Below are 57,671 nucleotides of genomic sequence, written 5' to 3' on the forward strand. Positions count from 1 at the left end.
CCGATTATTCAGATGCTATTGGGCAAAGAACTCACTTTACCGGCGCAAGTTTGGAATAATCTCAATTTAGGCTGGGCAGTGTTTTTCATTATTTGTATGCTGCTGAATATCGTGATCAGTCATTATTTTTCTGATGATGCATGGGCAACATTTAAAACGTTCGGATTTACGGGGTTGAGTTTAGCTGCTGCAATTGCAACCGGCGCTTATCTTTATCCTCACCTTAAAAACTTGGAGAGTACCAATGAGCAAAAATAAACCTTATGACAGAGAGCCGGAAGGAAAACTGATTTTAAGAACCTTAGCGATGCCTTCCGATACGAATGCAAACGGTGATATTTTCGGTGGCTGGATTATGTCACAAATGGACTTAGGCGGGGCGATTCTTGCTAAAGAGTTGGCTAAAGGCAGAGTAGTTACGGTAACGGTAGATAAAATGATTTTTCACCTTCCGATTTCGGTTGGTGATGTTGTGTGTTGCTACGGTACTCTCGTTAAAGTAGGCCGTTCTTCAATGCAAGTGAAAGTGGAAGTGTTTATTAAGCAGGTTTATGAAGGTGCCCGAGAACGTTTCCGAGTAACAGAAGCTTTATTTACTTATGTTGCAGTAGATAAAGAAGGTAAATCTCGTGCGATTCCACGAGAAAATAACCCGGAATTAGATGAAGCCTTGGCAATTCTTGAACAGCGCTTGATTAATGAAACAAACTAAAAAATAATAACCGGAGGAAGTTATATGTATTACGTAATCTTTGCACAAGATAACCCAAACACATTAGAAAAGCGTATGGAAGTTCGTCCTGCTCACTTAGCTCGTTTAGAAAAATTACAAGTTGAAGGACGTTTATTAACGGCAGGCCCAAATCCAACCGAAGACGGCACTGGCGTAACAGGTTCGACAGTGATTGCTGAATTTGCGTCATTAGCGGATGCGCAAGTATGGGCTTCTGAAGATCCTTATGTAGAAGCCGGCGTTTACGGTGATGTAATCATCAAACCATTTAAAAAAGTGTTTTAATCTCATTTTCTCAATAGGCACAAGCGATTTCGTTTGTGCCTTTTTCTCGTCCAATTTTTGAAAGAGGCATATATGTTTGCTCAAACCGATCTTTCCGAACTCGTGGCGGAATCTTATTTGCAAAATTCTGACAAAATCCGACCGCTTGCTATTGCCATTGGAATGTCGAATTTTGTGAAGCAGACGCTACAAAAGCAACCGCAATTCTTGCAAACGTGGTTAGTGGAATATCCTTCTGTTGCAAATGCTGGCAATTATGCAGAGCGCTTAGCTACCATTTTAGGGCAGGTAAAAGATGAATCCCAGTTATCGCAGGAACTACGTTTATTTCGTCACCGTGAAATGGCGACGCTCAGTTTTCTGCAATCGAATAAACTTGCCAGCGTAGAGTTTGTGTTCGAGCATTTATCCGATTTGGCGGAGACGCTAATTATCGGCGCAAGAGATTGGTTGTTTCAGCGTTGCTGTGAAGAATATGGTACGCCGATGAACTCGCTGGGCGAACAGCAAGAATTGCTGATTTTAGGGATGGGAAAATTAGGTGGACGAGAACTGAATTTTTCCTCAGATATTGATTTGATTTTTACTTATCCGGATGCAGGCGAAACTGTCGGCGGGCGTAAACCGATTGAGAATAGTAAATTCTTTATTCGTTTGGGACAGCGTTTAATTAAAGCGTTAGATGAAATCACGTTAGACGGCTTTGTGTATCGTACCGATATGCGTTTGCGTCCGTTCGGCGACAGCGGAGCGTTAGTGCTAAGTTTTGCCGCAATGGAAGATTACTATCAGGAACAAGGGCGAGATTGGGAACGCTATGCGATGATCAAAGCCAAAATTTTGGGCGAAGATCCACAGAATATTAACCATCGTTATTTGCGCCAAATGTTACGTCCGTTTATGTATCGCCGTTATTTGGATTTCAGTGCGATTCAATCGTTGCGAGAGATGAAGCCAAAAATCAGCCGAGAAGTAGTTCGCCGTAATTTAACCGATAATATTAAATTAGGAGCGGGTGGGATTCGAGAAATTGAATTTATTGTGCAAACTTTCCAAATGGTACGTGGCGGCAGAGATAAAATTCTTCAAGAACGGAGTTTATTGCGTGTGTTGCCTCGCCTCGCCGAATTACAATTACTCACCGAACAGCAAACTCAGCAATTATATGATGCTTATATCTTCCATCGCCAGGTCGAAAACGTGCTGCAAGCGATTGATGATAAGCAAACGCAAACGCTGCCGACCGATGAGCAAGATCGAGCAAGAGTTATGTTTGCTTGCCAATCTTTTTTGCAAAAAAATGCGGAAAATCAACCGCTTGTTGTGGAGCATAACATTCATACTTGGCAAGACTTTTTACAGGTACTGGAACAACATCAGCAAAATGTGCGAGCGGTATTTAATCAAATTATTGGTGAAGAAGAGGATGATGAAGAGTCACCGCTTAATGAAAAATTAGCGGTTTGGCAGGATATTTTACATTATCAAATCAGCGAAGAAGATTTAGCGGCAGTTTTGGTAGATTATCCGGTTAGTGAAAGTGATTACAACGATATTTTTAGACAGCTTTCCAGCACCTTTCAAGATTGGGTGAAACGCCCGATTGGTGTACGAGGTCGGAATGTACTGCGCAAGTTAATGCCTAAAATTTTAGATATGGTGTGCAACAGAGAAGATTATTTAGTGGTATTGCCTCGTCTGCTTAATATCGTAGATAAAATTACCTTGCGAACCACTTATTTGGAACTTTTGCAAGAAAGAGAACAAATCCTACCGCTTCTGATTACCTTGTGCAGTCAATCGATTATGATTGCCGAGCAAATCGCTCGTTATCCGATGTTATTGGACGAGCTCATTATTCAAAACAGTCTTACGCAAGTGTTGGCATTAGAGCAGTATAAAACGGCGTTAAATGATTATTTAATTCGGATTCCGGAAGAAGATGAAGAGGCATTGATTGATGCCCTACGTCAATTTAAACAGAGCCAAATTTTGCATATTGCGGCAGCGGATATTTTAGGCGTATTACCGGTGATGAAAATCAGCGATCACCTTACTTATTTAGCGGAGGCGATTATCGGTGCGGTAGTGAATATGGCGTGGAAATCCTTATCGCAGCGTTTTGGTGTGCCGGATCATTTAACCGATACGGAACAAGGCTTTGCCGTGATTGCTTATGGTAAATTAGGCGGCATTGAGCTTGGCTATAATTCGGATTTAGATTTAGTCTTTTTGCATAACGCACCGCAAGATAGCGAAACGACCGGCGCAAGAAAGTCGATTTCCAGTCACCAGTTTTACTTAAAATTAGCGCAAAAAATTAATTCGATTTTTAACTTAAATACCAGTGCCGGCGTGCTTTATGAAGTGGATATGCGTTTGCGGCCATCAGGCGAAGCAGGTTTATTAGTCAGCACGGTGAGCGCCTATGAGACTTATCAACAAAACGAGGCGTGGACATGGGAATCACAAGCGTTAGTACGTACTCGTTGTGTTTATGGTTCGCAAGAACTGTCGCAAGCCTTTGAACAGATTCGCCGAACAACCTTGGCAATGCCTCGAACAAGCGGTCAATTACGCCAAGAAATTTGCGAAATGCGTTATAAAATGTATCAACATTTAAGCCATAGCGATAACGCCCATTTTGATCTGAAAAAAGATAAAGGCGGTATTACCGACATTGAATTTATCGCACAGTGTTTAGTGTTGGAATATGCTCATCAATATCCGCAAATGGCGGTTTGGTCGGATAATGTTCGTATTTTTGATTCAGCGGTGGAATGCGGTATTTTGTCTTTCGCTGACGGTGAAAGGCTGAAACATTGCTATACGGCGATTCGCAACCGTATTCACCATTTGAATTTATTGCGTAGCCCGAGTGTGGTGAGCCCAGACGAGTTTGTCGAAGAGCGTGCTTTTATAGCGCAAATTTGGCAGCGAATTTTTGGGTAAGGTCAGATAGCGGTTAAATTTGCAAAAAATTTGTAAATTTAACCGCTTGTTTTCCGCTATAATAAGGCAAATTTACCCATTCAAGGAGTTTGCAATGGAATATCAATTCACACATTCAATTCACGGCGTAGTCGCAAAATGTTCAATGGATCACGAAGCATTTGCTCGTTGGTTAAATACAGAGATTGCGGAGAATCCCCAAGAGATAAACAAAGTTTTAGCGGAAATCGACAAGTGTCGTGCAACTTATCCGAATCCTTATGAATATGTTTTGGAAGGTCGAGAATATAGTTTATTTATTGATGCGGATGAAGTGATGGTGAAAGCAAATAATCTGGATGATGCATTCGATGAATCGCAAATGGAAGACGGATTCCAGTTTTATGATCAAGAAAGTATCGCATTTTGTGGTTTAGAGGATTTTGAAAATTTCTTAAAAGCCTATCAAAAGTTTAGCAAAACTTATCACTAATCTTGTTACAGTAAAAAAGAAAGGGCACTAATTAAAGTGCCCTTTACTTTATAGACTATTAACGTAAGAACTCAACAAACCAAGTAATTACACCTAAGTTTAACAGGTCTACGAAGAATGCGCCGACCAATGGTACGATTAAGAAAGCTTTATGTGACGGACCAAAGGTCTCTGTTACAGATTGCATATTAGCTACCGCGGTTGGGGTTGCACCTAAACCGAAACCACAGTGACCAGCAGTTAAAATTGCCGAATCGTAATCTTTGCCCATTACACGGAAGGTCACGAAGTAGCCATATAGAATCATCACTAATGTTTGTACGGTGAGGATAATTAACATTGGGCCGGCAAGACCTGCTAACTCCCAAAGCTTAATGCTCATAAGTGCCATCGCTAAGAATAAGCTTAATGATGCATTACCGAATACGTCAATCGCGCGGTCAAACATATCAAATTTAAATACGGCAGTTAGAACATTACGTAAAATTACACCGAAACCTAATGCCCATACGAACTGCGGTAAACCTAAATCAGGGAAAGAATTTGCCATCACTGATGAGAACGCTAAACAAGCAGCAAATAATGCCATGGTTTCAATGGTTGAGCTTGCAGTGATAAAACGCACACTGTCTGCATCTTCAAAAGTACTGTCATCGTACTGTTCCGCTGAAGCATCCACTTTTTTACTGTGTTGTTTGCGGTCTTTCTTCATTTTATTGACTAAACGGCGCGCAACCGGACCACCGATTAAACCACCCGCAACTAAACCGAATGTTGCTGATGCCATCGCCATTTCCATAATACCGCTGATGCCATATTGCTCAGAGAAGATTTTTGCCCATGCCGCACCAGTTCCGTGACCGCCGGTTAATGTGATTGAGCCAGTAATTAAACCCACAAGCGGATCTAAACCTAATGCCGTTGCAAGACCAACGCCTACCGCATTTTGGATAACAATGAAAACACCTACAATAATGAGGAAGATCACAAGGGGCATACCACCTTGTTTTAAACGAGAGAAGTCAGCTGATAAACCTACAGAGGCGAAGAACGCTAACATAAATGCGTTTTGTAAGCTTTTTTCAAATTGGAAAGAAATGCCTGCCCAGTTATACAGGCAGAAAATAACGGTTGCTGCGACTAAACCACCGGCTACTGCTTCAGGAATATTAAAGTCTTGTAGAAATTTAATTTTACCAACTAAAAAGCGCCCTACGAGAAGAACGAGTGTAGCAGCAATAAGTGTGTGGTAACCGTTAAGAATTATTGGTTCCATAGGTGCTCCTCTAAAATGTTAAATGAATGTTTAAAAATAGATATTACCCGATACTAGAACAAACATTTTGATTTGTCAAAGGGGCTGGATAAGAAAAATTATTTATAAAATTAGAAAAACTTATCCAATTATCCACATAAATTTTGAGGAAGATCAGTTTTTTGAGTAAACAAGCGCTTATTTCTTGAATTAGTTCGCATTTTTTGTTTTTCGGCTTTGATAAAATTTCCTTAGTTATTATTTTATCGTGGAGACTCAACATGAGTGATATAGCAATTATAGTAAGCTTATTGTCATTAGTCGCCGTATTGGGCTTATGGCTTGGGCACTTAAAGATCAAAGGTGTGGGACTGGGTATTGGAGGCGTTTTATTCGGTGGGATAATCGTTTCTCATTTTTCCACATTGTACGGTATTAAAATTGATGCGCATACTTTGCATTTTATTCAAGAGTTCGGTTTGATTTTATTTGTATACTCAATCGGTATTCAGGTGGGACCGGGCTTTTTCGGTTCTTTAAGACAATCCGGCTTAAAGCTCAACGGTTTTGCGATCTTAATTGTGCTGTTAAGTGGTATTTTAGTTGCCTTAATTCACCTTATTTTTGATGTACCTTTGCCAGCTATTTTGGGGATTTTCTCCGGTGCGGTGACTAATACACCGTCTTTAGGGGCGGGTCAACAGGTGCTTGCCGAATTAGGCGGAGAAAATACCACCGCTGTAATGGGAATGAGTTATGCCATTGCTTATCCGTTTGGGATTATCGGTATTTTGCTTTCGATGTGGCTAGTACGAATTCTATTCAAAATCAATATAGACAAAGAAGCCGCTGATTTTGATAATAGCCAAAATCAACAAAAAGAGGGACTTGATACCTTAAATGTTCGCCTAATTAACCCGAATTTAGGCGGACTAAAATTAAAAGAAATTCCTGATTTTGAAAGCCATAAAGTGATTTATTCCCGCTTAAAACGCGGTGAAGAGCTACTTGTTCCTAAAGTAGATACGGTTTTACAACTGGGAGATGTTCTACATTTAGTTGGCGAGAAAGCTATGTTACATAAAATGCAGCTGATCTTAGGGGAAGAAGCGCATATTTCATTATCGACAAGAGGGACGTGCTATCGTTCTGAACGAGCAGTGGTGACTAATGAGAATGTCTTCGGTAAGAAAATACGCCATTTAATGCTAAAAGGTAAGTATGAAGTGGTGATTTCTCGTTTGAATCGAGCAGGGGTAGAACTGATTCCTAATGGTGAAATGACATTGCAGTTTGGTGACGTACTGAATTTAGTCGGTCATCAAGAAGATATCGAAACAGTGCGAGCGATTATTGGTGACGCTCACCAAAAATTACAGCAGGTGCAAATGTTACCGATCTTTGTTGGGATTGGCTTAGGCGTATTATTAGGTTCCTTACCGCTTTATGTGCCGGGGTTTCCAGTCGCATTAAAATTAGGTCTAGCTGGAGGCCCGTTGGTCGTGGCGCTAATTTTAGCGAGAATTGGTAGTATCGGTAAGCTTTATTGGTTTATGCCACCAAGTGCGAACTTGGCATTACGCGAAATCGGGATTGTATTATTTTTATCTGTGGTGGGGTTAAAAGCCGGTGCTAATTTCCTTGATACCTTGCTCAGTCCGGAAGGGCTTTCATGGATGGGATACGGTGCTATTATTACTTTTGTTCCATTAATGGTAACGGCATTGATTGCGCGTATTTATGGCAAGATGAATTATCTTTCATTATGTGGTTTACTTGCCGGTTCAATGACAGATCCGCCGGCATTGGCATTCGCTAATGAAATTAAAGACGGAAACGGTGCGGCAGCGCTTTCTTATGCGACTGTTTACCCGCTAGTGATGTTTTTACGTATTATTTTACCTCAATTACTCGCTATTTTGTTGTGGGCTGCCAGTTAGTTAAAAGCTTTTAACGATAGATAGCGGTCGGATTTAAAGAAATTTTTGCAAAATTCTCCGAGAATCTGACCGCTATTTTCATTTCATCTCTGTTCAGCAAATCAGATTCCTTGTAGAATAATCGTTTAATTTTTTATAGAAAAGAATAGATATTATGAGCCGTACTAAAAAAACACGTCGTATTACCGACATTATGCCTGCTAGAAAAGCAGATAAAAAACCGGAACAACCTAAATTAGGTGGCGGTAAAAACCGTAAACCTACACGTTATGAACTTGATGCAAAAGCCCGTGAAGAAAAGAAAAAGCGTAAACATAAAGGCTTGCCGACAGGTTCACGTAATGTAGATCCGGCAGAACAGAAAAAAGCAGTAGTGAAAGAGGTGAAAGATCCTCGTATCGGTAGCCGTAAGAAAATTCCACTTATGGTTGAATTTGTGAATAAACCGGAGAAAGGTCAAACGATTAAGCCGGTGCCGTTAGAAGAATATAAACCGCATTTATCTCCAGAACTAGAACTTGAACAATTAGAGAATAATGAGATCTTAAATCAATTATTAGATGAAATTGAAGCGGGTAAAACGTTATCGGCTAAAGATCAAAAATTCGTAGATGAATGTTTAGATCGCATTGACGAATTAATGACTGAATTAGGTATCCAAGACGAGGATGAAGATAACGGTGATGCGTTACTTCGCCAATTCGAAACCATGGATATTAACCAATTTAGATAAAATTAAAAAAGCGTATGATTCGATTTTTTCTCCTTATTCTTGCGATATTAGTTGTGCTTTCAATGGCAGGATATGCGATCTACTTAATGTTGAGATTGCGCAAGCAAAATGCTGAACAGAAAGTATTACTTGCACAAGCAAAACAGGCTCAGAAAGCACGTTTCGAGCGAATTATTGACAGTATTGATGTGATTGCGAGAGCTATGCTTTCCGAACAATGTGATTTTTCGGAAGGCGTTTTGCGTTTAAAACCATTACTTGATGTATTAGGCAAACAACTAAGTCAATATCCAGCGATGTGGGCGCTGTATCAAGTTGTCGAAAATATGCCGATTTTAGACGAGCGTAAGGCGTTAAAACGTAATGAACGCATGAAGCAAGATTTACTTCGTCAATCGAAAGAAGTCGAGTTAGAAGAGCAAATTAAAACGGAATGTCATCAATTACTCATTGATATCGCACAGTTGAAGATTACATTATAGTGAGTGACTCCTATCTTTGAAGGAAATCCAATGTCAGAAATTATTTGGGATTTAGCCCTTATCCAAAAATATAACCAATCCGGTCCTCGTTATACGTCGTATCCAACGGCGTTAGAGTTTAGTGAAAGCTACACTGATGATGATTTTAAAGCGGCAGCAGAACGCTACCCGAATCGTCCGTTATCACTTTATGTGCATATCCCATTCTGCCATAAATTATGCTATTTCTGTGCGTGTAATAAAATTATTACTCGTCATCAGCATAAAGTAGATATTTATTTGGACTATCTTGAAAAAGAAATTAAAACGCGTGCTCCACTTTTCACAAATCGTACGGTAACGCAAATTCACTGGGGCGGTGGTACGCCAACGTATTTGGATGAAGCACAATCCGAGCGTTTAATGGCGATGCTACGCAAGCATTTTAACGTGAGCGATGATGCTGAAATCAGTATTGAAATGGATCCGCGTGAAATTGAATTGGATATGTTAGATCATTTGCGTCGCATTGGATTTAACCGTATCAGTATGGGGATTCAAGATTTCAACAAAGAAGTACAAAAATTGGTAAATCGTGAGCAAGACGAAGAATTCATTTTTGCTTTAATGAAACGTGCGAAAGAGCTTGGTTTCACTTCCACCAATATTGATTTGATTTACGGTTTACCAAAACAAAATGTCGAAAGCTTTATGTACACGCTTGAGCGTGTTATTGAGCTGAACCCAGATCGTATGAGTGTGTTTAACTATGCGCATTTGCCAAGTCGCTTTGCCGCGCAAATCAAAATTAAAGACGATATGTTACCGCCTCCGGAAACCAAATTAACGATTCTACAAAAAACGATCGAGTTTTTAGGTGATAACGGCTATAAATTCATTGGTATGGATCACTTTGCTAAACCGGATGATGAGCTTGCCATTGCGCAGCAGCAGGGTGTGTTACACCGTAATTTCCAAGGTTATACTACTCAAGAAGAATGCGATTTGTTAGGCATGGGTGTCTCTGCGATTAGCTTACTTGGCGATACTTACGCACAAAATCATAAAGAATTACAACAATATTACGCAAACGTAGAAGAAGGTGGTATTGCGTTACATAAAGGCTTGGCATTAAGTAAAGATGACGGCATTCGCCGTGACGTGATCAAAGCACTGATTTGCAACTTTAAGTTGGAATTCGACCGCTTGCAGGCTGAATATCAGATTGATTTTAAAAAGTATTTTGCCGAAGACTTAGCGCTACTTGAGCCATTAGCAAAAGACGGTTTATTAGAAATTACCGAAAACAGCATTGTGGTTTCGCCTAGAGGCCGCTTGCTAATTCGTAATATTTGTTTATGTTTTGACGTATATTCAAGACAGCTTGCGAAAAGACAGCAATTCTCAAGAATTATTTAAGTAAAAGGTGTGTTTACATACTTTTAGAATTTACGATGGGCGAGCCCATCCACATAAGGAACTATTATGAAAACTCGTTATAGTGTTCTTTCTGTTGCAATGATGACAGCGTTTTATGCTCAGTATGCGCAAGCGGATTTGAGAGAACAGTGTCTATTAGGTGTACCGCATTTTCAAGGTGAAGAAATTCAGGGTGATCAAACCTTGTTACCGGTTGAAATCGAAGCGGATAGCGCAGTGATTAATCAGCCTAAAGATGCGACTTATACCGGTGATGTTGCGATTAAACAAGGTAACCGATCTATTCTTGCAGATGAAGTACGAGTAGAACAAAACGGTGAGCAGTCTCGCCGAGCATTTTTGAAAGGGAAATATCAATATCAAGATAACCTTATTCAAGCGCAAGGTCGTGATGCGGCAATGGATCTCAGTGCTGAAACAGCGGACTTACAGAATACCGAATTCCAATTAGTGGGTCGCCAAGGGCGAGGCACGGCAGAAAGCGGTTCATTTAGTAAAAATAAACGCATTTTAAAAAATGCCAGTTTCACTGCGTGTTTGCCGGATGACAATGCATGGTCGATTGAAGGCAACGAAATGATTCAGCATGTTGATGAAGAATATGCTGAAATTTGGCACGCACGTTTTAGAGTATTGGGAATGCCGGTATTTTATTCTCCATATTTGCAATTTCCAATTGGTGATCGTCGCCGTTCAGGGTTATTGATTCCAAGTTTTAGCCGTTCGAGTAAAGATGGTTTTACTTATTCTCAGCCATTTTATTGGAATATTGCGCCGAATATGGATGCAACGATTACACCAACCTATTACTCACGCCGAGGCTGGCAAATTAGCCCAGAATACCGTTATTTAACCCAATTGGGCGAAGGTATTATTGCGGGTGAATATATGGGTAAAGATCGTTTAGACGAATATAAGCCGGATGATAATGACCGCAAGCGTTATTTAATGCATTGGCGCCATAATATGAGTTTCTTAACTGATTGGCGTTTATATGTGGACTATACCAAAGTAAGCGACAAACGTTACTTCTCTGATTTCGATTCGGAATACGGTAGTAGTACGGACGGCTACGCTACTCAGCAATTTAAATTAGGTTATTATCAACCAAATTATAATTTATCGATTTCGGGTAAGAAATTCCAAACATTCGATGAGCTGGATGTAGGGCCATATCGCGTATTACCGCAAATTGATTTTAATTACTATAAAGATAACTTAGTAAAAGGAAGTAATTTTAAACTCTTTGCACAAGCGGCTCGTTTTGAGAACGATAGTCCATTAATGCCGAAAGCGTGGCGTTTTCATGTAGAACCGACACTGAATTTCCCGTTTGCAAACCGCTATGGTAGCTTAAATTTCGAAACAAAGCTTTATGCGACCCATTATATTCAAGAGAAGGGTAACAGTAATCGAGCGGGTGAAATTGATAAAAATGTTACTCGTGTTATTCCTCAAGTAAAAATTGATCTTCAAACGGTACTAGAAGCAGATAAGCAATTATTTAAAGGATTCAATCAAACATTTGAACCTCGAGTCCAATATGTTTATCGCCCATATAAAGATCAAAGTAATATTGGTTCAAGCTTAAATCGAAGTGTAAGTTTTGGTTATGACTCTACGTTATTGCAGCAGGACTTTTATAGCTTCTTTAATGATCGTTCATTTAGTGGTTTAGATCGTATTGGATCAGCAAATCGCCTGACAGCAGGTGGAACAACACGCTTTTATAGCGATAAAACAGGTGCTGAAGTGTTTAATTTTAGCGCAGGACAAATGTACTATTTAAGTCCGTCTAAAATTTCTGATGATTTCCGTACTACAGGCCGATCATCTTCATGGGCATTGGAATCTAACTGGAAGTTCCACCGTAAGTGGAATTGGCACGGAGCTTATCAGTATGATACGCGTTTAAACCAAACCTCGTTAGCTAATACGTCATTACAATATAAACCAAGCCAAGATAAGCTTGTTCAGCTCAATTATCGTTTTGCAAGTAAAGATTATATTAATCAGAACTTGCGTAGCAATGCGTATGGACAAGATATTAAACAGGTTGGTGCGGTGGTTGGTTGGGAACTAACAGATCGCATTGCATTTATGGCAAGTCATTATCATGATATTGCACTCAAGAAACCAGTAGAGAGCCAATTCTCTATGAATTATAACACTTGTTGCTGGAGTGCTAATGTATATGTGGCTCGTAAGCTGACTGCAACGCCAATCGGCGCGCCAGATACCATTAAGGATTTATATTACGATAATAAATTTGGGGTGAATTTTGAATTGCGCTTCGGTACGAATTATAGTAGCGGCGTTCGCAAAATGCTGAAGAAAGGTTTAATTCCTTATACAGAGCAATACGGCATTAACTAATGATATAAAACAAAAGCGAGAGAAATCTCGCTTTTTTTATGGCTGTAGCTTAAAGAAAGCGGTCTATTTCCCTTTATGTTTTGCAATTCAATTAGAACGGAGGAGGAGAGTTTGCAAAGGTTTAGAGAAAATAGACCGCTTGTTCGGACATAATTAGTGACGGAAGTGGCGCATACCGGTTAACACCATTGCCATACCGTGTTCGTTAGCAGCATCAATCACTTCTTGATCTCGCATTGAGCCACCCGGATGGATTACGCAAGTAATGCCGACTTTAGCTGCCGCATCAATACCGTCACGGAATGGGAAGAACGCATCTGAAGCCATTACGCAGCCAGCAACTTGTAAGCCTTCGTCTTCCGCTTTAATACCGGCAATTTTCGCTGAATAGACACGGCTCATTTGGCCTGCGCCGATACCGATAGTTTGACCGTTTTTCGCATAGACAATCGCATTTGATTTCACATATTTTGCTACTTTCCAGCAGAATAATAAGTCTTCAAGCTCTTCTTTGCTTGGTTTACGTTCGGATACCACTTGTAAATCGTCAATTGAAACCGAACCTTGATCCGCATCTTGCACTAATAAACCGCCGTTTACACGTTTGAAATCTAAACGTTTTTGCGCTTGAGTAAATTCACCACATTCTAAGACACGCACATTTTTCTTCTTCGCAAGCGCTGCTTTTGCCGCTTCTGAAACGCTTGGAGCAATAATCACTTCCACAAATTGGCGTTCTGCGATCGTTTGTGCCGTTTCACCGTCTAATTCACGGTTGAAAGCAATAATACCGCCGAATGCTGATGTCGGGTCGGTTTGGTAAGCACGGTTATAAGCTTCTAAAATGTCTTTACCTAATGCCACACCGCAAGGGTTAGCGTGTTTCACAATCACGCAAGCCGGTTCTGCAAATTCTTTTACGCACTCAAGTGCCGCATCGGTATCCGCAATATTGTTATAAGAAAGTGCTTTACCTTGTAATTGTTTTGCGGTTGAAACAGAAGCTTCTTTCACTTCGTTTTCTACATAGAATGCTGCATTTTGATGTGAGTTTTCACCGTAACGCATGGTTTGTTTGCGTACGAAATTTAAGTTTAATGTACGAGGGAATTGACCGCAGACTTGAGTTAAATCTTCTTCCTCAGCACCTTGGTATGGCGGGACAAGTTTACCGAAGTAGTTTGCAATCATTGAATCGTATTGTGCCGTATGTTCAAATGCTTTAATTGCCAGGTTGAAACGCGTTTCAAGGGTTAATTCGTTTTGGTTTTGATCCATTTCGGCAAGAATTGCATCAAAATCGTTATTATTCACCACGATCGCCACATCTTTATGGTTTTTCGCTGCAGAACGCACCATTGTTGGGCCGCCGATATCAATATTTTCAACCGCATCCTCTAAGGTGCAATTTGGATTCGCAACCGTTGCCGCAAACGGATATAAGTTTACTACCACTATATCAATACGTTCGATACCGTGTCGGTTCATCACTTCATCATCCGTACCGCGGCGACCAAGAATACCGCCGTGTACTTTTGGATGTAGAGTTTTTACACGACCGTCCATCATTTCAGGGAAGCCTGTGTAGTCCGATACTTCCGTGACCGGTAAGCCTGCTTCAGCTAACAGCTTTGCCGTACCGCCTGTCGAAAGTAATTTTACACCACGAGCGGCAAGCCCTTGTGCAAATTCTACAATACCTTTTTTGTCAGACACACTTAATAACGCCTGTTGAATCGCCATTTTTCTAAGTTCCTTAAAATGAATGTTAAATAAATACTTTTCTAGTATAACGCAAACGTTTGCTTTTTTCATTAGCAAGCGGTCGAATTTGCAAAGTTTTTCAGTATTATGTAGCATTTGCACAAACATTAAATATTTCGTAGGGGCGGGGATAAACCCCGCCCCTACATAAATTTTCCTAAAATCAACTTTTGTGCGACTGCTACATAATACCGCTTATGTCTGCTTAAATTTTATTAAACAGCACCCTGTTATTGAATATATTTTATGAAATTTCTAGTCTTACTCCCCTATATTTACTTAGATTTAACGATTTAATTTAATAGGTAAATAAATAGAATTTCAAATTAAAAAAGTCATAGTTTTCCCCTTCCCTCTTCGGGTAAAATAACCAGCAATTTAGATTTAAGGAAAAAGTATTTATGACAACACCAATGATTGATTTACAGATTGCCTGTGAAAATAGTGAAAATTTACCCAGCTTAGAACAATTAACTCTTTGGGTGCAAACAGCGCTGGCTTATGAAGCTCAAACGGAGGATTTTCCTGAAACGGAAATGACTATTCGCATTGTTGATGAAGCCGAGAGCCACGAATTAAACCTGACCTATCGTGGTAAAGATAAACCAACCAATGTACTCTCTTTTCCTTTTGAAGTGCCGGAAGGTATTGAATTGCCGCTATTAGGCGATTTAGTCATCTGCCGCCAAGTGGTAGAAAAAGAGGTGGAAGAACAGCAAATATCCCTTGAATCTCATTGTGATGAAATTCATCACACTCATCAAAAAAATATAACAAAAACCGACTTTTATCGTCTTCTTGCCGCAGCGCACTATAAAACAACGCCTACGGATTTACGCCGTTTATTTGATGGCGAAAATCAGATTTTATTTCCTTATTCAGAAAACGGGCAACTTATTGGTGGGATTTGGGCGATCAATGAAGGAGGGCTAGATAATGAACTTTCTCAAGCCATTTGGCGAGGAGAACGGCGCCCTCAAGGGAATTTAGTGGCGCAATATCTTTGCTATCAAGGTAATCTACCCGAAGCTCCGCAGTTATACTCTATCCGAATTTCTCGTATTGCCGTTGAACCTCATTTCCAAAATCAAGGTATTGGCAAGCGGTTAATTTCTGATTTCATTTTGCAAATCTCAAAACAAAAACAACCGCTTGTTGATTTTATTTCGGTGAGTTTTGGACAAACCGAAGCATTAACCTATTTTTGGCAACAATGCGGTTTTGAATTAGTCCAAATTACGCCGAATAAAGAAGCCAGTAGTGGTTATTACAGCGCAATGATGCTCTATCCTTTAACGGAGAAAGGCAAACAATTTGTCAAAAAAGCGCAAATGCAATTTAGCCGAAATCAAGCACTTTTGCCCCATATCCAAAATGGCAATCAAAAAATGACTAAATATCTCAAGCTAGATAAAACTGATTGGCATGACTTATACGGTTTTGCTTATGCACAACGTTCTTTCCAAGTAAGTTATGCCAGTTTAAAAAGACTTTATTGGCAATATCCTGAACAATTTTCTGCGATGAAAGGTATTTTTGAACGTGAAGAGCCATTACCCAACAACAAAAAGCAATGGCTTAACCATTACAGAACGTTGGTACAAAAAATTTTACAGGAAAATGATGGATAGTCCTTAACAAAAATTAATGTTTTATTTCCTATAAAACATCCGACCAGTATTATTTTTGATTAAAAAAAGAACAAACAGATCATGACAAACGTTTGCCTTGTTTTCCTTCACAAAAATATTATGGTTTTTTATTTAGAATAAATTATCTATATTCATTTTTTAGGGAATGGGAGGGATGATGCTAAAAAATGATTTTAACGTATTGGGACAAATTGCTTGGTTATGGGCAAATTCTCCAATGCACCGAAATTGGTCAGTTTCACTGTTAATGAAGAATGTTATTCCTGCAATTGAAAATGACCAATATTTGTTACTAGTTGATGATGGTTTTCCTATTGCATATTGCAGTTGGGCCAAATTAACTCTAGAGAGTGAGGCTCGCTATGTAAAGGACACCAATTCATTAAAAATAGATGATTGGAATGCAGGAGATCGTATATGGATCATTGATTGGATTGCCCCATTCGGGGATTCATCTCTATTGTATAAACATATGAGACAACGTTTTCCATACGATATTGGAAGGGCAATTAGAATCTATCCTAGCAAAAAAGATACTGGAAAAATCATATATTTAAAAGGAGGAAAAATAACAAAAAAAGTAGCTGAAAAGACATTTCTTCAGTATGAGCAAGAGTTAATAACAGCTCTACAATAATATCTTTAAATGATCAATTATATAAAGGAGACTCTTTTATGTCAAAAATCACTTTGTCATCATTAAAATCGTCCTTACAACAAGGATTGAAAAATGGGAAAAACAAGTTAAATCAAGCAGGTACAACACTGAAGAATGGTTTAACTCAAACTGGTCATTCTCTACAGAATGGGGCTAAAAAATTAATCTTATATATTCCTCAAGGCTATGATTCGGGTCAAGGAAATGGAATTCAAGATTTAGTTAAAGCTGCTAATGATTTAGGTATTGAAGTATGGCGAGAAGAACGCAGCAATTTGGACATTGCAAAAACTAGCTTTGATACAACTCAGAAAATTCTAGGTTTTACTGATAGAGGAATTGTATTATTTGCACCTCAGCTAGATAATTTATTAAAGAAGAATCCTAAAATTGGCAATACATTAGGAAGTGCTTCTAGCATCTCACAAAATATAGGTAAAGCCAATACTGTATTAGGTGGTATTCAATCTATTTTAGGATCTGTTTTATCTGGAGTAAATCTGAATGAATTACTTCAAAATAAAGATCCTAATCAATTAGAACTTGCAAAAGCAGGGCTAGAACTGACTAATGAATTAGTTGGTAATATTGCTAGCTCGGTGCAAACTGTAGATGCATTTGCAGAACAAATATCTAAACTAGGTTCACATTTACAGAATGTGAAAGGATTAGGAGGATTGAGTAATAAATTACAAAATCTACCAGATCTAGGAAAAGCAAGTTTAGGTTTGGACATTATCTCTGGTTTACTTTCTGGAGCATCTGCAGGTCTCATTTTAGCAGATAAAAAGGCTTCAACAGAAAAGAAAGCTGCCGCAGGTGTAGAATTTGCTAACCAAATTATAGGTAATGTAACAAAAGCGGTCTCATCTTACATTCTTGCCCAACGAGTCGCTTCAGGTTTGTCTTCAACTGGTCCTGTCGCTGCATTAATCGCATCTACAGTTGCACTAGCTGTTAGCCCTCTTTCATTCTTAAATGTAGCTGATAAGTTTAAACAAGCTGATTTAATCAAATCATATTCTGAACGCTTCCAAAAATTAGGATATGATGGAGATCGTTTATTAGCTGATTTTCACCGTGAGACAGGAACTATTGATGCTTCTGTAACAACAATTAACACTGCTTTAGCAGCTATCTCCGGTGGAGTTGGAGCTGCAAGCGCGGGTTCTCTAGTCGGAGCTCCAGTTGCGTTACTCGTTGCTGGTGTTACGGGACTTATTACAACTATTCTAGAATATTCTAAACAAGCCATGTTTGAACATGTTGCAAATAAGGTTCATGACAGAATAGTTGAATGGGAGAAAAAACATAATAAAAACTATTTTGAGCAAGGTTATGATTCTCGTCATTTAGCTGATTTACAAGACAATATGAAGTTTCTTATCAATTTAAATAAAGAACTTCAGGCTGAACGCGTAGTAGCTATTACCCAACAAAGATGGGATAACCAAATTGGAGACCTAGCGGCAATTAGCCGTAGAACGGATAAAATTTCCAGTGGAAAAGCTTATGTGGATGCTTTTGAGGAGGGGCAACACCAGTCCTACGATTCATCCGTACAGCTAGATAACAAAAACGGTATTATTAATATTAGTAATACAAATAGAAAGACACAAAGTGTTTTATTCAGAACTCCATTACTAACTCCAGGTGAAGAGAATCGGGAACGTATTCAGGAAGGTAAAAATTCTTATATTACAAAATTACATATACAAAGAGTTGACAGTTGGACTGTAACAGATGGTGATGCTAGCTCAAGCGTAGATTTCACTAATGTAGTACAACGAATCGCTGTGAAATTTGATGATGCAGGTAACATTATCGAATCTAAAGATACTAAAATTATCGCAAATTTAGGTGCTGGTAACGATAATGTATTTGTTGGGTCAAGTACTACCGTTATTGATGGCGGGGACGGACATGATCGAGTTCACTACAGTAGAGGAGAATATGGCGCATTAGTTATTGATGCTACAGCCGAGACAGAAAAAGGCTCATATTCAGTAAAACGCTATGTCGGAGACAGTAAAGCATTACATGAAACAATTGCCACCCACCAAACAAATGTTGGTAATCGTGAAGAAAAAATTGAATATCGTCGTGAAGATGATCGTTTTCATACTGGTTATACTGTGACGGACTCACTCAAATCAGTTGAAGAGATCATTGGTTCACAATTTAATGATATTTTCAAAGGAAGCCAATTTGATGATGTGTTCCATGGTGGTAATGGTGTAGACACTATTGATGGTAACGATGGTGACGATCATTTATTTGGTGGCGCAGGCGATGATGTTATCGATGGAGGAAACGGTAACAATTTCCTTGTTGGAGGAACCGGTAATGATATTATCTCGGGAGGTAAAGATAATGATATTTATGTCCATAAAACAGGCGATGGAAATGATTCTATTACAGACTCTGGCGGACAAGATAAACTGGCATTTTCGGATGTAAATCTTAAAGACCTCACCTTTAAGAAAGTAGATTCTTCTCTCGAAATCATTAATCAAAAAGGAGAAAAAGTTCGTATTGGGAATTGGTTCTTAGAAGATGATTTGGCTAGCACAGTTGCTAACTATAAAGCTACGAATGACCGAAAAATTGAGGAAATTATTGGTAAAGGAGGAGAACGTATTACATCAGAACAAGTTGATAAACTGATTAAGGAGGGTAACAATCAAATCTCTGCAGAAGCATTATCCAAAGTTGTGAATGATTACAATACGAGTAAAGATAGACAGAACGTATCTAATAGCTTAGCAAAATTGATTTCTTCAGTCGGGAGCTTTACGTCTTCCTCAGACTTTAGGAATAATTTAGGAACATATGTTCCTTCATCAATAGATGTCTCGAATAATATTCAATTAGCTAGAGCCGCTTAATATTCAAATCATAGCAATCCTATGGTGTAAATTATAGGATTGTTATTTTTTTAAAGGAGAAGTTATGGAACCCAATAAAAATAAGGATCTTGGTTTATCTGTAGAAAATCAAACCTAATCTGACAGTTCCCGTTTAAAATTACCGTGTCTGTCAGATTAATTTGAGCTTAAATTCTTTTCTGCCCAAATCCGTTTTCCATCAAGTAATGTTGCCATCGGTGTTCTGCCACAGCACACTTTTCCTTGATGTGTTCGATGGTGATTATAATACATTAACCACTCATCTAAATCAGCTTGTAATGTCGCTAAATCCGTATATATTTTCTTCCTAAATGCGACTTGGTAAAATTCTTGTAAGATAGTCTTATGAAAACGTTCACAGATACCATTCGTCTGTGGATGCTTCACTTTCGTTTTAGTATGCTCTATGTCATTTATCGCTAAATAAAGCTCATAATCGTGATTTTCCACTTTGCCACAATATTCACTGCCACGGTCGGTGAGAATACGCAACATCGGTAATCCTTGGGCTTCAAAGAACGGCAGTACTTTATCATTGAGCATATCTGCAGCGGCAATTGCGGTTTTCATTGTGTAGAGCTTTGCAAAAGCAACCTTACTATAAGTATCAACAAATGTTTGCTGATAAATGCGTCCAACACCTTTTAAATTACCTACATAAAAGGTATCTTGTGAACCTAAATAGCCCGGATGAGCGGTTTCAATTTCTCCACTCGATATATCATCCTCTTTCTTACGTTCTAGGGCTTGGACTTGACTTTCATTTAGAATAATGCCTTTCTCAGCCACTTCTTTCTCTAGTGCATTTAAACGCTGTTTAAAGTTAGTAAGATTATGACGTAGCCAAATGGAACGAACACCACCGGCTGAAACAAACACACCTTGCTTGCGAAGTTCGTTACTCACTCGAACTTGTCCGTAAGCTGGAAAATCTAGAGCAAATTTTACAACAGCTTGCTCAATGTGCTCGTCTACTCGATTTTTGATATTCGGTACCCGACGAGTTTGCTTAAGTAATGCTTCAACACCGCCTTGCGCTACGGCTTGTTGATAGCGATAGAATGTATCTCGGCTCATTCCCATCGCTTTACAAGCTTGAGAAATGTTTCCGAGTTCTTCTGCTAAATTGAGTAAACCGGTCTTGTGTTTAATGAGCGGATTGTTAGAATAAAACATGAGAGTTTCCTTTTTTGTTTAGATTGAATTTTAGACACTCATATTCTAAACGGGAAACTCTCATTTTTATAATGATTTGTCAGATCAAGTCTGATCTTCTACAGCCAAGTCGAAAACAAGTGGATTTAATTGCTAAAGCGCAAGATCACATGGCTAGGGATAGTGATAAATATATCCTTCGTATGAATATTGACTTAGATAGTATGAAGACATTTATAAGAGCAGGATGTAATTATTTTACTTATTGGGATAATCTTGCAAGAATAGAAAGTGATTCATCTTGTATTGCAACAAAATTAGCCGATGCCGAAATCAATATTTTCAAATCTAATGATATTAAAGATAAGGATGGCTTTACTATCCCTTATGAAAAACGACGCTGGATTTTAGTCGATACCATTCCAGTGAAATGGGAATAATTATCCCCATTTATGGAGTTCGTCTTTTAGATGAACTCCTATTGTTTATAATTCGATAAAATTAGCTTTCTCACAGCAACTCAGCAATGAGTTGCTTTTTTATTTGACAGAAAAACAACGTAGATCTATATTAAATACCGTTCATCGTTGATGAACATCTACAATTTGCCAATGAACCATTTATTTATATTTAGCCTAGTTTCTTTCAAAGAAGCAAAGCGAACCATATAGGCGTAGAGACCTTTATTAAGGCTCTATTTCGGTTTGCAACTCATTTATTAAAGTCCACGTATTTCTTGTGGCAGTACGGTATTCAAGGCAAAACGCTTTGAGCCGACCTGAAAATTCAGGTGGGTGATTTTTTATGTCTGGCGTTTAGCTTTGAGTGCCTTGTACACACAAGGAATACTTATGGCTCATTACTTACTTTCCAGCAAATCTAAAACATTATCCCTTAAACACATCTTCCGCCTAAGTGAAGATGAAGCCTTCCGACTTTTAAAAGCAAACCGTTGGGGCAATCCTGATAATCTTCACGATGTTTGTTGTCCGCATTGCGGCATACGCCATCACGCTTATTTTCTTCAATCTCGCAAACGTTGGTGCTGCAAACATTGCCAACGCCACTTCTATATTACGACTAATACAGCATTTGCTTTTCATAAATTACCGTTTGTTGATATTTTGGCAGCAACTCTTCTCTTTGCGAATGAAGTCAAAGGAATTTCGGCAATAACAATGAGCCGTCATCTTAATATCAGTTATAAAACGGCATTCGTCCTTTGCCATAAATTGCGTGAAGCCCTATTCAAAACTCGTGATTTAACTCCGTTACAAAGGGAAATTCACGAAGATGGGACGTTGATTAACTATAAGCTACGCAAAGCAAATTTTAAAAAGAATCAACATAAACAACGAGATAAAAAGACAAACTATCCTAAATTGAGACCAACTAAACGTTTCATTATCAGCCTAAATCAACGTGCTTCTAATGATGAAACATTGTGGGGCTCAAATAGAACTATTGTCGCAATGGATTACACCGAAAACGCTAACATCGTTCTCGCCTTAAACCATCGTTTTGTAAAAGCAGGTAGCGATATTATGTGTGATGAAAACCTAGCCTACAAAGGTCTGGATTTTCACTACACTCGTTGGAGTGTTAATCATAAAGAATGTTATAGTGCCAAAGGTGTGAGTAATAATCTCGCCGAATCCTTTAACGCTCGTTTCCGTGATTTACATCGTGGTGTACATCACAAATGCGATAACAAATACGCCCTACATTATGCCAACCAAGCGGCATTTATGTCAGATAATCGCCAAAAGTCTAATGGTGAGCTATTTAGTGATATTCTCAAACGTTGTTTATGGATATTGCCATTAAGGGAATGGGTGGGTTACTGGCAAGGAAATCATCGCACGCAAGAGCTTATCGGTATGACTGCATTTAGCCCCGAAGAAATTTCCCAGTCCTACTTCAAAAATCTCAATGAAAGAATGAAGTACGAACAAGAGTTACTGGCAGCCTAATTTGTTTAACTAAAAAACGAATTGAAATGTAAGTACAGGGAAATCAGCTAAAATTTGCCAAAATAAATGCCCTTAACGATTAAGGGCATCAAAAATTTTACTGCGGCTAAGATTGCATTTTAGGCTTTGTGCAACTGCTACATAATACCGAAGTTTTTTGTAAAAATGACCGCTTGCAGGAAACAGAAAGAAGCGTAGAATGCAGAAAATATAGGAGGCGTTATGATTAAACATGATTTAGATAATTTTGAGTTTAGCTATCTAAGCGAAGAGGGAATCAAAGCCGGAAGATTACGTTATCGCTATATTAAAGATAATGTGATTGACGCTTATACCACCAAAGTGGACGAAGCTTTTCAAGGAAAGGGGATTGCCGGTGAGCTTTATGCCGCATTAATTGCATTCGCTCAAGAAAAAGGGCTAAAAATCAAGCCAAGTTGTAGTTATATTGAAGTAAAAATGCGGAGAAGTCATCAGGATTTAATTGCATAAGTAAAAGGCACTCGTCAGGAGTGCCTTTTAGGGAAATTATTCGTTAAAGAGCGCCATATAAAATTTATTTTCAAAATTCACTAACGGCGCACGTTTGGTTTTACTTTCCAGCTCGCCGGTTGAATAGCCGTTTACAAATTGTACAAAGGCGATACGTTCACCTCGCGCATTTTTCATAAAGCCCGCCAGATTATATACCCCTTTCAGTGAACCGGTTTTGGCAATCAGATTTTTCGCCAGCGGTTCGACGGAGATAGAGCCCCTACCGGAAATCGTACCGTCCACACCCGCAATCGGGAAGGTTTCAAACAGCTGTAATTGCGCTTCATTTTTTGCAATATATTCAAGGGCTTGCAACATCGTTTCCGCATTGATTTGGTTATGACGAGAAAGACCTGAACCGTCTGCGACAATACTATTTCCAAAGGTAACGCCCGCTTTAGATTTTAATAAAGTGCGTAATACGTGACTAGCTAACGGAAAAGACGCCGGACGATTATGCTGCTGATTGGCAATGGTTCTGAATAGACTATCCGCAATTTGGTTATCGGATTTTTTCATCATTTTTTTCAGAAGTTCCGGTAACGGAGCAGACCAATGTTCCGCCAACAAAGTACCTTTTTGCGCATTAAGCGGTTCTTGAATTTTCCCTTCAAAAGCAATGCCTAGGCGCTTCAAATTCGCTTTAATCAAATTTGCACCATAAGTAGCGGGATCTTGTACGGAAAAACTCAATCCGAACGGTTCCGCTTGGCGAGCCATACAGCCTTTGATTTGATAGCGGTTGTTGTCATTAACTACGACATCCAACTGGCAATAAGGAGCTTCCGCTTTATCGACGATATAAGCGGAGCTAAATACTTGTACCGGATAAGCGGAAGGCACATTAACTTTGGCAAAATCACCGACTTTTTGATTGGCGTCTAAATTGACATAAAAACAGTTGTTATCCACATTGACGGCTGCCGGCGGAGCGTTAAAGCACATAGTTAAATCATTCCAAATCCAGCCCGCTGCTTTATCGTGGCTGGCAAAAACAGAGGTATCTAAAATTAAATTACCTTCTATTTTTTCAATACCTTGTTTTTTTAATTGTCCGATAAGCTGATAAAGCTGACCGCTAGTGAAATCCGGATCACCTGTGAATTTGGCGATTAAATCACCTTTTATTATTCCGTTTTCCACTTTTCCATTCGTTAATAAAGCCGTTTGAAAGCGAAAATCATTCGGTAAAACCAATTTGGCGGCAAGTGCGGTAAATACTTTTTGTGTACTTGCCGGCAACATAAAAACATCACTTTGATATTGTGTAATAATTTGATTGGTTTCGAGGTTTTTCGCAATAAAACTGGCGGAGGCACCTGCCGGTAAATTGGTGAGAAGCTCCGAGGTATTTATTTCGGCAAAAGAAATACTCGGAATAAAGATACTCGTCAGTAAAAGATTTTGAATGTATGAGCGAACGGATTTTAACAACATATAAATTCGGGAGTTGATATTTTTAACAAGACGTTGAATAATAGTCCTTTAAACTATTTTAGTAAACTTGAAAAGGATAAATAATGAAACAAATTCCTATGACGGTGCGTGGAGCAGAATTGCTTCGTGAAGAATTAGAATTTCTAAAAAATGTTCGCCGCCCACAAATTATTGATGCTATCGCAGAAGCACGCGAACACGGCGATTTAAAAGAGAATGCCGAATACCACGCGGCACGTGAACAGCAAGGTTTCTGTGAAGGTCGTATCCAAGAAATCGAAGGTAAACTAGGTAATGCACAAATTATTGACGTTACTAAAATGACAAATAACGGCAAAGTGATTTTCGGTGCAACCGTCAGCTTAGTAAATGCGGACACCGAGGAAGAAGTGACTTATCGCATTGTCGGTGACGATGAAGCGAATATTAAAGAAGGCTTAATCTCGGTCAATTCTCCGATTGCCCGCGGCTTAGTCGGTAAAGAAGTGGACGATTCGGTCAGCATCGTAACGCCGGGCGGTAAAGTGGAATTTGATATTATTAATGTGGAATATATTTAATCCGAATTCCGTATAAAGTTAAGCGGTCATATTTCTTCAAAATTTTGTAAAAAAGGAAGAAATATGGCCGCTTTTTTAGGTCTATTGGAACAACTGATGGTGTTTTACTAATTCCTCACGAGTGAGGGCAAATACACCGAGTCCGCCGTTTTTGAGTCCAACCCAGTGGAACGGTACGCTTGGGAATTGTTCCATTAAATGCACCATACTGTTGCCGACTTCGCAAACTAATACACCGTTATCCGCCAGATAATTCGGTGCTTCGGCAAGAATACGCTTGGTAATATCTAAACCGTCAACGCCGGAACCTAATGCTAATTCCGGTTCGTGGTGGAATTCTTGCGGCATATCGTCTAAATCTTCTTGATCCACATACGGCGGATTGGTCACGATTAAATCATATTTATCTTGCGGAATATCGGTAAATAAGTCTGAGCTGATTGGGAATACGCGATGTGCAACTTGATGACGCTCGATATTAATTTGTGCCACGTCTAACGCATCAAGCGATAAATCGACCGCATCAACTTCTGCGTGCGGGAATCGTTCGGCACAGGCAATCGCAATACAGCCGCTACCGGTACACATATCTAAAATACGTTTCGGTTCGGCACGTAAAATGCCGGTAAATCCTTGTTGAATTAATTCGCCGATTGGTGAACGAGGCACAATCACACGTTCGTCCACATAGTATTCCGCACCGCAGAACCAAGCGGAATTAGTTAAATATGCCACCGGTTTACGCATACCTAGGCGTTGAATCACCATCTCGATAATACGTTCTTTTTCAATGCGGGTCAGGTTAGAGGAATACATCGCTTCCGGCACGTCAATCGGTAAATTTAACGCACTTAATACCAATTGATGAGATTCGTCCCAAGGATTATCCAATCCGTGACCATAGTAAAGATCCGAAGCGTTGAAATAGCTATATGCCCAACGCATCATATCTTGAATCGTTTTTAAATCATCCGCTGCGGATGACTCGGTAATTTCTTCTAATAATTCTAAGTTATGTTCAAACATAGTTGCCCCTTTTATATAAGTTAAAGCAGGCTTATTCTATACCGATATAGTTTTTTGCGCTAGAATTCCGCAAAATTAAAGGAAATAAAAATGAGAACGACCGAGCTTATCGAACTAGACCAAAAGCATATTTGGCATCCTTATTCTTCCATTACTCATCCTATTCCCACTTATCCGGTAGAACGTGCTGACGGTGTAATAATTACACTTAAAGACGGTAAAAAATTGATTGATGGAATGTCTTCATGGTGGGCTGCATTACACGGCTATAACCATCCTCGATTAAATCAGGCGGCAACCGAACAATTAAGCAAAATGAGCCATATCATGTTTGGTGGCTTGACTCACGAGCCGGCGGCTAAACTTTCGCAAAAATTATTGGAAATCTTACCGCCTGAGCTGAATAAAATTTTCTTTGCTGATAGCGGCTCGGTAGCAGTTGAAGTCGCTATGAAGATGGCATTGCAATATGCGCAAGCAAGCGGTCAAAAAAATGCTAAAAAACGCACTAAATTTGCCACTATTCGTTCCGGTTATCATGGCGATACTTGGCATGCGATGTCAGTTTGTGATCCCGTTACTGGGATGCACGGTTTATTCAATTCCAGTTTACCGGTGCAATATTTTCTGCCGCAACCGAGTGTGAAATTTGGTGAAGCATGGCGAGATGAAGCGATTTTGCCACTACAAGATTTATTTGAACAACATGGCGATGAGATTGCCGCATTAATTCTCGAACCTGTTGTACAGGGCGCAGGTGGGATGTATTTCTATTCGCCGGTTTATTTACAAAAAGCAAGAGAATTATGTGATCGTTTCGGGATTCTGTTAATTTTCGATGAAATTGCAACCGGCTTCGGGCGGACTGGCAAATTATTTGCGTTGCAACACGCTGAGGTGGTGCCGGATATTATTTGTTTGGGCAAAGCACTCACCGGCGGTTATTTGACTTTATCTGCAACCGTTACTACAGAAAAAGTTGCAACGGTCATTTGCGAAGGAGAAGCAAAATGTTTTATGCATGGCCCGACATTTATGGCGAATCCGCTTGCCTGTGCGATTGCTTATGAATCGATTAATTTATTATTAGAAAGTGATTGGCAAGCCAATATTCAACGTATTGAACGGCAATTAATTGAGGAACTCGCACCGGCAAAACACTTTAAATCGGTAGCGGAAGTACGAGTATTAGGCGCAATCGGTGTATTAGAAATGCAACAGCCGGTTGATTTGGTACCACTACAAAAATTATTTGTCGAACACGGCATTTGGGTTCGCCCTTTCGGCAAACTGGTTTATATTATGCCGCCGTTTATTATTAGTCAGGCGGAATTAACCCAACTCACTAGCGCATTATTGCAAGTATTAAAAATAGCTTATAACGAATAAAACGTAATACATTTTACGGAGGTTTTATGAATGTATTCGAACAAAAGTTAGCGGAATTAACGCAAGCCGGTTTAAAGCGAGCGTTACCGCCGATTCAACACGATGGGAAGTGGATTATTGCCGATAATCGTCGAATGCTAAATTTTTCTTCAAACGATTATTTGGGGCTAGCTTCAGATCAGCTCTTACAAAAACAATTTTTGCAAAAAATCAATGAAAATGAACCGCTTGTTACCCCGCTTACCTCATCTTCTTCGCGTCTGCTAACCGGTAATTTCCCGATTTACCGAGATTTTGAACAGCTGATTGCCAACCGTTTTCAGCGAGAAGCGGCTTTGTTATTTAACAGCGGTTATCATGCCAATATCGGTATTTTGCCGGCGTTATCGGATAAAAATACCCTCATTCTTGCCGATAAGTTAGTACACGCCAGTTTGATTGACGGTATCCGTTTAGCCGGCGTGTCTTTTTATCGTTATCAACATAATAACCTCGAACATTTAACTCAATTACTCAGCAAATATGCTGCACAGTTTGAGCGAATTATCATTGTGACCGAAAGTATTTTTAGTATGGACGGCGATATTGCGCCTTTGGCTGAACTCGTGGCATTAAAAAAGGCCTTTGCCAGCCAGTGTCACATTATGCTGTATGTGGATGAAGCGCACGCAATCGGGGCATACGGAGAACAGGGATTAGGCATGGCGGAAGTATTAGGCTGTATCGATGAGATCGATTTTTTAGTCGGTACGTTCGGTAAAGCATTGGCTTCGATGGGGGCTTATTTAGTGTGCGATCAAGTGATTAAGGAATACTTAATCAACACGATGCGTCCGCTGATTTTTTCAACGGCATTACCGCCACTAAATGTCGCGTGGACGGCATTTTTATTTGAGCGGTTACCCGAATTTCAACCTAAACGACAGCATTTAGCGCATCTCAGTGAGAAGCTAAAACAAGCGGTACAGCAGAAAAATAGTTATCCGCTACAAACGCAAAGTTGCATTATTCCGTTTATCGTGGGAGAAAACGAACAAGCGGTACAAAAAGCCAAAACATTGCAACAACAAGGTTTTTATTGCTTGCCGATTCGCCCGCCGACAGTACCGAAAGGTACGGCTCGTATCCGACTATCCTTAACCGCAGATGTAACCACAGAAGAATTAGATCGCTTAATTGCTTGTTTATAAGGAGACAAAGTGAAAACAAAATTAATTTCAACTCAACAAGCCAATTTGATTATTTATTTTGCCGGTTGGGGCACACCGGCATCAGTCGTCTCACATTTAGCGTTGCCGAACGGTTATGACTTATTGATTTGTTATGATTACCAAGATTTAAACTTTCCTGCTTTTGATTTTAGCCGTTACCAAACCGTCCGCTTAGTGGCGTGGTCGATGGGTGTTTGGGTGGCGGAAAAGGTATTGCCGGAGATTAATTTGGCTTCTGCGACAGCAATTAACGGTACGCTTTTTCCTAAACACGACTTGTGGGGCATTCCGCTACAGATATTTGACGGCACATTACAAACATTAAATGCAGAAAATCGCTTGAAGTTTGAACGCCGAATGTGTGGTGATAAACAGTTGTTAAATGTTTACCTCGCATTACCCGAACAGCGTTCGCTTGCTGAAATTCATCATGAACTTGAGGTATTGAATACGGCAATCGAGGCAAATCTTGTTACGCCGAAGCTACATTGGACGAATGTCATTATTGGCGAGAAAGATCGTATTTTTTCAGCACAAAATCAGCTAGCTTTTTGGCAAGATAAAAAGGTGCGTATGACACACCTATCTAAAGGTGAGCATTATCTCTGGCAACATTTTTCTGAGTGGGAACAATTATGGCAGAGTTAGATAAGCCATTGATTGCACAACGTTTTGCAGCCCATATCACGGAATATGATGAGCATGCGATCGCTCAACAACAGATTAATCGACAATTGGTAAATTTGCTTGCCCAAACGAATAAACAATGTTTTCGGCGAGTGTTGGAAATCGGTTGTGGTACGGGCGATTTAACTCAGCATTTAATGCGTGAATATCAAGTGGAACATTTGGCCGTCAATGATCTGAGTAATGTCTATCAAGATTGCGTCGTGCAAAAAATTGGCGAAAATCGACCGCTTATTTCCTTTAAATTTATAGCCGGCGATGCGGAACATTTAGCCTTTGATGGACAATTTGATTTGATCAGTTCTGCGTCCGCAGTACAGTGGTTTGAACAGCCGCAAACTTTTGTTTCGCAAGCCGCGAAGCTGTTACAGCCAAATGGTGTTTTGCTATTTAATAGTTTTACAACGGAAAATTTGGCGGAAATTCGTGAACTAACGGGTGTCGGTCTGACTTACCCAAGCCCAGCAGATTGGCATTTTTGGTTAAGTAAAGACTTTACCCAGTTACAGATTATGCAACGGCAGATTCGTTTAACCTTTGCTTCACCGCTTGCCGTGTTGCAACACCTGCGGAAAACCGGGGTAACGGCAATTAGTACGCAAACCTGGACACGCAAAAAGTTGATGGAATTTAGTGAACAATATCAAGCGCAATTTAGCTGTGAACAAGGCGTTTATTTGACTTATGCGCCTATTTTTATTTTGGGAGTGAAAAAATAATGGGCAAAATCATTTTTGTATCAGGTATTGATACCGATATTGGTAAAACGATCGCCACCGGCTTTTATGCTAAACGCTTGATGGAACAAGGCTATTCGGTAATCACTCAAAAGATGATTCAAACCGGCTGTGAGGGGATTTCCAGCGATATTTTGCAACACCGTCAAATGCAGAATCTGCCACTCACGGAAGAAGATAAAGAGGGTATTACTTGTCCTTATCTTTTTCGCTATCCTTGTTCGCCGCATTTGGCAGCGGAAATGGAAAATATCACGATTGATACGCATAAAATTGCCGAAGCCAGCCGATTATTAGCCGAAAAATATGATTATGTTTTGTTAGAGGGAGCAGGCGGTTTAGCTGTGCCTTATGATAACCGACATACCACGCTTGATTATATTGCGGAGCAGCAATTACCGTTGATTTTAGTGACTTCCGGCAGATTAGGTTCGATTAATCATACCTTGCTCAGTTTAATGGCGTGCCAACAAAAACAGATTCCGTTAGTCAGTTTGATCTATAATAGTTATCCACCAACAGACGAAATTATTCAGCAAAGTACGCTAAACTATTTAAGAGAGTGTATTGAACGCAATTTCCCGGAAGCGGAATTTTTAGTAATGGACAAACAGCATGTTAGATAACGAAGATTTTGCACTTTTCCAAGAAGCGGTAAAAGGCACGAAAAAAATTAAACAAGACACTTTTGTGCCGAAAACTGCGCCTCGTAAAAAAGTTAATGAATTACGAGAGTTACAAGAACAAAAAGACACCGAATTTTTCTTCTCCGATGAATATGAACCGTTATTACGAGAAGAAAATGAGAAAATCAAATATTTGCGTGCGGATATTGACCCGTATATTTTAAAACAACTACGTCGTGGCGATTTTCAGCCGGAGCTTTTTTTGGATTTGCACGGTTTAACCCGTGAACAAGCAAAAAAAGAATTAGCGGCACTGATTTTGGCGTGCGAGAGAGAACAAGTTTATTGTGCCAGCATTATGACTGGTTTTGGCACCCGTACTTTAAAAGATCAAATTCCCCGTTGGTTGGTGCAACACCCTAAAATCATCGCTTTACACCAAGCGCCAAGAGAGTGGGGCGGTGATGCGGCAATTTTGATTTTGGTAGAACAAATCGAAAGTCCGGAAAGACGTTTATTTGAACGTAAATAGAGCATAACAAGCGGTCGTATTTTTGCAAAATTTTGCACAGATCCGACCGCTTGATCTATCTATCTCATAAGGAAGTTTGTAGAATGCGAAGCTTTGTTTATAAAGGAGAATTTTTATGTTAGAACTTGTGATCGCTATTTTATGTAGCGTCTCGGTCGGTGTGCTGATTAAGGTTGCACGCCAAAAGCAAATTGCCATTGATCAAAGTATCGCAGTGAACTATATCGTCACGACTTCGATGACTTATTTTTTACTGAATCCGGATTTTAAAGGGCAAACTGTAGTCGATATTGTGGCGAATAACCCTTCGTCTTATCTGTTTTTTGCATTAGGTTTCTTATTACCAACCATTTTCCTGATTCAAGCCAAATCACTTGAATTTGCTGGCATTATTCGTACCGATGCGGCACAACGTCTTTCGCTGTTTTTACCGATTTTGGCGGCATTTACCATTTTCGGTGAGCAAATTACCCAAAATAAATTGATTGCATTGGTATTAGCCTTTATTGCATTAGGATGTTTGCTCTGGAAGACTCATCATGGTATGGGTAAAGGCGGTAAAATTGCAATTGTGAGTTTAGCTTGCGTATGGTTAGGCTATGGAATGACCGATACCTTGTTTAAACAAATTGCCAAATCCGGCTCGGCTTTTCCGGTAACGCTGTTTATCGCCTTTGTCTTTGCCGGCTGTTTAATGTTTGTTTATTTATTGCTTAAACGTACGCAATGGCACGTGCCGAGCGTAGCTGTCGGTTTAGTGTTGGGCGTATTGAATTTCTGCAATATTTTATTCTACATTAAAGCACACCAAGTGATGAAAGATGATCCGACATTAGTGTTTACCGGTATGAACCTCGGCGTGATTTGTTTAGGCACATTTATCGGCGCGTTAGTTTTTAAAGAAAAAATTAATAAAATTAACTACTTAGGTGTCTTTATTGCAATTATTGCGATTATCTGTTTATTTTATTGGAAATAATCCGATTTGAATCAATAATCAAAACTATTCAGATACACAGTTTAAGCTATAATAAATCCTTTCTATTTTTAAACGATAGAAAGGATTTTCTTTTAAGGGGGAACAATGAAGGCGATCAAACAATGCAGCCAGAGTTATGTAAATTGGGTATTGCGCTTGGGGAGAGGAAAGGCTGCCCTGTTGGGATTCTTTGTATTGGCCAGCTGTGCCATTGTCGCACAAAGTCTTTTAACCTATCTGTTTACGGGCGGTATTTTAGCGCAAGATATTTTACGTTCGATTTCTTTCGGATTGATTTCCGCACCTTTTGTCATTTATTTCTTCAATCTGATTGTCGAGAAATTGGAAAAGTCTAGAATCCAGCTTGAGCAGAGCGTTTATGATCTCGGTATTTTGCGGGAACAAGACGCTTTTTTAAATGCAACTTTAGAAAAGAATAACCGTGATAAAAGCGTGTTAATGGCAACGATTAGCCATGAATTACGCACCCCGTTAAACGGTATTATCGGGTTAAGTCGAATCTTACTGGAAGGCGAATTGACCGATCAACAACGTGAATATCTAAAAACGATTAATATCAGTGCGGTTTCGCTGGGGCATATCTTTAGCGATATTATCGATTTGGAAAAAATTGACAGCCGTCGAGTCGAGTTGTTTAGAAAAGAAATCGAATTCTCGCAACTGATTAGCGATATTAGTAATTTCGGCAATTTAATGGCGGAACAAAATAAAATTAAATTTCATATCGATTACTCGGATGATTTACCGAATTTTATCTATGTGGATAACGCCCGTTTAAGCCAAATACTGTGGAATTTGGTCAGCAATGCGGTCAAATTTACTCCGGCTGGCGGCGATATTTATTTAAGCGTGAAACGGATTGATAACGATCATTTCAGCTTCAGCTTGAAAGATACCGGCATCGGTATTCCGAAACACGAACAACGCAAAGTGTTTGCAATGTTCTATCAAGCGGAAAATTCTCAGGAAAGAAAAGCGCAAGGCAGCGGTATCGGTTTGGCGATTTCAAAACGTATCGCAAAATTAATGGGCGGTGATTTAACCCTACGCAGTGAAATGGGCAAAGGTTCAACTTTTACCTTGACTATTCAGGCGGATCCGGTCGAAGCGAAAAAATCGGTGAAAATCAACGCGCACGCGTTAAAAGTCTTATTGGTGGAAGATATTGAAGTGAATGTGGTTGTCGCGCGTGCCATGTTAGAGAAATTCGGCTGTGATGTGGATGTCGCAATGACCGGCGCACAAGCGTTTGAGTTATTTGAACGGAACAGCTACGACTTGATTTTACTGGATATTCAATTACCGGATATGACCGGCTTTGATATTGCACAACGATTACGCGAACGTTATGAAAACGAAGAGGTGGATTATTTACCATTGTTAGTGGCATTAACCGCAAATATTATGCAAACCAAAGAGGAATATCAGCAACAGGGTATGGACGACGTGTTGCGTAAACCGCTTTCGTTGGAAGCATTATCCGAATGCCTAAATCATTATTTTAACAGTGATTTTTCGGAAAAAACCGCTGAAATTCCACCGCTTGTCGAAACGGAAGAAACGCTCAACCTACCGTATGATCGTAAAATTTTATCGGAATTTATTGAGGTAATGGGGGCGAAAGCGGTATTGGCGAACTTTGCATTATTCGCCAAATTAATGCCGGAGTATTTGGCTAATCTACAACATTATCTGACCGAATGGCAGGCAACCGATTCGCCGGAAATGCGCAAATGTACGGCGGATGAAGCGCATAAAATCAAAGGCGCATTGGCTTCGGTCAGCTTGAAACGCTTACAAGAAGTCGCACAACTTGCGCAGAGCGATAACGGAGAAGTGTGGGAACAGCATATCGCACAATGGGTGTTCCAAATCGCTCAACAGTGGCAAGCGGATTTAGCATTAGCGGAAAATTGGGTAAAAGAAAATTACTAATCGAAAGGGGATAACGTATTTAGGCTTTATCCCATTTTTTATGTTTCGGATTGACGAATTCAATCCCTTTATCTTTAAAATGAATTCCTTCGAGTGCCAATAGATAGCGTTTAGCCGGTAAGCCGCCGCCAAAGCCGGTCAAAGTTTGGCTCTTGCCTAATACGCGGTGGCAAGGCACGATAATTGAAATCGGATTGCGCCCGACCGCACCGCCTACCGCTCGCATTGCATTCGGTTTACCGAGTTGTCGTGCGATTTCACCGTAACTGGTGGTTTTGCCGTAAGGAATGGTTAATAAAATCTGCCAGACGGATTTCTGAAATTCGGTACCTTGCGGTGCCAGAAAATCCAAATGTCTAAACTCCAATTTCTCACCGGCAAAATAGCGGTCTAAAATATCGCGCGTTTTGCAAAAAATTTCGAAAATTTGACCGCTTGTTTCGTTAGCTTCTTGCCATTTTTGCGCATCGCTTGTGAGCTGTTCTTGCTCAAACTCAATGCCGATTAAACCTTTATCATTGGCAATCAATAACAGCTTGCCGACCGGTGAATCGTAATATTGATAGTAAATCGTTGATTTCATTATTTCTCCTTAAAGTAAATAAAAAGGCGTGTAATCAGTTTACACGCCTTTGGCATCTTCGTAATTTCCTATTTTGAGTTAGGCGTTAGAATTTGTAGTTAAGATTTAAGCCGTAGAGATTCCCGCGAGCTTTAATTTTAAATGCCGTACCTTTTTCGTCAAAGCTGTTTGCCGTACCGCGTAGGAACGCATAACCGGCATCCACCGAAAGCGCAGGGGTTACACGATAGGTTGCACCCACCGAATACCACATACGGTTTGTATCCGGAATCGAAATTGACGGATGATTGGTACTTGCGTTTTCATCATAAGCGATACCCGCACGTAATGTTAATGGCTCGGATACATCATAAGATACGCCTAGTGCATAACGACTCGCATCCGAGAAATCTTCTTGTTTGTGTAAGTAATGTTCGCCTTTAGTGCTGTAAGCATCTAACGTTTTTAAACGGCTCCATTCGGTACGTTTCCAGCTATATTGAACCGCTAAGCGGTCGGTTAATTTATGGAAACCCGATAATTCCCAGAATGCCGGTAAATTAAGTGTTAATTTACCCGGAAACTCTTGACCGGCTGTTGGGAATGCAACGATAGAACTTCCTGTTGCAGCAGAAATACCGTTACTGTAATGACCTTTAAATTTCACATCTACAGGAGAGTGGTATGCTAAACCCCAGCGGTGATTTTCATTCAACTCGTAAACTAAACCGGCATTCCAACCTAATGACCATTCATCGCCACTGACACGAGCTACTTCTGTTGAACGTTTATAAGAGGATAATAAATTACCTAAAGCTTGATATTGGTTTGCTGTGGCGGTTAATGCTTGCGCTTGAGCGGTTAAACCCGCTGCGTTTGCTTTTGCAGCCGCCGCTCTTGCTTGTGCTGCCCCTGCCTTAGCTCGAGCTGCACCTGCTTCGACATTATCACCTAAATGACGAATAAATTCCGCTTTAGAGTAAACAACATTTAAACCTGCACCAATGCTAAAACCGTAACCTAATTTATAAGCGCCGCTTAGGTTGAAGTTATGCGCTTGTAATTCGGTATTACCGCCTAATGAACCTGCGGCGAAATCGGTCGGATATTTTGTTTTTAAACCGTAATTTACGTTATAACCTAAACCGAATGAGAAATCATCATTCACCGGTAATACGAAATATATATTAGGAATCGGTGCGGTTGGTACGACATTACCTGCATAAGCTTGATTACCGTTTGAAGTGATTCCGCGAACGGTCAAATCTGTATCAACGAGCACGCCACCGGCTGAAATTTCAGGGCGTTTGAATTTAGTCATTAACGCCGGGTTATTTGCTACTACGGACGCATTGTCCGCAACCGCCGCATTACCTGCGTACGCCATACCGAGTCCTGACGTTGAAACTTCCGCAAGTTGGAATAAAGAAGCCGATACACCGCCGGCAGATAAAGTTAAGAGTGAAGCAATAAGAGTTTTATTAAATGTGTGATTCATTAGGTATCCTTTTAAATAAAAAAATAGCCGTATAAAAGGCCATTTTTGTGAACTGTCGTTCATATTTTTATGATTGCTAAAAAGCAAAACGCGGGCGATTCTACGTAGGGATAACAAGGTGAGCAAGTGTATTTACTTAAAAAAGTAGGAGTTCCGACCAGTAGGCGGAATACCTCTTTCCGTTTATAAGGCTATCGGGTCGATATGAGAACTAAAACGGCAATAGATTGTACGTTATATCAATTTCTTCGGCTTTAGTCGGGATTATTATTTTATGAGCTTTAAAAATCATTTATAATTGTAAAGTTATTGATTTAAAAAAATGCAAACTATTCTTTTATGTTATCAATAAGGATTATTAATAATCTTTATCATTTATAAAACCTTTCAGTGTGATAAGTGTAAAATTCTTGACTGTAACAGTCAGGTATATCAAAATTCACACCGTAAATCGATTACTATTTCCTTATTAAAAGAGGGACAAAAATTATGAAATTAACGTCAAGAGGGCGTTATGCGGTAACTGCGATTCTAGATATTGCGTTACACGGAAAGTCTTTGCCGGTAAGCCTTGCCGATATTTCGGAACGTCAAGCGATTTCATTGTCGTATTTGGAACAATTATTTGCTCAATTACGTCGCGAAGGAATCGTGCATAGCGTGAGAGGTCCGGGCGGCGGTTATCAACTCGGTAAGCAACCTGAAGAGATTAGTGTGGGGATGATTATTGCGGCGGTGAATGAAAATCTCGACGTAACCAAATGTAAAGGTAGCGGCAACTGTAGCAAAAACTCTCAGTGCTTAACCCATCATTTATGGGAACGTTTAGAAGAACAAATCGGTGTGTTTTTAAATACGATTACTTTAGCGGAACTTGTTGAAGAACATTCGGATCACGATTGTGAAAAAGAACATTGCCACGATCATTCACACAAACATTAATTGCAACAATTTCAATAAAAACGGCCGCTTATTTAAAGCGAGTTAGGAGTAACAATGTCAGTTAAATTACCTATCTATTTAGATTATGCAGCAACTACGCCGATGGACGAGCGTGTTGCGCAAAAAATGATGCAATATATGACCAAAGACGGTATCTTTGGTAACCCGGCTTCACGTTCGCATAAATTCGGTTGGGAAGCGGAAGAAGCGGTAGATGTTGCACGTAACCATATTGCGGATTTAATCGGCGCGGACAGCCGTGAAATCGTATTTACTTCAGGTGCGACGGAGTCGGATAATCTTGCGATCAAAGGTGCGGCGCATTTTTACCAAACTAAAGGTAAACATATCATCACGGTTAAAACCGAACACAAAGCGGTATTGGATACTTGCCGTCAGTTAGAGCGTGAAGGTTTTGAAGTAACTTACTTAGATCCGGAAGAAGACGGTATTTTAGATTTAGCGAAATTAGAAGCGGCGATTCGTCCGGACACCATTTTAATTTCCGTGATGCACGTAAATAACGAAATGGGTGTTATCCAAGACATCAAAGCAATCGGTGAAATCTGCCGTGCGAAAAAAATCATTTTCCACGTGGATGCAACGCAATCGGTCGGTAAAGTGCCGGTAAACGTACAAGAATTAAAAGTGGATTTAATGTCTTTCTCAAGCCACAAATTATACGGACCAAAAGGTATCGGCGGCTTATATGTATGCCGTAAACCACGTGTTCGTATCGAAGCGATTATTCACGGTGGTGGTCACGAGCGTGGTATGCGTTCAGGTACATTACCTGTACACCAAATCGTAGGTATGGGCGAAGCATATCGTATCGCTAAAGAAGAAATGGCAACAGAAATGCCTCGCTTACGTGCATTACGTGACCGTTTATACAACGGCTTCAAAGATATCGAAGAAGTGTATGTAAACGGTTCAATGGAAGAAGGTAAACGTGTAGATTCAAACTTAAATATCAGCTTCAACTTCGTTGAAGGCGAATCATTAATGATGGCGTTACGTGATATTGCGGTTTCATCAGGTTCAGCGTGTACATCGGCAAGTTTAGAGCCTTCATACGTATTACGCGCAATCGGTCGTGACGATGAATTGGCACACAGCTCGATTCGTTTCACTTTAGGTCGTTGGACAACCGAAGAAGAAATCGACTACACCATCGAGCTTGTGAAAAAAGCAATCGTAAAACTTCGTGAGCTTTCTCCACTTTGGGAAATGTTTAAAGAAGGTGTGGATCTATCAAAAATCGAGTGGAATCACCACTAATCAGTAGAAATATTGCAATGCATTTGCGTTGTTGAACCGCCTTGCCGTACTGATTGTACTGTCTGCGGCGGTTCGCCTAGCAACTGCAAACAATATTTTACTGATAACAGAATTTAACAGAAGGAATACAAAATGGCATACAGCGAAAAAGTAATTGACCATTACGAGAACCCACGTAACGTAGGGACATTTGATAAAGAAGCGGCGGATATCGGTACCGGTATGGTAGGTGCGCCGGCTTGCGGTGATATTTTACGTTTACAAATTAAAGTGAACGATCAGGGTATTATTGAAGACGCACGCTTTAAAGCGTACGGTTGCGGTTCTGCAATCGCATCAAGTTCTTTAATCACCGAATGGGTGAAAGGTAAATCTTTAGAAGAAGCGGGCGCAATTAAAAACAGCGACATCGCAGAAGAATTGGAATTACCACCGGTAAAAGTTCACTGTTCAATTCTTGCGGAAGACGCAATTAAAGCAGCGATTGCCGATTATAAAGAAAAACAAGCTAAATAATAATTAACTTCGAATAACACGGAAAGCACGAAAACAAGCGGTTGTTTTTTCGCAAAATTTTGCAAAATCAACTTTTTCGTGTATTTCCGTGTTTTCTGTGGTAAAGATCGCTTTCATTTAACAGATTAAAAAGGATAACTTATGGCAATTACATTAACCGAAACAGCAGCAAATCGAGTTCGTACATTCTTAGAAAACCGTGGTAAAGGGATCGGTTTACGTTTAGGTGTGAAAACGTCGGGCTGTTCGGGACTGGCTTATGTGCTTGAGTTTGTTGATGTGTTAAATGAGGATGATCATGTCTTTGAACAACACGGCGTAAAAGTGATTGTAGATGAAAAAAGCCTGACTTATTTAGACGGTACCGAATTGGATTTCGTCAAAGAAGGTTTAAACGAAGGTTTTAAATATAACAATCCGAATGTGAAAGATTCTTGCGGCTGTGGTGAAAGTTTTAACGTATAGAGATAAACAATGAATAATCCTTTTGCACTATTTGATTTACCGGTTCAATTTGAATTGGATAACGCGCTACTTTCCGAACGCTATTTGGCATTGCAAAGACAACTGCATCCGGATAATTTTGCGAACGGTTCTTCAACGGAACAATTAGCGGCGGTACAAAAATCGGCAGATATAAATTCAGCGTTACAAACGCTTAAAGATCCGATTCTACGTGCGGAAGCAATAATTGAAATTCATACCGGCGAAGCAAAAAATCTCGAAGAAAAAAGTATGCGAGATATCGAGTTCTTAATGCAACAGATGGAGTGGCATGAGAAACTGGAAACAATAGAGCATCGTCATGATGAAGCTGAATTAACCGCCTTTCTAAAGCAAATTAAAACCGAACAGAAAGCCGTTTTAGAGCAACTGCAACAAACGCTGGAAGCGCAACAATGGCAACAAGCCAATGGGCTGACCGATCGCTTACGCTATTTTAAAAAGCTGATTATTCAAATCGAAAAAGTTGAAGAAAAATTCTTTGATATGTAGCGGTATCAGCCGGATACAAGCGGTCTGATTTTAAGAGAATTTTGCAAATGGCTTTACCCTATATTTTATTGGCACTGGTCGCCGGTTCCGCTCTGGCAAGCCAAGCGGCAATTAATAGCCGATTAGCGCAGGCAATGCTCGGGCAACCTTTGGTAGCAGCGGCAATTTCGTTTGCAACGGGGACGATTGCGTTATTGTTATTCTGTTTTTGGAAAACGGATTTAAGCGGTGCGTTACAACAGCTTCCGTCACAGCCGATTTGGAAATTGCTCGGCGGTATTTTAGGCGCCGGGTTCGTCTTTACTACGGTATTTTTAGCACCTAAAATCGGCATTACCAATATGCTGTTTTTTATTATTGTCGGACAGCTGGTCACAGGGGCGATTATTGACCATTTCGGTTTGTTCGGAATGGCGGTTCGTCCTTTCCAATTAAATCAGTTAATCGGCTTATTAACGGTTGCTTGCGGTTTGGGGATTTATTTCTTAGCCCGAAAATAAGCGGTCGAATTTAAAGGAAATTTTGCAATGAAAGCATTAGAAGAATTATTAGATAAGCAATCGGCGTGGCTCATTTTAAGAGATTGGTTTACGCAAGCAAAAAATCATTATGAAATTTTAGCGAGCTATCCGGAAGACGCCGGTGCGGCGTTAGTCGGAATGCAGCTTTCGACGCGTTCGCCGATGGGCGCAATCGTGTATGAGACCGGCGGTATTTTTATTGATCACGGCTGGTTACGTATTTTAGGCTCAGGTAACGAAAAGTTACCGAGAGGATTATTCGACTGGAATTTCGGAAAAACCTTTAAACAATCGGGCGAACAACCGAGCCATTTATTAGTGGCGGACGATGCAATCGGCGGTTATTTTGCGATTAATGCCGGCGGCTTAGGCGATAAAGTCGGACAGGTCTATTATCACAACCCGAAAACCCAAAAATGGGAACCGTTAAATTTAGGTTATTCGGAATTTCTCGGCTGGGCGTTAGCCGGTGATTTAACCGATTTTTATAAAGACTTACGCTGGGAAAACTGGCAAACGGATATTGCGAATTTACAAGGTTATCAAGTATTAGAATTAGAAAGTAAAATCGCCGTCCCGATCGAACGCCACTACCAAGGCGTATTCGCACCGGAAAATATGGGCTATTCGGTCGCATAATTTTATCACTCTCTCCCACAGGGGGAGAGAGTGCAGTAAGTACTCGTTTTTGAATTAGATCTTGAGCGGAATTTGGTAGAGTTAAAACATAATATTATATAAAGAGAGATAAAAAATAATGGCATTACTTCAAATTGCTGAGCCGGGGCAGACGGCTGCGCCGCATCAGCATCGTTTAGCCGTCGGTATTGACCTTGGTACAACCAATTCATTGGTGGCAAGTGTACGTAGCGGGCAAACGCAGGTGTTGTTAGATGATCAGGAACGTGCGTTAGTGCCGTCAGTCGTTCACTACGGCGAACAACAAAAAACGGTTGGGATTGAAGCATTTACACAGGCGAGTCTCGATCCGCAAAATACGGTCATTTCGGCGAAACGCTTAATCGGTCGCTCGCTTGCAGACGTACAAACACGTTATCCGGATTTGCCTTATCAATTTATTGCCAGCGATAACGGCTTGCCACTTATTCAAACCAAGCAAGGTAATAAAAGCCCGGTTGAAGTGTCGGCGGATATTTTAAGCCACTTAAATCGCTTTGCCGAACAACGTTTAGGCGGGGAATTATCCGGTGTGGTCATTACCGTGCCGGCGTATTTTGACGATGCACAACGCCAAAGCACTAAAGATGCGGCACGTCTTGCCGGTTTAAACGTATTACGTTTATTAAATGAACCGACGGCAGCGGCGATTGCTTACGGTTTGGATAGCGGACAAGAAGGCGTGATTGCGGTCTATGACTTAGGCGGCGGCACTTTCGATATTTCGATTTTGCGCTTAAGTCGCGGTGTATTTGAAGTGTTGGCGACCGGCGGCGATACCGCACTTGGCGGCGATGACTTCGACCATTTACTCGCAGATTGGATTGCACAACAGGCAAATTACAAACCGCAAAATGCTAACGAACAGCGTAAGTTATTAACCCTTGCCACCCAAACTAAAGTAGCACTTTCACAAGCGGTCGAAACCGAAGTGAAATTTGCAAATTGGCAAGGCACGGTAAGCCGTGAGCAATTTAACGAGTTAATTCAACCGTTAGTTAAGCGTTCATTGATGACCTGTCGCCGTGCGTTAAAAGATGCCGGCGTGGAAGGCGAAGAAATCCGTGAAGTAGTGATGGTGGGCGGTTCGACTCGAGTGCCGTTTGTACGTGAACAAGTCGGTGAGTTTTTCGGTAAGCAGCCTTTAACTTCGATTGATCCGGATAAAGTTGTGGCATTAGGGGCGGCGATTCAAGCAGATATTTTAGTCGGTAATAAACCGGACAGCGAAATGCTGCTGTTAGACGTGGTACCGCTTTCTCTCGGTATCGAAACGATGGGCGGTTTAGTTGAGAAAATTATTCCGCGTAACACGACGATTCCGGTTGCACGTGCGCAAGAATTTACTACCGCGAAAGACGGTCAAACCGCAATGAGCGTACATGTGTTACAAGGCGAACGTGAGTTGGTCGAAGATTGTCGTTCACTCGGTCGCTTTACGTTACGAGGCATTCCGCCGATGGTTGCCGGTGCGGCGACGATTCGTGTTACTTATCAAGTGGATGCGGACGGTTTGCTCAGCGTAACGGCAATGGAAAAATCGACTAAAGTGCAGGCTTCGATTCAAATTAAACCGTCTTACGGTTTAACTGACGAAGAAGTTACACAAATGATTAAATCTTCAATGACCAATGCCAAAGAAGATATGGAAGCCCGCCAACTTGCCGAACAGCGAGTTGAAGCGGACAGAACGATTGATACGGTTATTTCGGCATTACAACAAGACGGTGCGGAAGTATTAAGCGTTGAGGAGTTTAAATTAATTGAAGCGGAAATCGCAAAACTGATTCAATTAAAACAAGGGACGGATCGACAAGCGATTGCCCAAGGGGTAAAAGATTTAGATCTCGCCACACAAACATTTGCTGCGAAGCGAATGAATTTATCAATCCAAAAAGCATTAGCGGGTAAAGCCGTTGATGAGATTATTTAGTTTTTATCACTGAAAATACGGAATACTCGGAAAATAGTATTTGCAAAGAATCGGCAAAATCCGACCGCTTGCATTAATTGATTTCCGTGTCTTTCGATGGTAAATCAAAGAGAGGATATTATGCCAAAAGTTGTTTTTCTTCCGCATGAAGAGTTCTGCCCGGAAGGTATGGTGATTGAAGCGCAAACCGGCGACAATTTATTAGAGTTAGCACACAATGCAGGTGTTGAAATTCACCATGCTTGTGACGGTTCTTGTGCGTGTACCACTTGCCATGTGGTAATTCGTGAAGGATTTGATTCATTAAATGAAACGACCGATCAAGAAGAAGATATGCTAGATAAAGCATGGGGTCTGGAAATGGACAGCCGTTTAAGTTGCCAATGTGTAGTCGGCGAGGAAGACTTAGTGGTAGAGATTCCGAAATATAACTTAAATCATGCAAATGAGGCGACGCACTAATGAAATGGTCTGATACACGCATGATTGCGGAAAATCTCTATGATATGAATCCGGATTTAGATCCGACGACGGTTCGTTTTACCGATATGCACAAATGGATCTGCGAAATGGACGATTTTGATGATGATCCGGAAGCGTCAAACGAACAGGTTCTTGAGGCTATCTTGACTATTTGGCTTGAAGAATACAAATAATCTGTAAAAACCTAAAGCGAAAGTTTTAGTTTTTGTTCGCAACTACTTATATTTTTGCATCTGTTTTGCTTGGCATTAGTTGGTTTAAGGTTTTTCGTGAAAAGTGCTTAGATGGCAGAGAATCATCTTTTGGGTAGCTTGAATTACCTAAAATATTGAGATCAAAGATAAAAAAGAAACAGATTTACGTGCCTGAACCAACAGATTTATCACTACACGCCTTTAAAAAAATAACAACGTGAGCTTGCGATTTCCCGCTATGAGATTGCTTACTTAAAAGGTTGAAGGGCTTGACTGCCAAAAACGACAGCAGAAAAAGGAACCGCCATTCATGCCCTAAAAAAGCACATTCATTAAATGATTTATTGCAAGTGGCTCAAATGGTCAGCTCCCCCTTTTATTATCAAGAGGTTAAACGAAATTATTCTGAAGAAAAAGCAGTGATGTTGAGAGAATAGCGGGATGGTTATCGTGCTTTAACTCTAAAATTGCGTCAAATCGGTGTTAGATTAAATCATACAACTATCTTGAAGCTGAGGAATGTCCAGCAAGATCTATTCTATTGTTCGCAAGAAAAACTTTATTTTTCATTAGCTAATTGAGAAATTATCTCTTATCAGATTGCGACATGTCCCAAATTCCCGATGGTTAAAAAGATGCTAGAACAAGGGCTGAGTCAATTAAAAGCCACGGATGGTCCGATTATTCATTATGCTCAAGGTGTAATGGTACAGCGGCGTGGCGAAATATGTTAGAAGGAAAAGTTATCCAGAGCATGAGTCGATAGCTGTTATAATAATGCGCTAATTGAAGGTTTCTTTGGGATTTTGAAATCAGAATGCTTTTACCATCGCAGTTATACATCGATAGTAGCGCCACAGACCGAGTTGGAAGAATATTTAGTGTATTATTACTAAACTGGATTTAAAAGGACTGGGCCCTGCTCAATCCCGAGGCTCAGCCTTTATAGTTTATTAATCTGTTCAACTTTTTGGGGCAAATCATATCGTTTTTAATTATTAGATTAAAAACGACTTTCGATGATTAGATTCGCATTTTTATCCGTGTAAGCATATAGGCTTGGTAAGTTGCTATGATGTTTAGCATAGCCAAGTTGCAGTTTGGGTGTAAGCCCTAACCAATGCCAATCTCGTTTCCAAAGGGTAAGATTAATGCTGTTCACACGGTCATGGCGAATTTTACCTAGATTAAGTTTGCCACCCAGCACCGCAGTGTCTTTATAATGTCTGTCGGTGTAAGCAAGGGTCAGGCGGCTTGATAATCCAAGTGTTTGCCATTCCTGCTGCCAGCCGAAACGTAAGCTTTTGGTATCAGAACTATGTTGTTTCAATACGGTTTTATCTCGGTTGAAATCGGTACCAATAAAGAAAAACTGTTGCGGATTACGTAGCCAGAGTAGGGTAGCTGAAGCAAGTTTATAGCTGCCATTGTAAATGTGCTGGTCGAAATAGCGTTTTTTCCCATACTCGAATGCAGTAGCAAGTTGCCAGTGAATAGAAAGCCAATATGCATGTTCTAGCCTTAATCCGTTTGTCCAGCGTTCTGATTGATGATGTTTCCAGCGTTTTTCATAAAATGGCAATACGCGGGTGGTTTGGTGTGACTTTTTGTAAGCATAGCCAAACAAAGCGCGATTGGTGATTTCATCGTAGTCATGATTATCCCAATAAAGTTCCCCCTGCGTTTGATTATCGAAACTAAGGTAATGCGAGCCAAGTAGGTTAAAATCTCTTTGTAGTCCAAAAGAATAGTGAATTCCGTGCGCAGTTTGTGGTAACAGGTTAGGCTGTTTCACATAGCCGGTATGCTCAATTTCAGTTTGTTTGGATGTGTTATTGATATTACCATCCCGTACATAGTGGGCAGAGAAATTGAACTTCCAAGCTTGTTTTTTCTCCAGATATTGCTGATACTGTTCAATCAGTTGCTGCACTTTATAAGGTAGGTTTTTGGCACTTTTAGCTTTATCGAATTGTTCACTTGCCGCATTCGTTTGTTGATCATGTAGTAATGCAATTGCCAGTTCAATTCGTACGGTATTTAGTTCAGGTTGTTTAGCAAGAATAGTGCGAAACTCTCGAATAGCTTGTGAATAATTTCCTTTAAGTAGCGCGATTTTACCTTGAGCATAGCGCAATAAAATTGGGTCAATTTGGTTAAAATCTTGATAAATTATCACCAGTTTTTCCATATTAGTGAGCTGGCGAGTATAGATAGCTTGGCTGAGTAATTTTTCGGTTAATGCCTGATTAGCACGTAATTCAGCTTCGTTAAAAATGTGGCGAGACGATTGTTCCACTGCAAGCTGTAAGGGTGCCGATGTTGGTTTAGCGATATGTTCTATTTGGCTAGGTGTACTATTGGGATCTTGAGCAAAGAGTAATGTCGGAAAAAAAAACAGTAATGGAAATTTCTTCATTTCTTATCCTTAGAAAAAGAAAAGGGCTGTTACCAGCCCTTTTAGCTATGGCGAGCCTATTTTTCAGTTTTCACTGCACCAAATACAGCGTTATATTTAGTTATGTCATTGTTATTAATATCATCCGTTTTATTTTCTAATTCAATAGAACCAACGGCATCGTTAAGCTTTGGACCAGCAAACTCGACAGAGTAGAAGCCTTCCAACGAGTTATTTGCTTTAGCTTCGCCATTAAAGCCAATATGATCCACTAAATAAGTTGCTGGAGCAAGTTTACTTTCTTCAAGCTTAATTTCACCTATAGTTGTACTATTTACTTTCCCACTAAGCTTACTGTCTGTCCAATTATTATCTAAGTGCAAGTTCAAGGTTACATCGCCATCTACTTGTGGAGCAAAGACAACGGTTTTATCGCCAATCTGCTTTTCAATACGTGCAATCACGTTTCCTTGGTAAACAGCATCACCTACAAGCCCATTATTCCATTTGGCAGTTTGACCATTTAATGTATAAACGCCATATTCAGCATAGCTTGCGCCACTTTCTCCTTCGCTAATGATTCTCCTTCCATCTCTTCCTGTGCTGAGTTGTACATGGAAGAGATTGCTGTTATTCGCATCTGTAAATAGTGCTCCATAACTAGAATAAGGCTGATTCACGTACAAGTAGTTGATTTTATTTGAATCCCCAACAATTTTACTATCTTGGTAGATGCCACTATGTTGCCCTAAGTAGTTATTACCTTTTTGATTAAGATTTTTGATAAAAGGGCTACCCTGTTCATTTTGTCCAAGTTCAAAACTAAGAAAATGATTATATTCTGTCTCCCCAAATTCCTTGCTATTATCAAGAGGTGAATTTTTGCTTTTAGTCAGTGAATCCAGATGATCTTTGCGATATTCACTAATATTGAGCAAACTGCCATTTCGACTTAATGCAACAACTCGCCATGCCTTGCCTTTGCTATCCTCATTAATACCAGAAGCGTACGGTTTATTCTTTGGTATATCAGGTTGTGCGGGTTGTTCTGGTTGAGCAGGTTTTTCTGGTGTAGGAACAATGGACTCTGGCTGTTTTGGTGTTTCGGCTGGAGTAACCGGTTTAGCCGGTTGCACCGGTTTTGGTAGCTCAGGTTTAGCAGGAATGTTATTGGCCTTATTCGATTCTTCCTTTTTATCCTTTTCCTTTGTGATTTGAATTGGTTGAGGCTCTGAATTTTTTGCTACCACAGATGGACCATGGCTAGATTTACAGCCAGTAATCACAAAAGAAACCGCAATTGCGGCAAGAGTAAGTTTAAATGTAGAACGCATGTTTTATCTCCGTTAAGTTAAATCCATAAAATTTTAATGGATATGTTTCCTGCTTGGCAAGAGGGGAAAGATAAAAACACATAATTTTTTTATGGTTATTATTGTCAAGTCTCATATTTTGCAGTAACTTATTAACCATAATTATTTTATGGAGAATAAAATTGTTTAATAAAAAATTACTAGCTGTGTTGATTTCAGCCCAATTTAGCCCGCTTGTTTGGGCAAACAATAACGATGTTGCAGTGTTAGACGAAGTTTCAGTAGTTGGTAGCACGCCGAGTATTTCGCAAGGAAGTGAAGTTACCTTACTGAAAGTCAGTGATAAAATTATTGCAGGTAAGGAATTTAAAAAGCGTTCGGCAACGCTGGGCAATGCGCTTGCAGCGGAGTTAGGTGTACACAGTAACCCGTTTGGCGGTGGCGCGAGTAAGCCAATTATCCGTGGCCAAGAAGGCGCGAGAATTCGTATTCTGCAAAACGGTTCGGATGTGATTGATATGTCAAACCTATCGCCAGATCATGCGGTAGTTGCCGATTCATTGCTTGCTAAACAGGTAGAAATTTTGCGTGGTTCCAGTACCTTGCTTTATGCCAGCAGTTCACCGGCGGGGATTGTGAACGTGGTAGATAAACGTATTCCAACTGAGATCCCAGAAAAGGGCTATGAGGTGGAACTCAATAGCCGTTTTGATACCGCTGCCAAAGAGAAAGTCGGCGCATTAGGGGCAACCTTTGGTATCGGCAAACATATTGCGGTGCGAGCCGAAGGACTGACCCGCCACAGCGATAACTACCGTGTTCCAGGGATTAATTTAGGTGAACGGTTAAACTATGTCCCGGATACTTATAATAAATCAAAAGTCGGCACGTTAGGGTTATCCTTTGTTGGTGAGCAAGGTTATATCGGTGCGTCATACAGTAAACGGCGGGATAACTATGGCTTACCAGGGCATAACCATAAATTCGATTTCTGTATTGGGCATATTTATGGCAATAAACAGGGCAAATACGCCTATACCTATCTCTATCCGCATTTGATTGGCGAGGAAAACATTGGGAGCAATCCGCATTTCCACTGTGGAACTGATCATGCAGAAGATGGTACACACAGCCACGATAATCCATTCGGACACGATCACGACCATACACACCCTGGTCCATGGGTTGATTTAGAATCCAAACGATTTGATGTAAAAGCCGAGTTGCGTCAGCCATTCAAAGGTATTGATAAAATTAAAGTAAGCTACGCCGATGCCGATTATTACCATGACGAAAAAGATGCCGGTGTGTTAGCAACACGCTACCATAAACAGCTGAAAAAAGATCAGGATTATGGCAAACCGGTCAATATTTTCAAAAATCGAGGTAAAAATGCCCGCTTGGAAATCTATCATGCACCACTAGGTGGTTTAACCGGTGTATGGGGCGTGCAGTACCAAACTCAGAAGAGCAGCATGCATGCACCGAAAGATCGTGAAGTGAAATTCCCGCTGGTTGAAAACACGAATAAACAGATGAGCCTGTTTGGTATTGAGCAATATATGTGGGATAATTTTGCTCTTGAATTTGCTGGACGAGTAGAAAAGCAGAAGATTGAAATTGAATACGATCGCAATGAAATCAAACGCTTGCAGGATCATTATCGCATTAGTGGTGGTAAACAGGTTGAGCCAGATCTGTCACCTTATAACCAAAACGCTTATGCCTATTCCAGTACGCTAAATTGGTTCTTCCACCCAGATTATCAGCTCTCGTTTACTGCATCGCATAATGAACGTTTCCCAACGCCGATGGAGCTGTATTATCATGGACAGCATATTGCGACTAACTCGTTTGAATACGGCAATAAAGATTTGAAAAAAGAGCAATCTAACAATGTAGAACTAGGCTTAGGTTATCAAACTGAGCAAGTTGGGTACAAAGTGAATGTTTATTACAACCACTTTAAAAACTACATTTACAATGAAAATTTATTCCGTGAAAATCAGTTATTTATGCGTCGTTATAACCAGGCAAAAGCCCGTTTTTACGGCATAGAAGCTGAGGCAAGCTACCGCTTTAACGACAAATACCAAGCCACGATTTTTGGTGATATGGTAAGAGGCTGGCTGACCAATTTACCTCCACTGACGGTAAACAGCGATTACAGCGTATTTAAAGATTATTTACCAAAAGATGCTAAACCAGGTGAAGATTATTTGATTTATCGTGCTGATCAAAATACGCCTCGAACCCCTCCTGTACGACTAGGTTTTCGTTTTAATGCGGAGTTTACCCCAAATTGGTCAGGAGATTTAGAATTGATCCGTACCTTTACTCAACGCCGTACCAGTCAGTTGGAATATATTACGGAAGGTAATACGATGTTAAATATTGGTGTGGCATATAGTAATAAGTGGAAAGATTTGGATTACAAAATCAGTCTAAACGGTACTAATTTACTCAACCAACCAGTCTATATTCACACCTCTTACCACCAATTTGTACCGCAAACGGGACGGAATTTTATATTAGTTGTGAATGTTAAATTCTAAAAACAAGGAGCCTATGAATGATCTGACCCCAAAAAGTTAGACTGTTTAATTTAAGGACTGAGTTCTGTATTGTACAGGGCTCAGTCCTTTTAATTTCACTTGAATACGCTCATTGTTGTAATAATGAATGTACTCGTGAATCACTTTCTCAAGTTGTTCGAAAGTTTCAAATCGCTTACCAAAGTAACATTCCGTTTTCAATCGCCCAAAAAAACTTTCCATTGCCCCATTATCCAAGCAATTCGCTTTTCTCGACATACTTTGTTTAATATGATGTTTTCTCAGCATGTCTTGATAGCCTGCCATCTGGTATTGCCAACCTTGGTCGGAATGTAAAATCGGTTTAGCGTCCTTAGGCAGTTTCGCGACCGCTTGCTTTAGCATCCGCATCACTTGCTCAAAGTTAGGGCTTCTTGCTAAATCATAAGCAAGAATTTCACTATTAAACAAGTCCTTAATAGGCGATAAATAGAGCTTGCCTTCCGCACATTTAAACTCGGTGATATCCGTGACGAGCTTTTCATTTGGCGCCGTTGCGTGAAAATCCCGTTGCAATACATTCTCGGCAATTTTACCCTCTTCACCTTGATAAGAACGATATTTCCTCTGCTTACATTTCCCTTTTAAATCAAGCTGTTGCATTATCCTTTGAATACGCTTATGGTTAATCGCACCCAAAAAATCACGTAACTTTAACGTAATACGACGATAGCCGTAATTGCCATCATTATCTTGATAAATCTCAATCACTTTCTGCCTAATCACTGCATTTTTATCGATTTTAGGCGGTAAGTGATAAAAGAACGTACTACGTTTTAAACCAGTCAAAGGGAGGAGGATTTCTAAGGGAAAATCCACTCGCAACGTTTTTACGATGGCTGCTTTTGCCGCATTTTTTGTTGGTTGAACTCCCGCAACTTTTTTAGGTAAGCTACCTCTGCTTCCAGCTCTAAAATACGATAACGTAAGCGTTCTTCTTCAGTTTTAGGTGGAGGAGGCATTTTCGGGTATTTCGGTTTCATTGTCGGACGACCTTTGGGCTTGGGTAATAAGCCGTTTATACCTTGTTCTTCAAAGATGTGCAACCATTGGCTAATCGAACCTGAATTAGCAATGCCAAAATGAAGGGAGGCGCTTTCCGCAGAAAATTGCCCCTTTTTGACCGCTTGTATGACGGTTAATTTGAATTCGGGGGAATATTTTTGCTTCTTACCTATCACCGCTAGCCCATTGATTCCGTTATGATTAAATTGAGCAATCCATCGAGTTAAGGTTTTCTTGGATAATTGAAAATATCGTTGAGTGAATAAACGGTTTTTGTCATTTTGAAGATAAAACTCGATGACTTGTTGTTTGAATTGTTGGTTATATTTAGTCATAAAAAATCTGCACCTTAATCCGTTGGAGGTTTAGTCCAACTTTTGGGGGGCAGATCAGAAGGCTCCTTGTTTTATACATTGGGTTTTATTATTTTTATTGCTGTAATTCGCCGCTTATTCAACTCTTCCCTGATTGCTTTTTTTTCAAAACCGTCTTGAATCACAGCTTGTACATCTACTTGGGCTGCTACTTTAAAATACCATTTAGCAAGTTCAGCTTGTGGATATTCCCTATTTTCAAAACCTAATCTGCCACGAGCATCCGCTTCACAAGCGAGTAAAAAATCACAGAAACGTTGCGGTTTACGCCATATATCAAGTGCATTAAATACTTTTAATACGGTTTCCGGACGCAGCTCCGCCATTTTATGGCAGTGGGTGTGGTATTCAGTGACCAAAATGGCGAAATCTTTTACGTCTGTTGACACTTTCAGGCGATTTGAAAGTTCTCGAGCCGGTTTGACACCTTTTACTTCGTGCCCGTAATGATGTGGGAGAATGTCTTTTTCGGTTAACCCTTTGCCTAAATCGTGGCAAAGTGCAGCCCAGAGTAAAGCGGTCGGATTTTCTGCATTTTTTGCAAGTCTTTTGGCTTGCTCAATTACCAGTAAGGTATGAACCCCACTATCAATTTCAGGGTGATGTTGCTCGGGTTGAGGTACACCGAATAAGCGATCGAATTCCGGAAATAATACGGCTAATGCGCCGATTTCTCGTAATACTTCAAAATAGATTTGCGGATTATCCGTTGCAAACGCTTTTTGGGTTTCTAACCAAACACGCTCCGCAGTTAAGTGAGCCAATTCACCACAAGCGGTCATTTCTTGCATTAATTTTACCGTTTCAGGGGCGATCTTAAAGCCAAGCGAATGGAAACGGGCGGCAAAGCGAGCTACTCTTAAAACTCGCAGAGGATCTTCACTAAATGCCGGCGAAATATGACGAAGCAGGCGATTTGCTAAATCTTGTTTACCGCCGTAAGGGTCAAAAATTTGACCGCTTGCATCTTGGGCAATCGCATTAATAGTTAAATCTCGGCGAATTAAATCTTGTTCGAGGGTGACATCCGGTGAAAAGTCGCAGAGAAAACCATTATAGCCGACCCCGTTTTTACGTTCTTGGCGGGCTAGCGCATATTCTTCTTTGGTTTTTGGATGTAAAAAAACGGGAAAGTCATTGCCGACTTGCTGATAGCCTTGCGCTAATAATTGTTCGGGCGTTGCGCCGACCACCAGATAATCCCGATCTTTTACCGGTAAGTTTAATAACTGATCACGGACAGCGCCGCCAACGAGATAAATTTGCATAGTTTTGTTACTTTTATGAAAGATGATTCCATTTTGCAGAATTATAAAAAATTTGACCGCTTGTGTTGAGTGCAAGCGGTCAAATTTCTAATGGATTTTGCGATTAGGCAACGGTAACCGATTCAATTACTACATCTTCAACCGGTACGTCTTGGTGGAAGCCTTTGTTGCCAGTTTTCACGCCTTTGATTTTATCAACCACGTCCATACCTTCAACTACTTCACCGAATACCGCATAGCCCCATTCTTGAACTACTTCACGACCAAACATTTCTTTTGAACGGTAATCTAAGAAAGTATTGTCCGCTACGTTGATAAAGAACTGTGAGCTTGCTGAATGCGGATCAGAAGTACGTGCCATGGCAAGTGTGCCGCGTTTGTTGCTTAAACGGTTGTTCGCTTCGTTTTGAATCGGCGCTTTGGTTGCTTTTTCAATTAAACCTGAAGTCATACCGCCGCCTTGAATCATAAAGCCGTCAATCACACGGTGGAAAATTGTGCCGCTATAGAAACCTTCTTTGCAGTAATCTTCAAAGTTTTTTGCGGTTACCGGTGCTTTTTCAAAGTTAAGTTCGATTTTAATGTCACCGAAATTCGTATGTAATGTAATCATTTAGATTTCCTTATAAAAGAGAAAGGGAAGTTTGGTGCGTTATTATTAAAAAGTTTACGGGAAATTGCAAAAAAATCTCAAAATTAGACCGCTTATTCGCTATACTTCTCAACATTGCGATAACAAATCAGTACAGAGGATACTATGCTCAAAATTTATAACACTTTAAAACGTGAAAAAGAAGAATTTAAACCGATTAACCCGAACCAAATTGGTATGTATGTCTGCGGTGTTACGGTTTACGATCTCTGTCACTTTGGGCACGGACGTACTTTTGTTTCATTTGACGTGATTGCACGTTATTTACGTTATTTAGGCTATAACTTGCGTTATGTGCGTAACATTACCGATGTGGACGATAAAATCATCAAACGTGCATTAGAAAACAACGAAACTTGCGATCAATTAGTCGATCGTATGATTGCCGAAATGCATAAAGATTTTGATGATCTGAATATTCTTCGCCCGGATGTTGAGCCTCGTGCAACTAAACATATTCCGGAAATTGTAGCGATGGTGGAAAAGCTGATCGCAAATGGCCACGCTTACGTAGCGGCGGACGGCGATGTAATGTTTGATGTGGAAAGCTTCAAAAAATACGGTGCGTTATCTCGACAAAATTTAGAACAATTACAAGCGGGCGCACGTGTTGAAATTAAATCGGTGAAGAAAAATCCGATGGATTTCGTGTTATGGAAAATGTCGAAAGAAGGCGAGCCGAGTTGGCAAAGTCCGTGGGGCAACGGTCGCCCGGGTTGGCATATCGAATGTTCGGCAATGAACAGCAAAGAGTTAGGCGAACATTTTGATATTCACGGCGGTGGCTCGGACTTAATGTTCCCTCACCACGAAAACGAAATTGCGCAATCTTGCTGCGCACATGGCGGTGATTATGTGAATTACTGGTTACACACCGGTATGTTAACGATTGATGATGAGAAAATGTCAAAATCACTCGGCAATTTCTTCACGATTCGTACCATGTTAGAAAAATATGAGTCGGAAACTTTACGTTACTTCTTCTTAACTGCGCATTATCGTAGCCTATTAAATTACAGCTTAGATAATTTGGATTTAGCTCGTTCGGCGTTAGAACGTTTATACACTTCATTACGTGGTTGCGATTTATCGGTTGAAGCCGTAGGCGGCGAACAATATGTTGAAGCATTTAAAGCGGCAATGGATGATGATTTCAATACACCGGGCGCATTAGCGGTGTTATTTGAAATCGCACGTGAAGTGAATAAACTTAAAACCGAAGATGTGGCGAAAGCGAACGGGTTAGCGGTGCGTTTAAAAGAATTAGCCGGCGTATTAGGTTTACTCTATCAAGATCCGGAAGCGTTTTTACAAGGCGATGCGGATAATGATGAAGTTGCGGAAATCGAAGCATTAATCAAACAACGCAACGAAGCAAAAGCAGCGAAAAACTGGGCTGTTGCCGATGAAGTGCGTGATAAGCTAAAAGCAATGAATATCGTGCTGGAAGACACACCAAACGGCACAACGTGGCGTAAGGCGTAAAATTTCATCCCCCATTTTATGAAAATAGAATGGGGGATATTTTATATTTATTTAGCAAATTTATAAGCTAAATCATTCCAACGTAGTTCATTTTTAAGCTGAGGTAATTCGGTATGTTGATTGATATGGATAAATTCAACACCAAAATACTCGGCAAATGTACGTAGCATTTCCGCATCAATATCTAAACTAAACGCACTATGATGGGCACCTCCGGCAAGAATCCATGCTTGAGTTCCTACATCAAAATTTGGGTGTAATTTCCAAAAAGCGTGTCCAACCGGTAAATTTGGCATTTGATTTGGTGGGGCGATAGCATCTAGATCGGCGACTACCATTCTAAAACGCTCTCCCATATCTACGACAGTTGCATTTACTGCTTTACCTACTTTTCCGCTAAAAATTAAACGTACCGGATCGGATTTACCACCGATGCCTAATGGGCGAATAGCTAATTTAGCTTTATCTTGAGCAATAGAAGGGCAAACTTCTAACATGTGAGCACCTAGTACAACTTGGTTCTGTTCATCTAAATCATAAGTATAATCTTCCATAAATGAAGAACCGTTTGGTAAACCGTAACCCATAACCTTAACTGCACGCACGAGTGCGGCTGTTTTCCAATCGCCCTCTCCGCCAAAACCGTAACCTTGTTCCATTAAACGTTGTACCGCTAAGCCCGGTAATTGTTTAATACCGTTTAGGTTTTGGAAATTATCAGTAAATGTTTTAAATCCACCGTTATCTAAGAAAGTTTTTAAACCGATTTCAATACGTGCGGAATAGGCAAGAGATTCTCTTGCCGAACCATTTGCTTGCAATGCTTCTTCAACTTGATACAAGCGGTCATATTCTGCTAATAATTTACTAACATCATCATCAGAAACGGCATTAATCGCTTCGGCAAGTTCGTAAACACCATACCCGTTTACGCTGTAACCGAAGACTCTTTGAGCTTCTACCTTGTCACCTTCAGTCACTGCAACTTCACGCATATTATCGCCAAAACGAGCAATTTTTAGTTGTTTATGATCATAAATTGCGACAGCAACTCGCATCCAGCGATCTAATTTTTCTATTACGCTTTTATCTTGCCAATGACCTACAACAATAGTTCTTGGTAAACGTAAGCGAGATACTAAGAAACCGAATTCACGATCACCATGTGCGGTTTGATGTAAATTCATATAGTCCATATCAATGTTATTCCATGGAATATGACGATTAAATTGGGTATGGAACTGAACTAGTGGTTTAGAAAATGCTTGTAAACCAGCAATCCACATTTTAGCCGGTGAGAAAGTGTGCATCCATGCGATCACGCCAATACAGTTTTCTTGATTATTGGCTTCCTTACATACTGAGAATACTTCTTCTGGTGTAGTAGCAACAGGTTTTAATTTAATTTTTACAAACGGGTTTTGTTGATTTAGATAATTTACAATTTCTTTTGCATCGGCTTCGACTTGTTTCAACGCTTCCGGTCCGTATAAGTGTTGGCTTCCAACAATAAACCAAGCTTCAAGTGATTTGATAAATTCCATAAAAACTCCTTATGCTTTGAATGCTAAAACGGCTTCTTTAACGACCTCGATTCCTTTTCTATAACGTTGCATAAATGCTTCATATCCTTTAGATATTTCTACATCGGGTTCTGCAACCGAAATTGATGTCGAATTAAAAATTTGTTGATTCAGGTAATCATCTAGTGAATAACCTTTTTTGTATTCGTTTAGATAATTGGCAAGTAAAGCAATTCCCCAAGCACCACCTTCACCTGCGGTTTGCATGGTGGCAATCGGTACATTTAAAGCGGATGCTAAGATCTTTTGAGCCACATTTTCTGTTTTAAAAATGCCGCCATGACCAAGAATTTGAGTAATTTCGACTTTTTCTTGCTTCATTAAAATATCCATACCGATTTTCATAGCAGCAAAGGCGGTATAGAGATGAACTCTCATAAAATTAGCTAAATTGAAATGGGCATCGGCAGGATGCATGAAAGTAGGGCAACCTTCAGATAAACCGACAATGTGCTCACCTGAATAGAATCCGTAAGAGAGTAATTTACCGCAATCAGGATCAGCTTCTAACGCTTTTAAAAATAGCGTTTGATATAGCGCATCGGTATCGCAGGGTAGGTTTAGTGCAGTAAGTATTTCTTTAAATAAACCAACCCAAGCATTAATATCCGAGGAACAGTTATTGGAATGCGCCATGGCAACCAGTTTGCCGGTTGGCGTGGTAACCATATCTAATTCTTCATATACCTTAGAGAGTTCTTGTTGCAATACAATCATCGCAAAGGCGGATGTACCGGCTGAAATATTTCCTGTTTTTTCAGAGATACTATTTGTTGCAACCATTCCTGTTCCGGCATCGCCTTCTGGAGGACAAAGTGTAGAACCGGCTTGTAATCTACCTGTAGGATCAAGTAATAATGCCCCTTGTTCAGTTAAAACTCCCGCCTTTTCTCCTGCAACCAACACTTGAGGTAAAATGTGTGAAATAGACCAATTAAAGCCTTTATTTGCGATTTTGTTATC

The 57,671-nt window shown here is 40.2% G+C and carries 52 protein-coding genes (2 of these 52 only partly in view); 38 read left to right on the forward strand and 14 right to left on the reverse strand.

All coding sequences use genetic code 11. The features are described 5' to 3' along the window. The 5 genes from ASU1_RS01865 to ASU1_RS01885 all read left to right on the forward strand — a co-directional run. Positions 1–258: the end of a septation protein A gene (locus tag ASU1_RS01865; protein WP_014991162.1), read on the forward strand. It extends 294 nt beyond the left edge of the window; 258 of the gene's 552 nt are visible here — the last part of the coding sequence; the start codon falls outside the window, past its left edge; the stop codon is at positions 256–258. Then, a complete protein-coding gene (gene yciA, locus ASU1_RS01870; protein WP_014991163.1) occupies positions 245–712 on the forward strand; it encodes an acyl-CoA thioester hydrolase YciA in 468 nt (155 codons plus the stop codon). The genes ASU1_RS01865 and yciA overlap by 14 nt, the downstream gene beginning before the upstream one ends. Positions 713–736: 24 nt before the next feature. Continuing rightward, positions 737–1,018, forward strand: a complete 282-nt coding sequence (locus ASU1_RS01875) for a YciI family protein (protein WP_005623382.1) — start codon at positions 737–739, stop codon at positions 1,016–1,018. A 72-nt stretch (positions 1,019–1,090) separates the two neighbouring features. After that, entirely contained in the window at positions 1,091–3,970 is a 2,880-nt protein-coding gene (gene glnE, locus ASU1_RS01880) for a bifunctional [glutamate--ammonia ligase]-adenylyl-L-tyrosine phosphorylase/[glutamate--ammonia-ligase] adenylyltransferase (RefSeq protein WP_014991164.1), read from the forward strand. Positions 3,971–4,064: 94 nt separating this feature from the next. Continuing rightward, positions 4,065–4,442: a YacL family protein gene (locus ASU1_RS01885; protein WP_014991165.1), complete on the forward strand. Its 378-nt coding sequence runs from the start codon at positions 4,065–4,067 to the stop codon at positions 4,440–4,442. 58 nt (positions 4,443–4,500) lie between these two features. Here the strand turns inward: ASU1_RS01885 and gltS are convergent, their stop codons facing one another. Continuing rightward, positions 4,501–5,718 (reverse strand): sodium/glutamate symporter, encoded by a 1,218-nt coding sequence (gltS, locus tag ASU1_RS01890; protein ID WP_014991166.1) that lies wholly within the window; start codon positions 5,716–5,718, stop codon positions 4,501–4,503. Positions 5,719–5,978: 260 nt separating this feature from the next. On the opposite strand from gltS, the gene ASU1_RS01895 reads away from it, so the two are divergent. From ASU1_RS01895 to lptD, 5 genes are all read left to right on the forward strand, one after another. Then, positions 5,979–7,637 carry a putative transporter gene (locus ASU1_RS01895; protein ID WP_014991167.1) on the forward strand — a complete coding sequence of 553 codons (1,659 nt, stop codon included), beginning with the start codon at positions 5,979–5,981 and terminating at the stop codon, positions 7,635–7,637. Between the two features lie 154 nt (positions 7,638–7,791). Next, the gene (gene yihI / locus ASU1_RS01900) at positions 7,792–8,370 is read left to right on the forward strand and encodes a Der GTPase-activating protein YihI (protein ID WP_014991168.1); all 579 of its coding nucleotides are present in this window, start codon (positions 7,792–7,794) and stop codon (positions 8,368–8,370) included. Between the two features lie 14 nt (positions 8,371–8,384). Next, complete coding sequence (locus ASU1_RS01905; RefSeq protein ID WP_039194926.1) at positions 8,385–8,852, forward strand: DUF2489 domain-containing protein; 468 nt, start codon at positions 8,385–8,387, stop codon at positions 8,850–8,852. Positions 8,853–8,882: 30 nt separating this feature from the next. Further along, on the forward strand, positions 8,883–10,250 hold the full coding sequence (gene hemN / locus ASU1_RS01910; RefSeq protein WP_014991170.1) for an oxygen-independent coproporphyrinogen III oxidase: 1,368 nt from the start codon (positions 8,883–8,885) through the stop codon (positions 10,248–10,250). A gap of 66 nt (positions 10,251–10,316) precedes the next feature. After that, on the forward strand, positions 10,317–12,647 hold the full coding sequence (lptD, locus tag ASU1_RS01915) for an LPS assembly protein LptD (RefSeq protein WP_014991171.1): 2,331 nt from the start codon (positions 10,317–10,319) through the stop codon (positions 12,645–12,647). A gap of 153 nt (positions 12,648–12,800) precedes the next feature. On the opposite strand, the gene purH is transcribed toward lptD, so the two are convergent. Continuing rightward, entirely contained in the window at positions 12,801–14,390 is a 1,590-nt protein-coding gene (gene purH, locus ASU1_RS01920) for a bifunctional phosphoribosylaminoimidazolecarboxamide formyltransferase/IMP cyclohydrolase (RefSeq protein ID WP_005619692.1), read from the reverse strand. Positions 14,391–14,824: 434 nt separating this feature from the next. On the opposite strand from purH, the gene ybeY reads away from it, so the two are divergent. From ybeY to ASU1_RS01935, 3 genes are all read left to right on the forward strand, one after another. Beyond that, positions 14,825–16,042 carry an rRNA maturation RNase YbeY gene (gene ybeY, locus ASU1_RS01925; RefSeq protein ID WP_414826798.1) on the forward strand — a complete coding sequence of 406 codons (1,218 nt, stop codon included), beginning with the start codon at positions 14,825–14,827 and terminating at the stop codon, positions 16,040–16,042. A gap of 175 nt (positions 16,043–16,217) precedes the next feature. Beyond that, positions 16,218–16,700, forward strand: coding sequence for an RTX-II toxin-activating lysine-acyltransferase ApxIIC (gene apxIIC, locus ASU1_RS01930; protein WP_012263032.1), 483 nt, complete (start codon positions 16,218–16,220; stop codon positions 16,698–16,700). Positions 16,701–16,738: 38 nt separating this feature from the next. Next, positions 16,739–19,609: an RTX family hemolysin gene (locus tag ASU1_RS01935; RefSeq protein ID WP_005615301.1), complete on the forward strand. Its 2,871-nt coding sequence runs from the start codon at positions 16,739–16,741 to the stop codon at positions 19,607–19,609. A 156-nt stretch (positions 19,610–19,765) separates the two neighbouring features. Here the strand turns inward: ASU1_RS01935 and ASU1_RS01940 are convergent, their stop codons facing one another. Continuing rightward, the gene (locus ASU1_RS01940) at positions 19,766–20,806 is read right to left on the reverse strand and encodes an IS481 family transposase (protein ID WP_005603118.1); all 1,041 of its coding nucleotides are present in this window, start codon (positions 20,804–20,806) and stop codon (positions 19,766–19,768) included. Between the two features lie 119 nt (positions 20,807–20,925). On the opposite strand from ASU1_RS01940, the gene ASU1_RS01945 reads away from it, so the two are divergent. The 3 genes from ASU1_RS01945 (at position 20,926) to ASU1_RS01955 (ending at position 23,250) form a co-directional block, all read left to right on the forward strand. Further along, the gene (locus ASU1_RS01945; RefSeq protein ID WP_005597646.1) at positions 20,926–21,225 is read left to right on the forward strand and encodes a hypothetical protein; all 300 of its coding nucleotides are present in this window, start codon (positions 20,926–20,928) and stop codon (positions 21,223–21,225) included. Positions 21,226–21,636: 411 nt separating this feature from the next. Next, complete coding sequence (locus ASU1_RS01950; protein WP_005608124.1) at positions 21,637–22,758, forward strand: IS1595 family transposase; 1,122 nt, start codon at positions 21,637–21,639, stop codon at positions 22,756–22,758. Between the two features lie 222 nt (positions 22,759–22,980). Next, a complete protein-coding gene (locus ASU1_RS01955; protein ID WP_005597642.1) occupies positions 22,981–23,250 on the forward strand; it encodes a GNAT family N-acetyltransferase in 270 nt (89 codons plus the stop codon). 36 nt (positions 23,251–23,286) lie between these two features. Here ASU1_RS01955 and dacB read toward each other — a convergent pair whose 3' ends face one another. Continuing rightward, positions 23,287–24,729 (reverse strand): serine-type D-Ala-D-Ala carboxypeptidase, encoded by a 1,443-nt coding sequence (gene dacB / locus ASU1_RS01960; protein WP_005608120.1) that lies wholly within the window; start codon positions 24,727–24,729, stop codon positions 23,287–23,289. Between the two features lie 83 nt (positions 24,730–24,812). Here dacB and greA point away from each other — a divergent pair, with 83 nt between their 5' ends. Then, positions 24,813–25,289, forward strand: a complete 477-nt coding sequence (greA, locus tag ASU1_RS01965; protein WP_005608118.1) for a transcription elongation factor GreA — start codon at positions 24,813–24,815, stop codon at positions 25,287–25,289. A gap of 81 nt (positions 25,290–25,370) precedes the next feature. Here the strand turns inward: greA and prmB are convergent, their stop codons facing one another. After that, entirely contained in the window at positions 25,371–26,315 is a 945-nt protein-coding gene (gene prmB / locus ASU1_RS01970) for a 50S ribosomal protein L3 N(5)-glutamine methyltransferase (RefSeq protein WP_039194927.1), read from the reverse strand. Between the two features lie 90 nt (positions 26,316–26,405). On the opposite strand from prmB, the gene bioA reads away from it, so the two are divergent. From bioA to ASU1_RS02010, 8 genes are all read left to right on the forward strand, one after another. Next, a complete protein-coding gene (gene bioA / locus ASU1_RS01975) occupies positions 26,406–27,704 on the forward strand; it encodes an adenosylmethionine--8-amino-7-oxononanoate transaminase (RefSeq protein ID WP_005597632.1) in 1,299 nt (432 codons plus the stop codon). A 26-nt stretch (positions 27,705–27,730) separates the two neighbouring features. Next, positions 27,731–28,894, forward strand: a complete 1,164-nt coding sequence (locus ASU1_RS01980) for an 8-amino-7-oxononanoate synthase (RefSeq protein ID WP_005601277.1) — start codon at positions 27,731–27,733, stop codon at positions 28,892–28,894. Positions 28,895–28,903: 9 nt separating this feature from the next. Further along, positions 28,904–29,563, forward strand: coding sequence for a DUF452 family protein (locus tag ASU1_RS01985; RefSeq protein WP_005601275.1), 660 nt, complete (start codon positions 28,904–28,906; stop codon positions 29,561–29,563). Next, positions 29,551–30,321, forward strand: coding sequence for a malonyl-ACP O-methyltransferase BioC (gene bioC, locus ASU1_RS01990; RefSeq protein ID WP_005601273.1), 771 nt, complete (start codon positions 29,551–29,553; stop codon positions 30,319–30,321). The genes ASU1_RS01985 and bioC overlap by 13 nt, the downstream gene beginning before the upstream one ends. Beyond that, complete coding sequence (bioD, locus tag ASU1_RS01995; protein ID WP_005604607.1) at positions 30,321–30,965, forward strand: dethiobiotin synthase; 645 nt, start codon at positions 30,321–30,323, stop codon at positions 30,963–30,965. The genes bioC and bioD overlap by 1 nt, the downstream gene beginning before the upstream one ends. Beyond that, positions 30,955–31,497, forward strand: a complete 543-nt coding sequence (smrB, locus tag ASU1_RS02000) for an endonuclease SmrB (RefSeq protein WP_005597623.1) — start codon at positions 30,955–30,957, stop codon at positions 31,495–31,497. The genes bioD and smrB overlap by 11 nt, the downstream gene beginning before the upstream one ends. A 115-nt stretch (positions 31,498–31,612) precedes the next feature. Further along, positions 31,613–32,476, forward strand: coding sequence for a membrane protein (locus ASU1_RS02005; protein WP_005597621.1), 864 nt, complete (start codon positions 31,613–31,615; stop codon positions 32,474–32,476). A gap of 105 nt (positions 32,477–32,581) precedes the next feature. Continuing rightward, complete coding sequence (locus ASU1_RS02010) at positions 32,582–34,432, forward strand: ATP-binding protein (RefSeq protein ID WP_039194928.1); 1,851 nt, start codon at positions 32,582–32,584, stop codon at positions 34,430–34,432. A 19-nt stretch (positions 34,433–34,451) separates the two neighbouring features. Here the strand turns inward: ASU1_RS02010 and ASU1_RS02015 are convergent, their stop codons facing one another. Together ASU1_RS02015 and ASU1_RS02020 are read right to left on the reverse strand one after the other, a co-directional pair. Next, positions 34,452–35,015: a methylated-DNA--[protein]-cysteine S-methyltransferase gene (locus ASU1_RS02015; protein ID WP_005604606.1), complete on the reverse strand. Its 564-nt coding sequence runs from the start codon at positions 35,013–35,015 to the stop codon at positions 34,452–34,454. Between the two features lie 85 nt (positions 35,016–35,100). Further along, positions 35,101–36,492, reverse strand: coding sequence for a porin (locus ASU1_RS02020; protein WP_039194929.1), 1,392 nt, complete (start codon positions 36,490–36,492; stop codon positions 35,101–35,103). A gap of 489 nt (positions 36,493–36,981) precedes the next feature. Here ASU1_RS02020 and ASU1_RS02025 point away from each other — a divergent pair, with 489 nt between their 5' ends. From ASU1_RS02025 to ASU1_RS12110, 11 genes are all read left to right on the forward strand, one after another. Then, positions 36,982–37,434 (forward strand): Rrf2 family transcriptional regulator, encoded by a 453-nt coding sequence (locus tag ASU1_RS02025; protein WP_005597614.1) that lies wholly within the window; start codon positions 36,982–36,984, stop codon positions 37,432–37,434. Between the two features lie 54 nt (positions 37,435–37,488). Beyond that, entirely contained in the window at positions 37,489–38,715 is a 1,227-nt protein-coding gene (locus ASU1_RS02030; RefSeq protein WP_005612282.1) for an IscS subfamily cysteine desulfurase, read from the forward strand. Between the two features lie 132 nt (positions 38,716–38,847). Next, a complete protein-coding gene (gene iscU, locus ASU1_RS02035; protein WP_005597611.1) occupies positions 38,848–39,231 on the forward strand; it encodes a Fe-S cluster assembly scaffold IscU in 384 nt (127 codons plus the stop codon). Positions 39,232–39,372: 141 nt separating this feature from the next. Beyond that, entirely contained in the window at positions 39,373–39,696 is a 324-nt protein-coding gene (iscA, locus tag ASU1_RS02040; RefSeq protein WP_005597607.1) for an iron-sulfur cluster assembly protein IscA, read from the forward strand. A gap of 9 nt (positions 39,697–39,705) precedes the next feature. Further along, positions 39,706–40,227, forward strand: a complete 522-nt coding sequence (gene hscB, locus ASU1_RS02045) for a Fe-S protein assembly co-chaperone HscB (protein ID WP_005597605.1) — start codon at positions 39,706–39,708, stop codon at positions 40,225–40,227. Between the two features lie 47 nt (positions 40,228–40,274). After that, complete coding sequence (locus tag ASU1_RS02050; RefSeq protein WP_005612279.1) at positions 40,275–40,727, forward strand: DMT family transporter; 453 nt, start codon at positions 40,275–40,277, stop codon at positions 40,725–40,727. 27 nt (positions 40,728–40,754) lie between these two features. Further along, positions 40,755–41,387, forward strand: coding sequence for a DUF2625 family protein (locus tag ASU1_RS02055; RefSeq protein WP_005597602.1), 633 nt, complete (start codon positions 40,755–40,757; stop codon positions 41,385–41,387). 118 nt (positions 41,388–41,505) lie between these two features. Next, positions 41,506–43,359: a Fe-S protein assembly chaperone HscA gene (gene hscA / locus ASU1_RS02060; RefSeq protein WP_039194930.1), complete on the forward strand. Its 1,854-nt coding sequence runs from the start codon at positions 41,506–41,508 to the stop codon at positions 43,357–43,359. Between the two features lie 120 nt (positions 43,360–43,479). Further along, complete coding sequence (fdx, locus tag ASU1_RS02065; RefSeq protein ID WP_012478457.1) at positions 43,480–43,821, forward strand: ISC system 2Fe-2S type ferredoxin; 342 nt, start codon at positions 43,480–43,482, stop codon at positions 43,819–43,821. Further along, entirely contained in the window at positions 43,821–44,015 is a 195-nt protein-coding gene (gene iscX / locus ASU1_RS02070) for a Fe-S cluster assembly protein IscX (protein ID WP_005619222.1), read from the forward strand. Before fdx ends, iscX begins: the two co-directional genes overlap by 1 nt. Positions 44,016–44,821: 806 nt before the next feature. Continuing rightward, positions 44,822–44,932, forward strand: coding sequence for an IS3 family transposase (locus ASU1_RS12110; protein WP_080512808.1), 111 nt, complete (start codon positions 44,822–44,824; stop codon positions 44,930–44,932). A 107-nt stretch (positions 44,933–45,039) separates the two neighbouring features. On the opposite strand, the gene ASU1_RS02075 is transcribed toward ASU1_RS12110, so the two are convergent. Further along, on the reverse strand, positions 45,040–46,455 hold the full coding sequence (locus ASU1_RS02075; RefSeq protein WP_005601256.1) for a surface lipoprotein assembly modifier: 1,416 nt from the start codon (positions 46,453–46,455) through the stop codon (positions 45,040–45,042). Between the two features lie 56 nt (positions 46,456–46,511). Then, complete coding sequence (locus ASU1_RS02080; RefSeq protein ID WP_014991188.1) at positions 46,512–47,768, reverse strand: membrane protein; 1,257 nt, start codon at positions 47,766–47,768, stop codon at positions 46,512–46,514. A gap of 161 nt (positions 47,769–47,929) precedes the next feature. On the opposite strand from ASU1_RS02080, the gene ASU1_RS02085 reads away from it, so the two are divergent. After that, a complete protein-coding gene (locus tag ASU1_RS02085; protein ID WP_014991189.1) occupies positions 47,930–50,302 on the forward strand; it encodes a TonB-dependent receptor in 2,373 nt (790 codons plus the stop codon). Positions 50,303–50,347: 45 nt separating this feature from the next. Here ASU1_RS02085 and ASU1_RS11710 read toward each other — a convergent pair. From ASU1_RS11710 to ASU1_RS02105, 3 genes are all read right to left on the reverse strand, one after another. Next, positions 50,348–51,681 (reverse strand): IS3 family transposase gene (locus tag ASU1_RS11710; RefSeq protein ID WP_095177160.1). Its coding sequence is split into 2 segments (ribosomal slippage): positions 50,348–51,228 and positions 51,228–51,681, totalling 1,335 coding nucleotides; the frame shifts between segments, so codons are not numbered across the junction. 71 nt (positions 51,682–51,752) lie between these two features. After that, positions 51,753–52,988: a multifunctional CCA addition/repair protein gene (locus tag ASU1_RS02100; protein ID WP_005597568.1), complete on the reverse strand. Its 1,236-nt coding sequence runs from the start codon at positions 52,986–52,988 to the stop codon at positions 51,753–51,755. 103 nt (positions 52,989–53,091) lie between these two features. Continuing rightward, positions 53,092–53,601: a peptidylprolyl isomerase gene (locus ASU1_RS02105; protein ID WP_005597566.1), complete on the reverse strand. Its 510-nt coding sequence runs from the start codon at positions 53,599–53,601 to the stop codon at positions 53,092–53,094. Between the two features lie 144 nt (positions 53,602–53,745). Between ASU1_RS02105 and cysS the strand changes: the two genes are divergently transcribed. Further along, positions 53,746–55,125, forward strand: coding sequence for a cysteine--tRNA ligase (cysS, locus tag ASU1_RS02110; RefSeq protein WP_039194938.1), 1,380 nt, complete (start codon positions 53,746–53,748; stop codon positions 55,123–55,125). Positions 55,126–55,172: 47 nt separating this feature from the next. Here cysS and araA read toward each other — a convergent pair whose 3' ends face one another. Both araA and ASU1_RS02120 read right to left on the reverse strand, forming a co-directional pair. Beyond that, positions 55,173–56,669, reverse strand: a complete 1,497-nt coding sequence (gene araA / locus ASU1_RS02115) for an L-arabinose isomerase (RefSeq protein ID WP_014991194.1) — start codon at positions 56,667–56,669, stop codon at positions 55,173–55,175. 9 nt (positions 56,670–56,678) lie between these two features. After that, on the reverse strand, positions 56,679–57,671 hold the 3' portion of the coding sequence (locus tag ASU1_RS02120; protein WP_014991195.1) for a xylulokinase. 606 nt of this gene lie beyond the right edge of the window; only the last 993 of its 1,599 coding nucleotides appear in the window; its start codon lies off the right edge, out of view; its stop codon occupies positions 56,679–56,681.

The sequence above is a fragment of the Actinobacillus suis ATCC 33415 genome (assembly GCF_000739435.1).
GTDB lineage: Bacteria > Pseudomonadota > Gammaproteobacteria > Enterobacterales > Pasteurellaceae > Actinobacillus > Actinobacillus suis.

Bases quoted from the DNA above. Each gene is read 5' to 3' on its own strand.
- yciA (WP_014991163.1), top strand. From the start codon at position 245: ATGAGCAAAAATAAACCTTATGACAGAGAGCCGGAAGGAAAACTGATT.
- ASU1_RS01875 (WP_005623382.1), top strand. From the start codon at position 737: ATGTATTACGTAATCTTTGCACAAGATAACCCAAACACATTAGAAAAG.
- glnE (WP_014991164.1), top strand. From the start codon at position 1,091: ATGTTTGCTCAAACCGATCTTTCCGAACTCGTGGCGGAATCTTATTTG.
- ASU1_RS01885 (WP_014991165.1), top strand. From the start codon at position 4,065: ATGGAATATCAATTCACACATTCAATTCACGGCGTAGTCGCAAAATGT.
- gltS (WP_014991166.1), bottom strand. From the start codon at position 5,718: ATGGAACCAATAATTCTTAACGGTTACCACACACTTATTGCTGCTACA.
- ASU1_RS01895 (WP_014991167.1), top strand. From the start codon at position 5,979: ATGAGTGATATAGCAATTATAGTAAGCTTATTGTCATTAGTCGCCGTA.
- yihI (WP_014991168.1), top strand. From the start codon at position 7,792: ATGAGCCGTACTAAAAAAACACGTCGTATTACCGACATTATGCCTGCT.
- ASU1_RS01905 (WP_039194926.1), top strand. From the start codon at position 8,385: ATGATTCGATTTTTTCTCCTTATTCTTGCGATATTAGTTGTGCTTTCA.
- hemN (WP_014991170.1), top strand. From the start codon at position 8,883: ATGTCAGAAATTATTTGGGATTTAGCCCTTATCCAAAAATATAACCAA.
- lptD (WP_014991171.1), top strand. From the start codon at position 10,317: ATGAAAACTCGTTATAGTGTTCTTTCTGTTGCAATGATGACAGCGTTT.
- purH (WP_005619692.1), bottom strand. From the start codon at position 14,390: ATGGCGATTCAACAGGCGTTATTAAGTGTGTCTGACAAAAAAGGTATT.
- ybeY (WP_414826798.1), top strand. From the start codon at position 14,825: ATGATTGATTTACAGATTGCCTGTGAAAATAGTGAAAATTTACCCAGC.
- apxIIC (WP_012263032.1), top strand. From the start codon at position 16,218: ATGATGCTAAAAAATGATTTTAACGTATTGGGACAAATTGCTTGGTTA.
- ASU1_RS01935 (WP_005615301.1), top strand. From the start codon at position 16,739: ATGTCAAAAATCACTTTGTCATCATTAAAATCGTCCTTACAACAAGGA.
- ASU1_RS01940 (WP_005603118.1), bottom strand. From the start codon at position 20,806: ATGTTTTATTCTAACAATCCGCTCATTAAACACAAGACCGGTTTACTC.
- ASU1_RS01950 (WP_005608124.1), top strand. From the start codon at position 21,637: ATGGCTCATTACTTACTTTCCAGCAAATCTAAAACATTATCCCTTAAA.
- ASU1_RS01955 (WP_005597642.1), top strand. From the start codon at position 22,981: ATGATTAAACATGATTTAGATAATTTTGAGTTTAGCTATCTAAGCGAA.
- dacB (WP_005608120.1), bottom strand. From the start codon at position 24,729: ATGTTGTTAAAATCCGTTCGCTCATACATTCAAAATCTTTTACTGACG.
- greA (WP_005608118.1), top strand. From the start codon at position 24,813: ATGAAACAAATTCCTATGACGGTGCGTGGAGCAGAATTGCTTCGTGAA.
- prmB (WP_039194927.1), bottom strand. From the start codon at position 26,315: ATGTTTGAACATAACTTAGAATTATTAGAAGAAATTACCGAGTCATCC.
- bioA (WP_005597632.1), top strand. From the start codon at position 26,406: ATGAGAACGACCGAGCTTATCGAACTAGACCAAAAGCATATTTGGCAT.
- ASU1_RS01980 (WP_005601277.1), top strand. From the start codon at position 27,731: ATGAATGTATTCGAACAAAAGTTAGCGGAATTAACGCAAGCCGGTTTA.
- bioC (WP_005601273.1), top strand. From the start codon at position 29,551: ATGGCAGAGTTAGATAAGCCATTGATTGCACAACGTTTTGCAGCCCAT.
- bioD (WP_005604607.1), top strand. From the start codon at position 30,321: ATGGGCAAAATCATTTTTGTATCAGGTATTGATACCGATATTGGTAAA.
- smrB (WP_005597623.1), top strand. From the start codon at position 30,955: ATGTTAGATAACGAAGATTTTGCACTTTTCCAAGAAGCGGTAAAAGGC.
- ASU1_RS02005 (WP_005597621.1), top strand. From the start codon at position 31,613: ATGTTAGAACTTGTGATCGCTATTTTATGTAGCGTCTCGGTCGGTGTG.
- ASU1_RS02010 (WP_039194928.1), top strand. From the start codon at position 32,582: ATGAAGGCGATCAAACAATGCAGCCAGAGTTATGTAAATTGGGTATTG.
- ASU1_RS02015 (WP_005604606.1), bottom strand. From the start codon at position 35,015: ATGAAATCAACGATTTACTATCAATATTACGATTCACCGGTCGGCAAG.
- ASU1_RS02020 (WP_039194929.1), bottom strand. From the start codon at position 36,492: ATGAATCACACATTTAATAAAACTCTTATTGCTTCACTCTTAACTTTA.
- ASU1_RS02025 (WP_005597614.1), top strand. From the start codon at position 36,982: ATGAAATTAACGTCAAGAGGGCGTTATGCGGTAACTGCGATTCTAGAT.
- ASU1_RS02030 (WP_005612282.1), top strand. From the start codon at position 37,489: ATGTCAGTTAAATTACCTATCTATTTAGATTATGCAGCAACTACGCCG.
- iscU (WP_005597611.1), top strand. From the start codon at position 38,848: ATGGCATACAGCGAAAAAGTAATTGACCATTACGAGAACCCACGTAAC.
- iscA (WP_005597607.1), top strand. From the start codon at position 39,373: ATGGCAATTACATTAACCGAAACAGCAGCAAATCGAGTTCGTACATTC.
- hscB (WP_005597605.1), top strand. From the start codon at position 39,706: ATGAATAATCCTTTTGCACTATTTGATTTACCGGTTCAATTTGAATTG.
- ASU1_RS02050 (WP_005612279.1), top strand. From the start codon at position 40,275: ATGGCTTTACCCTATATTTTATTGGCACTGGTCGCCGGTTCCGCTCTG.
- ASU1_RS02055 (WP_005597602.1), top strand. From the start codon at position 40,755: ATGAAAGCATTAGAAGAATTATTAGATAAGCAATCGGCGTGGCTCATT.
- hscA (WP_039194930.1), top strand. From the start codon at position 41,506: ATGGCATTACTTCAAATTGCTGAGCCGGGGCAGACGGCTGCGCCGCAT.
- fdx (WP_012478457.1), top strand. From the start codon at position 43,480: ATGCCAAAAGTTGTTTTTCTTCCGCATGAAGAGTTCTGCCCGGAAGGT.
- iscX (WP_005619222.1), top strand. From the start codon at position 43,821: ATGAAATGGTCTGATACACGCATGATTGCGGAAAATCTCTATGATATG.
- ASU1_RS02075 (WP_005601256.1), bottom strand. From the start codon at position 46,455: ATGAAGAAATTTCCATTACTGTTTTTTTTTCCGACATTACTCTTTGCT.
- ASU1_RS02080 (WP_014991188.1), bottom strand. From the start codon at position 47,768: ATGCGTTCTACATTTAAACTTACTCTTGCCGCAATTGCGGTTTCTTTT.
- ASU1_RS02100 (WP_005597568.1), bottom strand. From the start codon at position 52,988: ATGCAAATTTATCTCGTTGGCGGCGCTGTCCGTGATCAGTTATTAAAC.
- ASU1_RS02105 (WP_005597566.1), bottom strand. From the start codon at position 53,601: ATGATTACATTACATACGAATTTCGGTGACATTAAAATCGAACTTAAC.
- cysS (WP_039194938.1), top strand. From the start codon at position 53,746: ATGCTCAAAATTTATAACACTTTAAAACGTGAAAAAGAAGAATTTAAA.
- araA (WP_014991194.1), bottom strand. From the start codon at position 56,669: ATGGAATTTATCAAATCACTTGAAGCTTGGTTTATTGTTGGAAGCCAA.